Source organism: Mesorhizobium sp. (assembly GCF_024509055.1).
Taxonomy (GTDB): Bacteria; Pseudomonadota; Alphaproteobacteria; order Rhizobiales; family Rhizobiaceae; genus Mesorhizobium.
Genome location: NZ_JANINM010000385.1, coordinates 112,783 through 169,729 on the forward strand (window position 1 = coordinate 112,783; position 56,947 = coordinate 169,729).

The window sequence follows — 56,947 nt, forward strand, 5'->3', positions numbered from 1 at the left end:
CGGCGGTGAACCACGGGGCCGATGGCGGGCACAAGGCTTACCTGAACGTCGCAGGGGCGCAACGATGCTGCCTCACTGCGGATCGTGCGATAGATGCACGGCGACCGACGTCCCGAGGCTGGAGTAGCGGCTGCTGGCATTACCGGACGATCTCCCTTAGCCTGATGTAACTTGTGGAGACGCAGGTCGGGGCGTGGAAACCTCGTGAGTGAGGGTCTGCTGACCATGCAGGGCGGCGCGTGAGCGTCGACCTCGCCGTGCGTCTGCCTGCCAGGCACGCGATATTTCCCCGACCCTGTATTTGGGCCGAATTGGCGCGCTTCACGGACACGCCGATCTCGCGCTCAACGCTGGGACGCGGAGAGTGTGTTGGACGACACCAACGGTCACGAGGCCGGACAGGACGATACAGCGCTGCGGCGCGCCAGGGTGCAGCACCTGCTTCAAGAAGCACAGTCGCTTCTGCTCGAAGCCGGAGCGAGATCCGCAAGCGTCTATCTTGAGCGCGCGATGGCGTGCATCGATGTCGACGTAGCGGATGACCCCACGCAGATCGCCGTTGCCGCAGCGATCATGCCGGGTGAATCCGCGCTGCGCCGTGCGATGGGCGGTGCCTTGACGATTGTCGGCACCCTATTGGCACGCAACGATATCGTCGCACTCGACGAATTCGGCCGGTTGCTCGCGCTGTTCGGCGATGTGTCAGCGGTAGAGGACCCGGCAATGGGGTCCATCATCGATGGCTGGAGCGCGACGATCCGCCATGCCGCAGGCGAGGTCGAGCGCCCGATGAATGCGTAACGGTCAGCGCAGGGCGCGGCGCAAGCGACCTGGCTGATGGGAGTGCTCACCCTTGGCCGACGGCATAAGTGAGACACGATGCGTCCCCGATCGCCCCAGTTGCTCTCCTAGGGACAGGACAACCGCCTTGAGGCGAGCGCTCGCGGAGCGCGTCGGCGGCACGATTGAAGTCCTCAAGCCAATTGCCGATCGGGACACGCTCGTCGACGGGGAGGGCGGCCTGCGCTTCTTGAAAGGCGATGAGGTCCGTCGGTGCTTCGCCAATGATCCGGTCGATCTCGTCGGGCGGCAGCAAGCCGCGCTCACGAATGAACTCGGTGATGCTGCCGGGGCGCGGCGTTGCTCCACGACGACCGAGCACGGGACGCCGCCAGAGCCCGTCGACATTGCGCAGCCGGGGCTTCGCCCGCGCTTCCATGAGAACGATGATCCGCAGTTCCGGGATGGCGAGTTCCATCACCTCGTCGGCCTTGATGCTGCCGCAGAAGAAGCAGCTCGACTTCGGTGGCAATGGCAAACCGGCGGCAGCGATCCGTCGCTCGCATGCCGAACGATCCCATCCCCATTCGCGCAGTGGATAGCGATAGGCATAGCGCGGATCCTCGCACTCCACGGCGTGTGCGTAGCGCTGCGTGTCCCGCGGCGACGCGTCGTATCCGATCATCTTGATCACGCGTTCGCCAGCGTCCCAACATCGCCGTGCAGGCTCCCAGTCCGCAGTCCAAGCATCCTGGGCGCTTGCCTTCCACTTCTGTGAACAGGATCCCCGATTGAAGACCACCGACGGGAGCGTTGCGTTGGTCAGCATGTTCTCGGCGATCGTTGCATAGGGCGGCCAATGCTTGAAGTTGCGCGGCTGATAGCGAACGATCTCCGATGCGATGCCACGCTCGGCCATCCAGGCACGAAAGAGCGGAATGAAGGCATAGGTGCCGCGCTTCTCCGAGCCCGGATCGGCGAACAGGACCATGTCGATCGGCTCCTCTCGCCCGGCGAGTTCGATGATCATCGCGGTCGAGTCGACACCGGCACCCCATGCCACGACGACAGGTGGCCGGGTCATGGGAACTTTGCTCCAGCTGCCGTGAAGGTGACGTCGTTCGCCTCGAGCGCCGCGTCGACCTGATGATCGGCGGTCTGGAAGTCGTATTCGGCTTCGAGCCGGCGATAAAGCCAGCGCGCAAGGTCACGAAGCGCCTCCGTGACATCGTCCTCAGCAGTCGGGGTCCCATCTTGTCCGTTCGGGCCGTCACGTTCGACGCTGATCGTCATCGAATATTCGTGACAGTAGCGACCCGTCTGCCGGATGGTGCCTTGCAACTGATACAGGTTGCGGCGCTGGATGGCGGCGAGCGCGTCGACGATGCGGTGAAGTTCAGGGTCGACAGGCGCATAGGAGCGAATGGCGGCGCTCGACCCGCGCGCGTACCGATACTCGCCTTCGAAACTCGCGCCGTCGCCCTGACTGGCGAAGCCGGAAAAAAGGATGCGCGGCGCCGCCCGGGTTCCTCCTCCGTAGAGCCGGACCGGGCGGGTCGCGATCTCGACGCCGACGATGGCGCACACGTTCTCGAAGTCTTCGAAGACGCTCTCATGCCAATCGTCGGGAACCAGGTGATGGCGCGCCCAGGCACGCGCGGTGTCGCGGGCTGGCGGCTCAAGTTCCGCCGGTCGGAAGACCCGGGTGATGACCAGTTCAGGCATATCGTTCTCCTGACGCCGGATGCGACCGGCGATTGCATCGGCAAGAGGGTCAGGCGGCAGCCTCCAACGATGGCGGAAGCGCCCCGATCGACAGCGTGAGACGGCGCGCAAACGCGGGGGCGTCGAGCAATTCGGCGATGGGTGCGCGAAAAACCCTGCTCGACGGCTCGCCGCCACGGCAGCGATGGAAGGTGATCTCGCTGTCGGGCAGGAAGCTGCGCGGAACGACGCGGATGCCGATGTCGGGATGACGCAACTCGGTGACACCGTCGTCGTCATCGTCGCCGTCGATCGTCTGGACCCGGGCCTCGCCGGCGCCGAGCCCGATTTCGGCAGCAAGCTGTGCCACGGCGCGACGCGCTTGCGCATGGAAGGCGCGTTTGGCGGCGGGATCCCCGCCCACATGGTGTCCCGCGATCTCGAGAAGCGCTGGCGACGCCTCGATCGACGCCCGATCGATGACGCATCGCAGGCGTAGCGCTTCATCAGGACCCGCCATCGGCCGGATCACGCTGGCCAGGTTGCGGCTGAGAAGCAGGATTGCGGCGTCCTGCGCGATCGGCTTGCCGGCGCGGCGACAGTCGTCAGCGGCGGTGATGAGGGCGTGCAGCGCTGCGGGGAAGGTTTCCAGGCCCGAAGGATGAAGGGCTTGATGATGACGATAGGTCGTGTCGTAGAACATGGTTCAGCCTCCTGAGCGCGGATGCGCTCGCAAAGGCCGAAGGCGTCCTCTCCTCTTGTGCCGGCGGGTTCAACGCAGCCGGATGGGCGGCACGACGAAGTTCGCACCCTCGAAATACGCCAGCGCGGCCTCGAACGTGGCGAGGCGCTGAAGATGGTCTTCACCGATGACGACATAATCGTCCTCGTCGCATGGAAAGCGTGTTGGCTCGCCGCTCCCGGTGAAGACGAGGCGCTCAGCACCCCATTGTCCGGGGCAGGCGCCTGACCACCGGACGAAGGGCAGCGTCTCCCGAACGCAGAATGCCTCGAGCGCCTCGAACGCGCCGCGGGCGACTTCATGGGCCTTGAGGGTGAGGGACTTGCCGTCGACGAGCTCGGCGAGATGGAAGGGCGCGCCGTCCCAATCGGTCGAAAGGCCCTCGTGCCGAACGATGGACTCGAGTTCGGGCAGGGTGCTGCGATCGAGGACACCGCCGATCGTGATGGAGGCAGAAACGCGGTCAGTCATGGGACATCCTTTCTTGTGGGAGAGATGGGCGTCATGCCGTCCGGCCTGGGAAAGGGGGCGGTCGACCGGCGCAGAGTTCGATACGAGGCATTCATGCTATGGTGGGCCGGCCGGGTCGCCGAAGGCACCGGCGGGCAACCGCCAGGGATTCATCACGATCGGAAGGCGCCAGTGCTCGTCCTCGGCCTGGGAAAGCTCGTCGGGATGAACGAGCGCGGCAGAATAGGGGGAGCCACGATCCGCACGTGTTTCGACGTCAGCCGCGCGGTGGATGGTCTTGCCGCTGGCCGCCTCGCGCACCTTCACGCGCTGGAACGCGCGAGGGAAGACGTGACGCACGGTCGCCCATTGATCGGGCGAGCCGAAGATGCACGTTCGACACGACAGACGTCCCCAGCCAAGCGTGTACGCAGGGTGCGGACGGATCGACGAATCCGCAATTGCCTCCCAGACCCGTGCCTCGGTCCAGCCGTGGACGGGGCGCCAATGATCGACTGTGCGTCGCCTGCTCGACGTGCGATGCGGTTCAAAAGCCAGGTAATGCGCGCGGCAGGGGCTTTCGGCGGCGCGCTCGCCCGTCACGACCAGCGTGGCTCCATCGAGGAACCGGTCCTGGTTCCGGATGGCGGCCGCCAGGACATCGATCTTCAGCGATGGGCTGCACCAGCGAACACGAAGGTCAGCGCTGGTCTGCGGGAACAGACCGCGCGTGCCGATCGGGCCATTGCCCCCGGCGCGGCCGATACCGTCCGGGGTCTCGAACACGACCGGTGCGGTGGGTGCGCCCGACCGCTCGAGTTCGCGTGCAAAGCCACCCTCACGCCACGAGAAATAGACGCGAAGCCCAAGATGCTCGGCGATCGCGCGGACATATCCGGCGGTGCAGGGCCAATCCATAAAGCTCGCGCCGCCACCATCGACGTCATGATGATGGAGCTCGATCGCGTCCGCCGGCACGCCGAGGTGAAGGAGATGGAGAAGGGCGGCAAGGCTGTCCTTGCCACCGCTGAACGCCACGACGATGCGCCGGTAGGCGCGGAGGTCCGGACTGTCGGGCACGATCACGCCGCTTCACGATAAGGCTCGTCGGCATGGTCGAGGCGTCCGAGCCCGGTTGCACGTAGCAGAAATCCTGCTGCGGCTTCGGCCTTCGCCGCCGCGGTCATGATCGCCCGGGGCTCGCGTCGCAGCACGCGCAGCCATGCATCGACATAGCTGGCGTGATCGTCGAGGTGGGCGGTCGGAAGCTCGAGATCGGCGCCCAGCAGCGCCGATGTCATCTCGGCGCACAGTTCCTCAAAGGCGTAGGCGTCGTCGCCGAACTTCTTGCCGAAGGCACGGTCGAGGCGACTGGGATGACCGGTCCAGTGCCCGGCTTCATGGGCCAAGGTCGATGCCCAATAAGCCCGGGTGGAGAATTGCTCGGGCGGCGGCATGGTGATGCTGTCGGCCGTCGGATCGTAGAATGCGCGGTCGCCGCGGATGTGAACCGTGGCTGGCAGGCGTTCGACGAAGGTCTGGGCGCGGGATGGCAAGGCATCGGCCGGCGGCACGATAGAAAGCGGCGTGGGGTGAAACCGCTCGGGAAGGCCTTCGATCTGATCGGCGTTGAAGACAGCATAGCTGCGAAGGACACGTCGCAACTCGTCCGTCGTGACACCCGTCACGCTCGAGGCCACCGCTTTGCTGTAGGACTTGTAGAAGATCGCGATTTCGGATCGCTCGCCCTGCCGAACCTTACCGCCGAGAGCATCGGCCTGTTTGAAGGTCATCCACGTGCGCGAATGGTATCCGGCACCTTCCGCGACAAGCCACAGCCAGAAGCAATTGATCCCGCGGTAAGGCTCGCCGGTGACCCGGAGAGGACGACCGCCAAGGCCTGGGCGCCAGGGCTTCACCCAAGGTCTCACGCCAGCGTCCAGGCGATCGATGATGGCCGCCGTGATGATCTCGGCGGGGGAGGGGGCATCGGTGGTCTTGGCCACGGGTGGGCTCCTTGGCTTGGAAAAGGGGCGCTCGAGCGTCGGCGGGGGTTCGCATCCGGCACGACGCAGAGGCACGAAAAGGAGGGCGGTACTCCCGAGAGAGCACCGCCCTGAGGCTCCTCGAACATGCTGTCAGGCGTCAGGCGGCCTGGGGATAATCGTCGTCGACCGGTTCCTGTGTCGGCGCGTCACCAAGCGGGTTCGCACCGCTGTCCAGCTCGCTTCCATCCAGATCGTCACCGTCCAGCTCGTCACCGTCCGATCCGACGGCGTCACCGTCGTCAACGAAGGTCGAGCGCGCGGGTACGCGTTCCGGCCGTTCGACGTTGTCGAAGCGCATCGCCTCCGGAAGCCAGACCGTCGCCTTCTCGCGGATCTCCGCCTCGACGATCCCCTGTCCGTTGCAGAGTGCCGCGCAGGTGGCCGCCAATTCGCCCTTCTTGGCATCCTTGTAGCGCCCGCGCAGGATCGGGCCGCCGATCTCCTCCAGCGCGTCGAGCATGACGTCCTTCTTCACCCGGCCGAAGTAATTCTCGGCCGTGGGACGCCACAAGCACGCGACCTGGATATCGAGCAGACGGCCAAGATGATCGTGGAAACCGTTCGCGCGTGCGCCATCGGCAACGTTGAGCGTCGCCTCGAGGGTCTGCGCCACGGCAAACGCCACCCACGCGCCACGAGCATCGTCCGGCAGCGTTCGAAAAGCATCGAACCTCTCCGACATCGTGGTGTGCCCGACCCAGGTCGTGTCGAGATGCTGACGCTGATCCTCGATCGTCTGTGAGGCCATCGATGCTTCGTCACGAAAGGCGAAGATCGGAAATTGCGCGGGATCGGCACGCAGGGTCGAGTGATCGCGCACATAGCTGGTCGTGAAGACGAGGCTCTGGGCCATGAGGAAGATGGTCAGATCGAGCGCGATCATCGGATCGCTCGCGACGTGCGCAACGAGGATCTGGCGACGCTGGGTGGCTAGCTCCTCGATCAGCGTGGCGCTGAGCCGCGGGGACGGGTCCGCCACGGCGTCGTCACCGCTGCCGGTTTCGCCTGGTCCAGCGCCATTGCCGCTCGCAGCGCCACCCGCCCGGGGGTCAGCCAGCGGCTTTTCGCTGAACAGACGCGTGTGAACGCGGGCCTCGCCGTCACCGCCGATATAGACGAAGGTGCCCAAATTCGCTTTCACGCCCGGATCGATCGTCTTGCGGGCGGTGTCGATCTCCGCGATTTCGCGCTCGATCGTCTCAACGCGGTCGTTCGCCGCGTTCGCCTCGGGAGTGCCCTCGGCCAGATCGGTTTCCAGCGCCTCGATCAGCGCATCGTTCTCGAGGCCCAGCGCCTCGATCCGGGCTTGCTCTTCGTCGGTGAGGGGCCGAGCAACCGGGTGGAATTCGTGGAGCTGCCGCTCGACATCATAGGGGACGTGGGTGGCAGCGATCGGGGTCACGAACGCCAGACCCTGCGCGGCTGCGAGTTCCGCCGCGGCTGCCTCGAGCTTCTTGGTCGCCAAGTCCTCGAGGAGGTCGACGTCGGTCCAGTTCTCGTCGTCGGTGTCGAGCGCGAATAGATCGCCGTCGATACGGCCGCCCGCGGCGACATAGGCTTCCCGCCCAACGAAGCGCGCCTTGGCATCGTTTGGCCGCACGGTACCGTTGAGGATCGCGCGGCGAATGTTGTCGGGCTGCTTGCCGTAATAGGAATGCTTCATCTGCTCGAAGACCCGCGCCTGGCGATCGACGTCGGCGGTCACGGCGTACGCCTGCGCCACGCCGAGATCGATTTCGTCCGATCCAAGGGCCTCGAAGATGGCCGGCGCGAGGTCGGCGAGCCGCATGCGCTGCTCGACGAAACGAACGGTGACGGCCTGCTGGATCGCGACCTGTTCGACGGTCATGCCAAGCTGATCGATGAGATGCTTGAACGCGAGACAGTCGTCAGCCGGGTTCATCGGTACGCGCTGCCGGTTTTCCGCCAAGCTGGCGCCGACCGAAGCGGCATCATCAACCGACAGGACGAGCACGGGAACCTCGTGATCAGCCGCAAGTGCGCCGCGCCCGATGAGCAGCTGAATGGCGCGCAGCCGTCGACCGCCGGCCTTGACGGTGAAGGTGCCGGCCTTCTTGAGCGGCGTCACCACCAGATTTTGGAGGAGGCCGTTGGCAGCGATGCTGGCGGCGAGCTCCTCCAGGCCGACCTCCCGGCCACGCTTGCGCACATTGTCGTTCGAGAGCGAAAGGTTTTTGACCTTCACGGACTTGATCATCGGTCGTCTCCATCCGGAGTTGGCGCGCCGTCGACGACGTCGCGCGAGCCTGAACCTCAGGCCCACCAAGCCGAAGGCTCCCTCTCCTCCACTTCGATGGAACAGGACGACCGAGATGACGCACACAGTAGATGCGACGTGACGGCATCCCGCTCGTGCGTTCGAGACCTGCCCGGGAAGGTTCCTGTCAGAAATCAGTCAGCCAGCGGACGGCAACGTGCCCCGAGAACGATCGCGCGTCTTGGATGGGACCGCAGATCGTGGTCGTCGCCGATGCGCTGCCCTTAGCCATTCGCGCGATCCAAGGAGGGGGCGTCACATATAGTGGACCCGAATATACGCTAACGCCACGTCAGCGCGCCGTTTAGCGTCCCAATTGGGATGGTATTTCGGGATTATGGAAGTAGATCGGTTAGCCGGTTCCACCTGAGACATCAGGAGCCACTTTGGGGTCCGGGTCCTGCGCCTTGCCGGTCGCGGGTGCCACCTTCTGGCTCGGCATAGCGGTGAGATAAGCAACGATCGCATCGACGTCCTTCTCGGCCACTGGCGCCTTATACACCTCACGCATCTTGGTGACGGTCGCCTTCCACTGATCCGCCGATAGCGCAGGCTGGGTCAGCGCCATGCTGGCTGAGTGGCACGAGGTGCAATTGGCATTGATGACGTCGGCGTGCGGACCGTCGGGGTAGGTCGCGTCGTCGGCCGGCAGGTCGACGCTGGTCGAGGCAAGCGAGAAGCCGCGCGCTGACACGCTGGCGGCCGGCGCCGGCTCAGACATCTCGGAGATCGGAACGGGCGCCTTGCGGCTGCTCGGCGCGCCGATCGAGACGAGGATGATGCCGGTCAGGCCGATCAGGCCAGCAGCCATCATGCCGGGAGACGGAGTCTTCATGATTTGCTCGCTCCTCAGGCCGCGATGATGGTGGTGGTTTCAATGTTGCCGCGCATGAACCCGCCGGGATTCCAGATCGGCTTCATCGGCTGAGCGACACCGTTGGTGTTCCAGCAGCGCACCATGATGGGGTTAGGCCCGCGTCTCAGCGGCACCCGCCCGTCCCAGCGCCGGAAGCTGTACCTGCCCTCGTCCGCTCCGAGCGTCGTCCTGTACCAGGTGCGGCCACCGTCCGACGACACATCGACCTTGGCGACGCCGCAATCGCCGCCCATTGCGATGCCGCCGACCGGGATCGACGCTTCATAGGCGATCGCCTGACCATCGGGCAGGCTGGTCATCCAGCTACGCGGGATCATGCGATTGATCGGTACGGTCGGGAAGTCCTTGGCACCGGGCGCGACATTCGCGCCGGGTGTCGCGGGGATCTTGTAGGCCTTGGCCATCCAATACTGGTCGTCAGGGCCGGGCAGTACCTCGATCGCGTTCAGCATCTTGACCCAATAGGTCGAGTACCAGCCCGGCACGATCAGCCGGCAGGGAAAGCCGTTGAGGAGCGGCAGTTGCTCGCCGTTCATGCCGAAGGCGATCATGACCTCGCCGTCGCGGGCATGGTCGATGTCGAGTGCCTTCTCGAAGTCAGGAGCGCCCGCCACGACCGGCTGATCGAGAGCGCCGAAGCGCACCTGCACCGCGCCTGCCTTGACCCCGGCGAGGTCGAGCACGTCGCGCAGGCGAACGCCGAGCCACTTGGCGTTGCCCATCGCGCCATTGCCCCATTGCGCGCCGGCGACGCGCGGCTGGAACAGCCCGCGGCTGTTGCCCGAGCACTGGTTCACCGCCGCCATCTCGACCCGTGGAAGGCGCAGCAGCTGAGCGAGGCTGATCGACAGCGGCCGATTGACGTGGCCGAAGACGTTGAGGCGGAAACTTTCGACGTCGATCGAGGTCGGTATGTCGGCCCAGTGCCAGCGGACGAAGAACTGGTCGTTGGGCGTGAACACCGACTTGTCGAAGACCTCCATCGGCGTCTCCAGCAAGGGTGGATGGACGCGCTGGAGGATCATGCTGCCCTTGCCGGGAAAGGCGCTGGTCATCGGCCGCTCGGCATTGCCGCCGGGCAGCTTCAGGTCGACGAGCTGCTGCGCCAGTGCCGGCGCGGCGGCAAGGCCGGCGGTGCCGAGCGCGGCATGGCTGAGGAAGCGGCGACGGCTGGTCTCACTCGCCAGCCCGGCGTCGAAATTGTCCATGACAAGGCTCTCCTGTGGCCAGTCACGCTGGCGGATCGAAGGGGCATTCTGCAAGTGATCGGACCGACTGATCCGATCATCATGGCGGATCAGTTCGGGGTGGCGATGCAGGGCGAGACGAACAGGTTGCCCCGCCATGCACCGGCTAGCGTCTTGGCACCGACCAGCAGCCACATCGCCGCGAGCGCAACCGTCAGCACCGTGCCGACGATACCGAAAAACATAAGGTTCAGCGTCGTGCCGAGGCGGAAGGTGGCGACGGTGTAGACGCCGAGCGGGAAGGTGTAGCCCCACCAGCCGAGGTTGAACGGCACGCCCGCGCGCCAGTAGCGGATGGTGATAAGCGTCGCGAGCGCCAGCCACCACAGGCCGAAACCCCAAAGGCAGAGCCCGGCGACAACGCCGATCCCCTGCGCGACGGTGCCGACGCCGGCTAGCCCGTGCGCGGTGAGGATCGCCGGCGCATCCGCGCCGAGCACCAGCATGCCCAGAGCACCCGTGCCGATCGGCCCCAGCGCCAGCCAGGAAGATGCCGCCATGCTTTCATGCGGCAACTTGTGGAGTGCCATGCGCAGGATGAGGATGGCGAGGATGCCAAACGCGACCGGCACCGAATAGGCCCACAGCACATAGGAGGTCGCGAGCGTCACTATCTGCGCGTGGGGATCGGTTAGATGCGGCGCGAGCAGCCCGCCGCTGGCGCCCGCCACTTCGGCAGCGACGACCGGCAGCAGCCATACGGCGGTCATGCCGTCCAGGCTGTGCTCGTGGCGGGTAAACATCAGGTAGGGGATCAGCACGCCGCAGGCGAGCGACATGGCGACGTCGATCCACCACAGGATATGCGCGACCGGCACGATGCCATTTCCGAACCGCGCGATGCCGAAGGCGAGACAGCCGTTGATGATCGTCGCCAGCCCCATCGGAATGGTCCCGATGAACATCGACACGGTGTTGTGCCCGAAGATGCGCCGCGCCTCGTGCCCGAACATCACCCAGCGCGCGCCATAGAGGCCGGCGAACAGCGCGAAGAGCGCGATATTGAAGAACCACAACACCTCGCCGACAGGTTTAAGCGAAGGCCCGATGCCGGGCACCTGCGGCAGCGCGAGGGCAAGGATGCCCGTGCCCATCGTCGCGGCGAACCAGTTGGGCGTGAACTGGCGGATCATCTCGCGGGGGTGATCGAGCCGGCTGAGCGGCTTGAGGCCGCTGAGAACGGAGTGCGTGTCGGCAGTCATGCGACCTGCTCCTTGATGAGATCCGTCAGCGCGTCGGCCGCGCGGGTGCGATAGCGTTCCTTGTGGCGCAGCGCGTGAAAGGCGCGGTCGGGCAGCCCGAGCGGCAGCTCGACGAGATCGCCAGCCTTGAGCGCGCGCGCGACGACCAATCGCGACAAGACGGCAACGCCGGCACCGGCCTCAACGGCGGTGCGCACCGCCTCGTTGGACGGCAGCGTCATCGCTATCGTCAGCTGGGCCGGATCAAACCCGCGCGTTCGCAGCACGTCCTCGAAAGTCGAGCGCGTACCCGATCCCTGCTCACGGACGATCCAGCGTGTAGTGCGCAGCCAGGCCTCGTCGATGCGTTCGGCTTCCTCGCGGCCGACCAGCACCATTGGGTCATGCCCGACATTCCAGTGGGCAAGCGCCGGTTCGTCCACCTCGCCCTCGACAAAGCCGAGTTCCGCCGCGCCGCTCAACACCTGCGCTGCCGCGCCTTCGGTGTTGTCGATCGCCAGCTCGACCGCGATCTGTGGGTGGCGTTCGTGGAAGGCGGCGAGCTTTGCCGGCAACCAATAGCTCGCGATCGTCTGGCTGGCGACGATCCGCAACGAACCACGCGCGAGCCCGGCATAGTCCGCGAGCATCGTCTCGGCATGCGCTGCCCGCCCCAGCACCGCGCGCGCTTCCTCCAGAAAGCCGCGGCCTGCCTCGGTAAGCTGGATGCCACGCCCGACGCGGTGGAACAGCGGAACGCCGTAGCGCGCTTCGAGGGCCGCAACCGCCCCGGAGGCAGCAGACTGCGTGACGTTCAGCGCCTCCGCTGCCTTGGTGACGTGTTCGCGCTCCGCGACACCGACGAATATTCTGAGCTGCTCCAAAGTCATGCATCATATATCGCGTACTTAGATCGATACGACCAACCGTTTGATATGGTCATTCCAATCTGGATATCGGAATGGTCGGCAGCCTTTCGTCTGCGATGGTCTCGAAGACTTGAAGCGTTACGCGTGCCCGCGACGTTTGATCGTCCATGACCGATATGATCGAGCGCAGTTCTGATCCCTACAATGCCAAGCCGACGCCCGGTGCGTTGATCGAGCGGTTTCTGACGCCGCAGGCGCTGTTCTACGTGCGCAGCCACGGGCCGGTGCCGGATCTGCCCGCCAATCATCGGATCGAGGTGAGCGGGAGGGGCATGGCGAGCCGCTTCTTCTCGGTGCAGGAACTGAAGAGCACGTTTGCCACGCGCACGGTAACGGCGGTTCTCCAGTGCGCCGGCAACCGGCGTACCGATCTCCAGCAGGTCGCCAACACCTCCGGCGATCCGTGGGACGTAGGCGCGATCGGCAATGCGGAGTGGACCGGCGTACGCTTGGCCGATGTGCTCGATGCGGTCGGCGCGCCGGATGCGTCCGAGCTGTTCGTGGCGTTCACCGGCGCGGACGAGGTGGACGTGGAGGGTGAAGAAGCCTTGTTCGGGGTATCGATCGCCATGAGCAAGGCGCGGGAGCCCGACGTACTCCTCGCCTGGGCGATGAATGGCGAGCCGCTGACGCCCGAACATGGCGCCCCGCTCCGCATGGTGGTGCCTGGCTATGCCGGGGTCCGCAGCGCCAAATGGCTGACACGGATCGAGGTGCGTGAAACGCCCTCCGAGGCACCGATCCAGGCGCACGACTACAAGCTCTTCCCCGCCGCTGTGACGAGCGACACCGTCGACTGGAGCCAGGGTCTGACGATCAATGCCATGCCGCTCAACGCCGCGATCTGCTCGCCCGGTGCGGGCGAGAGTTTGGCCGCCGGAGAGGTGCGGATTGAGGGATATGCCATTGCCTATGACCGCCGTATTTCTCGGATCGAAGTGTCGGTGAACGGCGGTCGCGACTGGCAACAGGCGACCTTCGCCGATGATCCGGAGACGCGCTGGGGCTGGCGGCGCTGGATCCTTGACGCCACACTTGCCAAGGGACGCCAGCACCTTGTCGCCCGTGCCTTCGACGAGACCGGGCAGGGACAGCCCGAGCGGCCGGATACGATGTGGAATTTCGCCGGCTATCTGTGCACCGCCTGGCATCACGTTCACGTGCTGGTCGAATGATCGAAGCATCAGCGGCACCGGACGTCGCTTTCTGGATCGATGCGATTGGCCGGCTGGTGGTGGCGACCGCGGCCGGGATGGTGCTCGGCTGGGAACGCTCGCGTGAGAACCGGCAGATCATGGGCCTGCGGACGCTGGGTCTGGTCGGTCTGGCGAGTTGCATCGCCGTTCAGGCGATCGTGCATAGTGGCTTGCCGAACGTGAACGCCGATGCCGCAGGACGGGCGATGCAGGGCATTCTGTCCGGCGTCGGCTTCATCGGTGCCGGTGCGGTGCTGCGGGTCGGCCAGGGTCAGGAAGTGCATGGATTGGCGACCGCCGCGTGCATCTGGGTGACAGCCACGATCGGCGCGGCAGCAGGGTTGGCGGTGTGGCCGCTCATCATCGGCGGGGTGAGCCTTGCAATGCTCGTCCTGTTCGTCGGCGCGCCGCTGGAACGCCGCATCCGCGAGCGAGCCCGTCTGACGCCGGCCGAGACCGACAGGAAGGATGTCGAGCGCAAGCCGTGATCGCGCTGGACCGCCCGGTGCCCGTCGGCGCCGGGAGGCGGCAAGGCGCTATCAGGACACAAGCGCGGCATCTGCCTGACGCCGGACTTCATCGGCGATCGGATGCAGTTCGGCCGCGGGTCGCTCGCCCACCACACTATAGCCGATCCCGTCGACCGCCCATGTGACCCGGCCCATGGTCCCGCTGGACGTGCTGGTCATGCTCGCGGTCTTGTCGATCTGCATGGGCCTCGTCAGCACTGCAAGTTTCGACGCTTGCGGTCCGTCGTAGAGGAGCAGTGCCGCAGGGCCGTGGGGCGTCGCGACCAGTCGCCCCCCGCCATAGCGATAGCCGGCCGTGCTGAGGTCCGGGATCGTGACGCGCTCACCCAATCGAGCGGAGGTCCATCGGATCAGCATGGCGCGCTGGTCGGGGCCGATCTCCGCCGGTCGTATCCGGTCGGCGGCATAGACACGGAAATTATCACTCGCCTCGTTGGCCAGCGCCGCGATGCCCGCGCGGGGTTCGCCGCTCCACCGCGCGCTCGACCAGCCACCGCCAAACCCCAACGCCAGCAGAAGTGACGCGGCGATGGCGAGCTGCCAACGCGGTTGCCGTTGCCGTCCCCTGATCGCTGCCACGCGCATCGTCGCCGGGATCGGTTCATCCGCGACGGGGGCGAACAGGGATGCAAGGGCTCGCGCCTGCTCCGCCTGCTCTCGCACACGGGCATGCACGTCCGGCTGGCCTTCAAGATAGGCGTCGACCAGGCGCTGCCGCTCGGGCGACAGCCTGCCATCGATCCATGCGGCCAGATCGTCCTCGCCGATCGGGCTGGTCATTGCACGCTCCTCAATCGCGGCCGTTCACCCTCCCGGAGGAGGGTCGCCAGACGGTCGCGCCCCCGCGATATGCGCGACATTACCGTGCCCAGCGGCACGCCGACTACGGCAGCGACCTCCGCATAGGGCAGGCCCTCGACCGAGACCAGGAGCAGCACCGTTCGCTGTTCTTCAGGCAACGCATCAAGCGCGCGCAGCAGGTCGCGGTGGTGCAGGCCTGTGTCCTGATCGGCCGGGCGGCCGAGCGCGGCGTCGTCCACGAGGTGGAGCGGAACCGCCGTACCTCGCCGGCTATGCTGCCGCTGATGATCGACCAACAAATTGTGCAGGATCGCATAGACCCACGGGCGGACCTCCGCACCCCGTCGCTGTCGCCAGCGCCCGACCGCGCGCTCCAGGCAATCCTGCACCACGTCATCCGCCATCACCCGGTCGCGCAACCACGACCGGGCATAGCGGCGCAGCCCGGGGATCAGCGGTTCGATCGCGGCGGCAAGCGGGTCCATCTCAGTCGCGCTGCACCTGCACGATGCGCCCCGGCGCGCCGTTCACCACCTCCGCAACCGCCAGAAAGCGCCGGGGTGTCGCGGTCCTGCCCTGAACGATCTGGCGGATCGGACCCGATGCGTTGACGATCGCCGCACCTGCCGGGTTGCTCATGAAGTTCGCAAGCGGCTCTACAGCGCCGCTGCCGTCCGCATTGGCGGTCAGTACGAGCATGTAAGGCTTCTTGGGCTGCAAACCGGTAACGGCACTCTGCACGACCTGAATGATGCCCTGGTCGAAGAGGGTGATGCTGCTTGCCGTACCTTTGCCGCCAATCGGCCCCATGGTCAGATGCAGCGCCTTGCCCGCTGTGCCGAGCGGCTGGAGATTGTCGGTGCCGGGGCCTGTCGGAACTGCGTTCGACACATAGGCGATCGCCTGCGGTGCCTGTCCGACCGGCACGGTAGCGACGACCGTGTTGCCGGCAGTGTCGATCGCGGCCAGCTCATCGGAATTCTCTAGCCCGACATAAACGCGCCGGCCGTCGCCCGATGGCCAAACACCGTGCGGCATCTTGCCGACCGGAATTGTTGCCACCGGCGTGAAGTCGGACGTGCGGAACACCTTGACCACATTCTCTCCGCCGACCGTCACATACGCGAACTGCCCCTTGGCCGTGCGGGCGAAATTGACATGGTTCGTGATAGGCCCGGTATCCAGCACCTTCAGGATCGCGAAGGGTGGCCGAGCATCGAATGCGACCGTCTTGCCGATGTCCTTCAGCGTAAACCACACTTGCTTGCCGTCCGGCGTCGCGGCGATGTTGGGGCAGAAGGGGCTTGGCTGCGCCACCTGTCCGACCTGCGCGTGGGTCGCGACATCGAACACAGCCAATACCGGATTGAACGAAGAGCAGACATAGCCGTACCGGCCATCGGGAGAGAAGATCGTCATGCCCGGACCACCGGGCGTCTTGATGCGCCCCGTCTCCTTGTACGTCGTGGGGTCGAGCACGGCGATATAATCCTCGCCGCGGACCGTGACCCACACCTCCTTGCCGTCCGGCGTGAAGAACGCCTCGTGCGGACTGCGCCCGACATAGGTCGTGTGCTTGACGGTGTTGGTGGCGGTGTCGATCCACGACACGGCGTTCGATCCGATCGACACGACCGCCAAGGTCTTCCCGTCCGGCGAGAAGCCCAGGCCGTGAACCAGCACCTGTCCCTTGTAGAGCGGGGAGAAGTTCATCGGCTGGGGATCGCCGAGTTTGATGACGCCGAGCAGCCGGTTGTCGGCCGGGTCGGTCACCGACACCGTGTTGGAGAATTGTTCAGACGCATAGACGCGGTCGCGGTGGCTGACGGGCATGTCCTTAGCGTTCCACGGCGCCTGCTGGGCCATGGCGAGGCCCGGTGCGGCGCTCATCAGCAAGGCGGCCGAGCGCAGGATGGTCCGGATCATGTCAGTGCTCCATAGGGCTATGGTGGTCGCCGCCCTGCGTCGGGGCTGGCGTCGAAGGCGGTAGCGGCTGGCCGATCGCCAGCTTCATGGCGGCGATCTCCTGCTGCTGATCGATGATGATTTCCTGCGCGATGCGCTTGAGCTGCTCGTTATGGCCGTAGCGCAGCTCCGCCACCGCCATATCGATGGCACCCTGATGATGCGGAAGCATCATCGCCACGAAGTCGCGGTCGACGTCACCGGACGGCTTGACCATCATGCCCGCCATCATCCGGTCCATCGCGACAGACATCATGGTAGCGTAGCCATCGGCGGGGGCGGCCGCGACTGCGCCGGTAAGTAGGGCCGAAGCCGTCAGACCCAGCATCCAATCTCGTCTACGCATAAGCCTCCAGCGCATCGGTCTCGAAAGCGTAGACGATGCTCGTCGGGGTTTATTCCGTGGCCAAAGCCATTTTATCGGTCCTCACCAAAACGATAGTCTCATGCTTCTGCGGTTGGTTGACCGGGTCGCGGTCGGACAGCATATGCGCAGGCACGGCGATGGATTTCCGCCGGGCCATTCGGTCGAACCGCCCTCGCAAGGGCCGATGATTCCTACCAGGCGCCGCAAGGCAGCAAGGAGGAATCGTGCGCGCGACATTTCGCAATCTCTATGACCAGTTCAACATGGCAGCGTTCATTCGCGATCGCCGCACCCATGCCACGTCGGTACTGCGGTGGGCTTTGATCCTGGTCCCGATGGCCGCAGCGGTGGGAACGCTCTGCGCGGCCTTCCTGCGGAGCCTCGACGCCGTAACCCGACTTCGCTTCGCCTTTCCCTGGCTGCTCTACCTGCTGCCGATCGGCGGGTTCGTGGTCGGACTGCTCTACCATCTGACAGGGCGCTTGGTCGAAGGCGGCAACAACCTCATCGTCGAGCAAATCCACGAACCGGGGGGCGGCGTGCCGCTGCGCATGGCTCCGCTCATCTTCTTCGGCACGGTCGTGACACATCTGTTCCGGGGATCGGCGGGACGTGAAGGCACCGCCGTGCAGTTGGGCGGCAGTCTTGCCAGCGGGTTTGGACGCGCGCTCAGATTGGATGCGGAAGCGACACGCACCCTCCTTATGACCGGGATCGCGGCTGGGTTCGGCGCGGTCTTCGGGACGCCGATTGCGGGCGCGGTCTTTGCACTGGAGGTGCTGGCGATCGGTCGGGTCGAGTATCGCGCGCTGGTGCCATGCCTGGTCGCGGCGCTGGTCGGTGACTGGACCTGTCTTGCCTGGGGCATTCATCACGGCGTCTACCATGTCGATGCGCTGGTGCCGGTCGACGCGCTGCTCGTCGCCAAGGCCGGTGTCGCCGGCATTGCCTTCGGTCTGACCGGGCTGACCTTTGCCGAGGCCAATCACGCGCTGGGCGGATGGTTGAAGCGCGTGATCCCCTATGGCCCACTACGACCCGTTATCGGCGGGCTGGCCGTGATTGCGCTGGTCTGGCTGCTCGGAACCCGCGACTATCTTGGCCTGGGTACGCTCGCCGCGACACCGGACAGCCTGACCATCGCCAGCTTCTTTGGTCCCGATACGCACTCGTGGAGCTGGGCGCTGAAGCTGCTCTTTACCGTCGTGACCCTGAGCGCGGGCTTCAAGGGGGGCGAGGTCACGCCGCTGTTCTTTATCGGCGCGGCGCTCGGCAATGCGCTCGCGCCGATGTTCGGAGTACCGTCGGGGCTATTCGCAGCGATCGGCTTCGTCGCGCTGTTCGCGGGCGCGGCCAACACACCGCTGGCTTGCACGTTCATGGGGATCGAGTTGTTCGGCGCGGCCTATACGGTGCCGATCGCAGTCGCGTGCTTCGTCGCCTACCTCTGCTCAGGCCACAACGGCATCTACCTGTCGCAGCGCGTCGCTGTGCCAAAGGTACCTGCCGCACACCTCACACCCGACGCGACCCTGCGCGATGCCCGCACGCACCGCGCTTCTCGCCGGCGCACGCGCGCCTGATCCTGTTTCCTGTCGAAAGCCCGTCATGCCCAATCGTTTCACCGTCCATCACCGCGAAGTCGGGATGCTGCGCATCTATCTGAAACCGTCCGACAAGATCGGCCCGCGTCGCTTCTGGGGGGCAAAGCCGCTCTATCGCGAGCTGATTCGCACCGCGAAGGCGGACGGCATCATCAACGCCGTCGCGCAAAATACCCATTACGGCTTCAGCAATCACGAACCGATCCGGGAGAACGGCTCGGAAATTGCCGATCCGCATCTGACGATCTGTGTCGAACTGGTCGGCGATCGCGATCAGCTCGACCTCTTCTGTCGCCGGTATGGAGATCTGATCGGCGACAAGGTGATCGTCTACAAACGACTGGAGCATTGGACTATCACGCGCAAAACTGAGCTAACCAGAGCCTGATCGGCGTTCCCGTAAAGGAAGGTTGATCGAGAATGACGGTGTACCCCGTGCAGTTTGATCAGTGCTACTGCGGTAGGCTTTCCCAAATTCTGTTCCCGGTTGCCTTTTCCCGGAATGGCGCCGGACCAACGGGGAAACGGGACGCTTGAGCCTGTCGGAACGCACCTGATTCCCGGTGCCAAATAGCAGTTTTAAGACAACTGTTCGCGCCCCTCGCGATCTCGACACGACAATCCATGCCGGATGGCCAATATGCGCGACAGTCAACCCGGCCGGGTTTTCCGATAGGCGAAGCGCCGTTTCGTGCTCGTTCTATGTTATGCCCCCAATGAGTGACGCCGGGGCCGTGCGGGTGATCAAACGGCGATCCGCTCGATCACGGCACTGGCCGCCCGGACAGGAATGAACAGGCGGGTCTTGTGCTGAATGATCTCGGTGAAACACCCGGCCGCCTTCAACTCCCCGAGGCGCGAATATGGCCAGTCGAGCAGTTCGAGCCGATGCTCACCTGCCACCAGGCTGCGCTTCAGCCTGTAGCTGCCAAGCGTCGCCATCTCGCCGGTGCCCAGCACGTGTTTGGCGGTATCCTCCCCTGAGACAACGATCGCTGCCTCGATCCCGAAAGCGGCGGCAAGTTTCGGGACGACCGGCGCAGGCACCAGACGTCCGAGGAACGACTGGCCATCGTCGGTGGTGATACGCCAGACCTGGACATGGTCGTCCGGAAGGCGGTCCCAAACAGGCAGGAGCAGGCCGGCCACCAGATAGATGGTGCTGGTGCGGGTTTTGCCGCGCAGATCGTCGACCTCGGCTGACCAAAGCGTCGAGAACTCTTCCTCGCTTGCTTCCTCCCACATGGTCTCGAGCAGCAGGTCCTGGCGCATCCGCTCGGTTCGGGTCGGCCGGATGAGTTCGAAGCGGCGGACAATTTCGCCGTCATCATCGGTGAGGGAAAAGGTGGTGCAGCGGATGGCCGCCTTGCCGGACTTCCGATTGACCATCGGCCGCGCATCGTCGCCGAGGCGGCGCAATGCCTGTTCCAGGGAGATAGGCTTGTAGCGTTCCTCTGTTTCGAGGCGCAGGATCTCGGTTTCGGCTCCGCTGACCGGATCGCGCCTGATCACCGTTCGATCGAGAATGGTAATTCGCTCGGCGTTGATGGTCTCGACGCCGACGTCGAGCGTCCCAGCCTCCCGAGCCGCTTCAACCCGGGCTTCGATCAGGCCGAGATATTCGTCGAAGATGGCGTTCTGAAGAGCGACGCGCAGTGCCAAGATGCGATTGAGCCAGCGCTGGATGGGGGGTAGATCCTCCCTCAATCCGCCACCTTCACCTTCGAGTTCGAGCCCGGTCAACTGCTGGAACGTGGCGAAGGTGATCGAGCGAAGCTTGCCCTCGGCGAGCAAGCGAAACCATGTCTCGAGCGCCTCTCGTGCATAGTCGCTCTCGAGGTTATCGCGCGGATCGAAAAGTCCTTGCCCCCCCGTTTGGCGTTGGCCGCGGGTCAGTGCACCAAGGCTGTCGAGCCGTCGCGCGATCGTCGAAATGAACCGGCGTTCGCCTCGACAATCGGTGGACACCGGTCGGAAAAGCGGTGCCGCTGCCTGGTGGGTCCGGTGGGTTCGACCGAGGCCCTGGATCGCCGCATCGGCACGCCAGCCCGGCTCGAGGAGATAATGGATACGCCGGGACTGGTTCTCGGCTGAAAGGCTCGCGTGGTACGAGCGACCGGTGCCGCCTGCATCCGAGAATATCAGAATCTTCTTCGCACCACGCATGAAGGCGTCCGTTTCGGCGAGATTGGTGCGCGCTGAACGGTTCTCAATTCGCTGCCGACCACCGACGTCAACGATGATGCGCCGACTACGGCCGGTGACCTCGGCGACGGCGTCGGGGCCGAAATGACCGATGATATGGTCGAGGGCGGACTCGACGATCGGCAGCGCACCGACCTGCTCGACCAGGGTGTCGCGCATCTCGAGCGCCTCCTGGCTCAACACCGGATGACCCGCTTCGTCGCACATCGGCTCCGACCGGGTCTTGCCGGTGTCATCGACGAAGGTCTTCATCTGACGAACGGGGAAGGCCGCGATTAGATAGTCCATCAGAAACTCGCGGGGTGAGAGTTCGATGTCGAGATTGCCGCGTTCCTGTGAGCCGAGCCCGGCCAGTGCGCGATTGAGCATCGCTTCCGATGTCGAGACAAGTTGGACCACCACACTGTCACCGCGCGCCAGATCGGTGCGCATGGCGGGAATGAGGGCGGGGAGCTTCATGCCGATCAGAAGCTGGCCGAAGAAGCGCTGCTTCGTGGATTCGAAGATCGACAGCGCGGCCGCCTTTGCACCCCCGTTATACGTGTCCTTCGAAAAGCTGTCGGTGACCCGCGTTGCGTCCAGTGCGGCACGAAGATTGGCGTGGATGATCGCCCAGGCATCGGCATAGGCGTCGTATACGGCGATCTGATCGTCGGTGAGCTGATGCTCGAGGATGTCGTACTCCACGCCCGCGAAGCTCAGCGCGCGTGCCGTGTACAGCCCCTGCATCTTGAGGTCGCGCGCGATCAGCTCGAGGGCCGCCATACCGCCGCGCCGCAAGCTTTCAACGAAGGCGCGGCGATCCGCGAAGGCGGTACCTTGACCCCACAGGCCGAGGCGGGTCGCATAGGCAAGATTGTTCACATCGGAGGCACCGGTGGCCGAGACGTAGAGGACTCGCGCGCGTGGAAGGAGGTTCTGCAGCCGCACGCCTGCGATGCCTTGATCCGATCCGTCCTTCGTGCCGAACCGGCCTTCGCCTCCAGCTACACCGGCCATCTCGTGTGCTTCGTCGAAGACGAGCATACCTTCGAAGCTATCACCCGCCCAGTCGAGGATCTGCTGGAGGCGACTGCCCTTATCGCCGCGGCTCGATCGCAGCGTCGCATAGGTGAGAAAGAGGACGCCCTCTCCGGCGCCGATGGCCGTACCGAGCTTCCATTGGTTGAGATGCTGGATGTCGAGTGCGAGTCCTCCCACCGCGGTCCAGTCCCGTCGCGCGTCCTCAAGGAGCGTTTCGGTCTTCGAGATCCAGACGTGCCGGCGATGACCGCGGAGCCAATGATCGAGGATGATAGACGCGACTTGCCGACCCTTTCCCGCCCCGGTTCCATCGGCGAGGAAGAAGCCCGTCCGATACGGGCGACCTTCATCGTCCGGAATCAGGGTCAGGCCTTCCTCGCCGGGATGAAATCGGCCGGGAAGGTCGCGCTGAAAGGCGTCACCAGCGTAGATCAGCGTCTCGAGCTGCGCGTCCGACAGGACCTGGCTTTCGAGAATGGCGACGGGAAGGTTCGGCGCATAATGCGGTTGCGGTGCGGTGATCGACCCCATTGCGATCGATTCCACCAAGGCGGTTGGATGCTGCGCGGCGTCCTCAATCACAATGCGGCTTGGTCGATAGGGAAGGTAGACGCCAGCGGCTTCGCCTACCGGTGCCGGATCGTCGAGCACCGCATAGGAGATGTCCCGCATCACGGCAGAGGGCGTAGGGCGGGCAAGTGGCGTCGCCAGCCGGGGACGAGCCGCAAGAGCACCGAGCAACGACGACGGCCTGGGAACCGGCGATGAAGGCGCCGCGACCCGTGTAGGCGCTGGGAAGGCCACGATATGTCCGAGGGCATCGCTGAGGGTGGAGCAACGGATCAGCTCTGCTTCTCCTGAGCGCCCCTTCTCGAGGACCATGATCTTCACAGCCTGACCCGTACCGTGCTTCGCATAGGCATTGGGGGGCAGCGCAAGATGCAACGTCAGTGCGCAGCCCTCCGTCGCCCTTTTCCAGGCTCGACTTGACGTATCGACCCGTTCGGGGAGAACGGCCGCACACCGTCCGCCAACAGAAAGCCGGGACAATGTCGAGCGGAGATGTCGGAAGGCCGCGAGCGGATCGGCATGGCGCCCCAGGCTCCGCGAAAACGGCGGATTGATCAGGGCCGCAGTGGGCCGGATGACCGGGTCGAGAAAGTCGTGGATCAGCTCGGCGTCATGCGTGGTGACGGTCGTGTCGGGAAAAGCGGCGCACAACATCGCAGCGCGGGTCGCGTCGAGTTCGTTGAGGACAAGGCGTGCGCCAGCCCGGTGAGCGAAGGTTGCCAGAAGCCCGGTACCGGCGGAGGGCTCGAGGACGAGATCGTCGGACCCGATGCGCGCGGCAAGGGCCGCCAGAAAGGCCAGCGGCGCGGGCGTTGAGAATTGCTGGAGCTCGATCTGCTCTTCGCTGCGCACACTATGGGTCGGCAGGTTGGACACCAGCCCGTTGAGCTCCGCGAGGCAGGCCGCAGGCCCTGCGGGCAAGTCCGCGGTCGCGAGGTAAAGGACCTGGGCCAGTTCCAGCACGTCATAGGCGTCGCGCAGTGACCAGCGACCGTCGGCTGAGGACGTGCCGTGCGCCTGTTCCATAAGCCACAGCAACGACTCCCGCTTTACCGGGTCTTTCCTGGCGATGATCACGGCGAGCGCCCTGGCGGCCGTGATCGATGGCGCGGCAAACTCCAGCTCGGAAGCATCGAGGAGGCGGGCTGCGGGTAGGTGGCGCATCGAGGTTACTCCGTTCTTCCGTCCGGTGTTCATCACCGGATCGACACGCCGGAGGCGGCCTCCCCTCTTGTCGGCCTGGCGAGAATCGACCGGCGAGCTCGGGTTTGATCGCACACGACCCGTCCCATGCCGCCGCACGGAATCGTCTTGACGCGAATGCCAACTTTACGGAACATAAAGGGAACACACTGAGTCTAGCTGATATGTCCGCCGCCCTTCATCCTGCCGTCCCCGGCATTGACCATTTGCGCAGGATCGCTTCGCCGGCGACCGACTTCAGGGTCATGCCGTTTGGCATCGCGGCGCTCGACGCACGGCTGGGGGGAGGGGGCTTACGGGCGGGGGCGTTGCACGAAGCTACGCCGCGCAGCCCCTCGCTCGCCGATGATGCGGCCGCAACGCTCTTCCTCGCCGGCATCGCCGCGCGGGAAGCGATCGCCACAGGCGGTCTGGTGTTATGGGTGAGCTGCCGCACTGATCTCTACGCGCCGGCGCTGGAGCAAGCGGGGCTGCCGGCCGCAAGCGTGATCTATGCCCAGCCAAGGGACGATACCGCGCTCCTGGCGGTGGTCGAGGACGCGGTGCGTGACGGCACGCCGTGTGCGATCGTCGCCGAGGCGAGCAAGGTTTCAATGGTCGCGACGCGACGCTTGCAGCTCGTCGCGGGTGATGCCGACATACCCATTCTTCTCCTTCGCCGCGCGCGCCGTCTCGGCCAGGAAGTCTTCAACGAGCCGTCCGCAGCCTGGACGCGCTGGCGCATCGGGTCCGTTTCGTCCCAGCGCCTCGCGGTCGCGGGGGTGGGTCGTCCGCGTTGTTCGCTGGAGTGCAGCCGCCAACGTGGTGGCGAGAGCTTCACCATGATCGTGGAGGGCAGCGATGAGACGGGTCGTCTCGCTGTTCCTGCCGACCTTAGCCATCGATCGGCTGAGGCGGCTGGAACGGTCCGCTCTGCAGCAGCCTGAACGGTCTGTCCTCGAGGTGCCGATCGACGACGATCCGGGGGACTGTTCGGTGCCCCGGGGCGGCGGATGGCGTCCGGGCGCCCGGTGGGCGCGGCAAGGGCTGCCGACGCGGGCTGTTGTTGAGGCACAGATCGCAGCGCTTCCAACGCATGCGCGTCCCCCCGTACGCGAACTCGGTCGCCGGTCGGAGGCGGCCAGCCATCCGTTTAAGGCCATGGTGCAGGCTGCTCCGACATCGCCCCATCCCCTCCCATTGCTGGGGCACGCGCCGCTGGCGTTGGTAGGCAAGGTCGGGCGGCGAGAAGACATCGTCGCCGCGTGCGATGGGGCGCGCGCCCTGGGCGTGTATCCGGGCATGGCGGCGACCCACGCACGCGCGCTCGTATCGGACCTCGACGTCCGCCCGGCTGATCCGGAGGCGGATAGCGCGTTGCTCGATCGCCTGGCCTTGCTCGCCGTACGACGCTGGTCGCCGGTCGCAGCGGCGACGCCGAACGACGGGATCTGGATCGATCTTTCCGGTTGCGCGCATCTGCATGGCGGCGAGGAGCTGTTCTGCCGCCGTCTTCATGCCTTCTGCCGACGGGCGGGCTTCTCCGCACGGATCGCGGTCGCCGATACGGGTGGAGCGGCGCATGCCCTGGCAAGATACGGACGCGGCGAGATCATACGGGCACCCTCGGGCGCGACCGCGGATGCATTAGCGCCGCTGCCGGTTGCCGCCTTGCGGCTTGCGCCCTCCGCGCTCCGTGCGTGTCGACGCTTCGGCTTCGATACGATTGCAGATCTCCTGCCCGTGGCTCGGGGACCACTCGCCAGGCGCCTCGGGCTGCCAGCGATCGTTCGGCTCGATCAGGCGTTGGGTGCCGTAGCGGAGCCGATCACGCCCCGCGAGGATGCCGAGGTTCCTGGCGTTGAATGCCGGTTGCTCGAGCCGATCGGTACCGCTGAGGCGATTGAGCAGGTGATGGGCGATCTGCTGCGGGATCTTGCCCGTGTTCTGCAAGCGCGAGGGCTGGGCGCGCGGTCGCTGCGGTTCGCCGGCCTGCGGGTCGATGGATCCGAACAGATCGTCGGCGTGGGGACTTCGCGACCCGCGCGAGAAGTTTCCCACTTGCTTCGCCTGCTGAAGCTCAGGATCGAGCGGATCGATCCGGGCTTGGGTTTCGAGCAGTTTCGGCTCGTAGCGCCGCACACCGAACCGCTTGACGCGGTGGATCTGGGCGCCGTGCTGGTCGACGACCGACAGAAGCGCGATCCAGCGCGCCTCGTCGACGTGATCGCGGGCCGGATCGGTGCCCAGGCCGTCTACCGCGCAGCCCCACGCGAAAGCCACGTGCCCGAGCGCGCCGTGATCCGATCCGACCCCATCGCTCTGCCGGGCGCATGGCCGGCATGGAAGCGGCCCATCCGGCTCTTTGCTCGACCCGAACCCCTCGGCCGGGTCATCGCGCTGATGCCGGACCAACCTCCGCGCCGCTTCGAATGGCGAGGGCGCGTGCATCGGATCGTCGCCGGCGATGGTCCCGAACGGGTGCATGGCGAATGGTGGCGGCGTGACGCCGAGGTCTGGGCGATCCGTGACTATTACCGGGTCGAGGATGAGGAGGGCGGCCGGTTCTGGGTATTCCGGCGCGGCGACGGCTTCGAGGACAACACCGGCGATCTGTCGTGGTGGATGCATGGGGTCTTTGGATGACCCATTACGTCGAGTTGCAGGTCCTCACGCATTTCTCGCTATTGCGCGGTGCATCGTCTGCCGAGGAATTATTCTCTGCCGCAGCATTGCTCGGATATCCCGCGATCGGGGTAAGCGATATCGGGACCGTGGCCGGCGTGGTCCGGGCCTGGGAGGCGCAGAAAGCGACCGGCGTTCGCCTGATTGCGGGCACCCGGGTCGATCTGTCCTGCGGCCGACGCCTCCTGCTCTATCCGACGGATCGACCAGCTTGGTCGCGGATCACGCGGCTCCTGACGGTCGGCAAGAAGCGGGCAGGGAAGGGCGCATGTCTGCTGCACTGGCATGATCTTGCGCCATGGTCCGACGCCGTCATCGCGATCCTGTTACCGCACGAGGCGGACGAGGAGAACCTTGAGGCGCTGGCCGACCTCAAGGCGGTCTTCGGGCAGCGGGGTTATATGGCGCTGTTCCAGCGGCGTCGGCCAGGTGATGCGGTTCGCATCGACGCGCTCGCGCGACAGGCAGGTGGTGCGGGCATACGCGCGGTCGTCACCGGCGACGTCCTTTATCACGCTCCGGAAGCGCGGCTGCTGCAGGATGTCGTCACCGCCGTCCGAGAGAAGTGCTCCGTCGACGAACTGGGCTATCGACGCGAGGTCAACGCCGATCGCGCGCTCAAATCGCCCGACGAAATGGTACGCAGGTTCCAGGATTATCCGGACGCGTTGCAGGCGAGCGTCGACATCGCCCGGATGTGCACCTTCGACCTCGGCGAACTGGCATATCAATATCCGCACGAGCGGGTCATTGAGGGACTGACTGCACAACAGGCGCTCGAGCAACTCGCGACCGAAGCGGTCGAGGGCATGTTCGACGGAAACGTGCCCAAGTCCTATCGCGACCAGATCGCACACGAGCTGCGGCTGATCGGCGAACTCGGCTATGCGCCCTACTTCCTGACGGTCCATTCGATCGTGCGTGAGGCCCGCCGGCGTGGGATCCTGTGCCAAGGGCGCGGCTCGGCTGCCAATTCGTGCGTCTGCTTCGTGCTCGGGGTCACGTCGATCGATCCGATCAAGCATGAACTGCTCTTCGAACGCTTCGTATCGGGCGAACGGCGCGAGCCCCCCGATATCGACATCGATTTTGAGCATGAACGGCGCGAGGAGATCATCCAGTGGATCTACGAAACCTATGGGCGTGACAGGGCAGCGCTGACCGCGGTCGTCACTCGTTACCGGGCGCGCGGCGCGGTACGCGATGTCGGCAAGGCGATGGGCTTGCCCGAGGATCTCACCTCCTCCTTGGCAGGCCTGGTCTGGGGGTGGTCCGCCGAAGGGGTCGGCGAGAAGCAGGTCGACGAGCTCAACCTCGACATCGGTGATCGCCGGCTGCGTCTCACACTCGATCTTGCGCGCAAGCTGATCGGTGTACCGCGTCACATGAGCCAGCATCCAGGCGGTTTCGTCCTGACCCATGATCGTCTCGACGACCTCGTTCCCATCGAACCAGCGGCGATGGAGGACCGCCAGATCATCGAATGGGACAAGGACGATATCGACAGCCTCAAGTTCATGAAGGTCGACGTGCTTGGGCTCGGCATGCTCGGTTGCATGAACCGCGCCTTTGACATGCTCGAGGCGGACAAGGGCCTGCATGTGGAGCTGAAGGATCTGCAGGACGACGATCCGGGCGTCTACGCCATGATCCAGAAGGCCGATACGCTCGGGACATTCCAGATCGAGAGCCGCGCCCAGATGAGCATGCTGCCGCGCATGAAGCCGCGGCGCTTCTACGATCTGGTCATCCAGGTCGCGATCGTAAGGCCCGGGCCGATCCAGGGCGATATGGTCCATCCCTATCTCCGCCGACGGGAGGGTCTTGAGCGCCCCGAGTATCCACGCCCTGAGCTGCGCGCCGTTCTCGAAAAGACGCTTGGCGTTCCACTCTTTCAGGAACAAGCCATGAAGGTTGCGATCGTCGGCGCCGGGTTCACGCCGGCTGAGGCGGACGCGCTGCGCCGTGCGATGGCGACGTTCAAGTTCACCGGCGGTGTCAGCCATTTCAGCGAGAAACTGGTGGAAGGCATGGTTGCCCGAGGGTATCCACGGGACTTCGCGGAGCGTACCTTTCGTCAGCTCGAGGGCTTCGGTTCCTACGGCTTTCCTGAGAGCCATGCCGCGAGCTTTGCCAAGATCTCCTATGCGTCGTCGTGGATGAAGCATCATCATCCGGACGTTTTTTGCGCCAGCTTGATGAACGCGCAGCCGATGGGCTTTTACGCGCCGGCTCAGATCGTGCGCGACGCGCGCGAGCACGGCGTCGAGGTTCGGCCGCCTTGCGTCAATGCGAGCCGCTGGGACTGTACGCTGGAGCCGACCGGGAGCCGATATCTGGCCGTCCGGCTCGGACTGAGGGTGATCCGCGGTTTGTCCAACGCCGATGGGGCCAAGATCGTCGCAGCTCGGGCAACCGCCTCGTACGACAGCGTGGAGGACGTCTGGCGCCGATCGGGGGCGCAACGCGCCTCGATCGAGAAGCTGGCCGACGGCGACGCCTTCCACGCGTTCGGCGCCGATCGGCGGCAAGGGCTGTGGAAGGTGAGGGGGCTGGGGGAGGCGCCGCTGCCCCTCTTCGCGGCCGCCGATCGTGCGGCTGTTGCCGGCAGCGTCGAGGGTATCGAGCCTGCGGTAGCGCTGCGCCCACTCACCGACGGGCGCGAGGTCATCGAGGACTATCGCAATCTGCAACTGTCGCTTCGCGCACATCCCCTAAGCTTCGTGCGCGACGAGCTGTCCCGACAAGGCGTGCGCTCTTGTGCCGACCTGAGCACCATCCGTGATGGCCGCCACGTCGAGGTGGCGGGCATCATCCTTGTCCGGCAGAAGCCGGGCAGCGCCAAAGGCGTGCTGTTCATCACCATCGAGGATGAAACCGGCATCGCCAACGGGATCCTGTGGCCGGATCGTTTCGAGGCGCAGCATCGCACAGTGATGTCGGCGTCGATGGTCGGGTTGAAAGGGCGCGTGCAGCGCGAAGGCGAGGTGATCCACGTGATCTGCGATCGGATCGTCGAGTACGGGGACCTGCTGATGAAGGTCGGCGACATGTCGTTCCCGCCTCGGACCGGTCGCGGAGACGCCGCGCAGCATCCAGGATCTCCCGATCGCGGAGAACCCGGTCATGACGCCGACCGGTGGAAGCCAGAACCGCGCGACTGCTATTGGCCGCCGCATGCCGACGGCAGGGATCCGGAACAGGTCGTGCGCTTCAAGTCGCACGACTTTCATTGATCCGATGGCGAGCTTGCCACGTCACCAGCGAGTCGTGATCGCGCTCTCCGTCCATATCCTCCGCGCGGGCGTCGCGCGCTGTTCGGAAGGACGCGTCGATGGCATCGAGGTACGGCTCGCGTTGCGATGTCTGCTGCCGCATTGTCCGGAGCCCTGGCCGCTGTCGTTATACTGGGATGCTGCGGCACAGGAGAACGAGATCGGCCGGGCACAGGGCGTAACCGCTGCATTCAATGGCATCGTCCGACAGCTGCGCAAGGCGGGCCGATACGATGAGAACGGCTTTTTGTAAGAGCGGCGTCGGCAGCCGGTGCGGAAGGGGATTTTGGACTCGATAGCTCGATGCAGCATACCAGCATGCGATCCAGCGAACCGGGATCTGGTGATAGGATGATCAAAATCGTCCGATTTCGACCATCCTAACACCGGTCCTCGAACCGCGCACGCTGTCGCTCGCCCGAGCCAGGAGTATGATAGGTGCCGCGAAGGCAACGGTGTGGGCGCCTACACAATACAAGGAAGAAGCTTGTGACGCAGCCACCGCTGCGAATGATCGCGCATCGCTTTGGCATTCCGATGGAGGTGCTCGCGTGCGAACCGCTCGGCAGACCGCCGGTAGCGTACGGCGAGGTTCTCGTGCGCATGACGGCAACGCCGATCAATCCATCCGACCTGATCCCCGTTGCCGGTGCCTATGCTGCGCGAACGTCGCTTCCGTTCGTGCCAGGCTATGAGGGGACGGGAACGATCGAAGAGGTCGGCGACAATGTCGATCCCGGGCTAATCGGTCGGCGCGTGTTACCCTTGGGCAGTGCGGGATGCTGGCAGACGTTGAAGGTCCTGCCGGCCGACTGGTGCATCCTGGTGCCGGACGATGTCGACGATGACGAGGCCGCGACCGCCTATATCAATCCCCTGACCGCCCTACTGATGGTGCGTAGGATGGCCCCGCAGCCAGGAGACGCGGTCGGAATCACCGCCGCCGCGTCGGCAATCGGTCGCATCCTGATCCGCATGATCGCATCGACGAGGGCGCACGCGGTTGCCATCGTGCGCTCGCAGTCGGCGGCCGAAAGCCTCCGCTGCGAACCTGCTGAGGTGGTCTGGAGCGATACGCCAATGCCCAGGCTCAATGGAGCCATGGACGCGGTTGGCGGCCGCGCGGGATGCGATCTGGCGGCCGCGGTCGTGCCGGGCGGCCAGATGCTGCATTATGGTTTGATGTCAGGGAAGCCGCTGGCCGGGACGGGCGCCACCACAGCACAATACTTCAGACTGCGGGATATCGTTCATGCCATATCGAGAGCGCAGCTCGACGAATTGATGTCTGTTGTATTTGACGAGATACGGGTCGGCCGTGCCGCGATCTCGATCGCTGCCCGCTACCCCCTGGCGGAAATCGGTCTTGCGCTCACGCACGATGCCCGTGTCGGACGAAGCGGCAAAATCCTGCTCTGCCCGTGAGAGAGGGACGGGGATGGGGCGGCGAGCGAAGCCGCGCCATCTTCCGACGATGCATCACCCCGCCGTTAATTGCGAGCGACCGCGCAGTGCCGCTCTGCGGCAATCGGTCCCTCGTCCTGCGTCATCGTCGGGCGAATGAGTCTCTAACGCGCTTGGCGCGCCAGGCATCGTTCCAGTCGTTGTGAACATCGGGCACATGTGCCACAAGTTCACGGCGGTGACGGGACAGGTGCTCGCGTGCCTTCTCAAGGAGCCGCGCTGCCGCCGGCCCGCGATCGGCATAGACGATGATCCTGCGCACTTTTTCGGGGATAGCGACGAATGCGAGCCGTTCCACGCCGCCCAGCGCCCAGGTCGGCGTACCGAACCAGTGCATCGCAGACAGTGCGTCCTCAATGCCTTCGGCGAGACCAAGTTCGTCCGTCGCGGGTGCAAGCCTGATGGCGCCGGTACCTAGGAGTCCGAGCGCAACTTTGGGCTTCGGGATTGGCTTGTGAAGGATGTCGACCGGATCGAGGAAGGTCCGCTGCACCGCGATCACGCCCAGGTCACTTTCTACGGCTGCGATCAATGCGGGCATGACCCGCTTGTCGGAGCCAGAGCCAAGCACGGTCTTCGGATTGAACCGTAAGCTTCGCGGATAGGGTCCGGTCAGTCCGCGGGCGCGCAAATACGTCTCGGCCAGCGTTCCGACGACCGGCTTGCTCGCGTGCCACAATCGAACCGCAAGCGCACTCATGTCGCGCCGCGGTTCCTTGGCAGGCATGTCGAGCGGCGCGCGATCATGAAGGCGTTGCCGCTGCAGCGCCTTGAGCACCTCGGCGGTGGTGCACCCGGCGAAGCAGTGGAACAGGATGGCGCTATCGCCAAGCCTGACCGAGAGGCTGGGCGACACATCGTCATGTGCTGGGCATCGGCATTCGCCACGGGTGCCGCGCCATACCCCGCCAAGGCGCTCGACGATCGTCTTTGCGCGGACTTCAGCGTCGAGCGGCAGTCTAGGCATCGGCCGAGCTCCGGCATCGTGCTGGACTGCGATCATTTCCTGACACTCCGGTAACTTCGAACCGCAGGGTCATCGTCGCCCTCGCCTCTGGACGGCGAGCGAAGAGCCAAAGACTGAAAGGAACTGATCTCGTGCGCGCGCGGCGTCGCCGCATGAACGCCCTTGGGCGGCTAGCTAACCGTAACGTCCTGTGAAGAGGTCGCCGAGCGCGCGGCGTCGAAAGGCGTTCCACCACCGACGGCGACGATGTTCTGGCGCATCGTGGATCATGTGGCAGCGCGGACAGAGGGCGGCGAGGTTTCGCCAACGCGGACCGCTGAAACTCGGATCGTGATTGAGATGCGCTGTGGCCAGGTAGACCGGTCTGCGCGTGATGCAGATCGCGTCTAGAGCAACAAAAGCGGGAGGCCGTCGCAACACGCGGCCGCGTCCATCCCGCCAGGAACGCCCGTCTGCGTCCCACCAGACCCCTTTCGCATCCTTGAGCTGAGCAACGTGTCGGCCATGCGGCCGTCCGCAATGTTCGCAACGACCACTTGCACGTTCGAAGCGTACGATCCGGCTGATCTCGGGCCAGTCGATCGGATAAAGCCAGCGATGTTCCGGACGGATCGGCATGCGACGATTCTGAATCATGCGCACCGAGAACGAAAGGAGAAAATGCGGCGAATGATCTGCCGATCCCGGCATACCGAGTTTGAAAGGGCGTGACGACCGCCAGCCGATCGCTTGGCCAGAGCCTCACACCTGTTCGCCGGTACTTTTGGCCAGAACCGAAAAGGTGTCGGCGATGAGCTCTGTTCGGTAGCCTGTATCATTGGTGTCGCCATGCTGCCCCTCGCGCACGCGTCCTGTGATATGGACAAGATCACCGACGCCGGCAACCTCCAGTTGGTTGGTCAGGTTCGAGAAACACACGACGCTATTCCATAGGGTATCCTGCTTCCATTCGTCGCCATCACGTCGGTTGTAATTTGCTGCAACGTTCACGAACGTGACCTTTTCTCGCCTGTTGATCTTGCCGACACGCCCGATGATGCGGAATTCAGCGATATTCTGGGGCATGATGCTCTTCTCCAGTGACTCACTCAATTGAACAGGCGGGGTCGCGCGATCAGTCGCTCTTTGTCAGCGCGCGCGGCTGGAAATGGTATTTCGTGACGTTCTGAGGTGTTGCGTAGGTCTCGTACGCCGCCAGCCAGTCGCGACTGATGGCTCGTTGCGCGGTTGCTAGCGGAAGCCGGTGCTCGCACACGAGCCGCCACAGAACGAAGGCGAGTGCATTCTTGTCATCCGCATTCGCTTGTCCGCGGCGCGGTTGAAGCCAGAGATTGCCGGCATCGAATGGTGCGCCGCCTAGAGAAATCGGAATGAGGTGATCAAGCTCATAGTCGGCCAATCGTCCGTCTGGATATTGCGCCTGCATCATCCGCCGCTTCAGGGGACCGGTGACACCGTAGGAGGGGCGCATCGATCGGGAATATCCCGGTCGACAGATCGTCCTCCCAATGTTCCCTTGCGTGATGCGAGCGTCGATCGAGCCTCTCACATCGGGCGGCGGCAATCGTCCATCGATACCCAGCGGAAGCGGCGGACGCAGGATCGTCGACGCGAGACTCTGGACAGCCTCGCAAAACGGCTCATCGCATCGGGCGTTTCCCGAAAACGGCGCGCCAATCGCATGGCTCAAACCGCCGTGCCACCATGCAAGTACGGCAAGCACCCCTGCACCGACGATCAGCGCCAGCCACCTCATCGCCCGCCTTTGGGACCGCAGGTGCAGGTGAAAATCTGAATGGATCCGTGTCGAGACATAGTCCACGTTTACCACAGGACGTTATTGGACGCCAAGTCAGGTTTGTCAGTGTGCTGCCATTCGTTCGGTCCGGAATCCCCACAGGCTCTTTGCAAGATCGAGTTCGTCGCGCTTTGCCTTGCCGATCATTCCCGTGAAATATGCGCCTGGCGTCAGCCGAATTTCCGACCGCGAATGGCGTTCGGCGGTAATCATGATCGCCACCGCTGCGGCATCCGGCCCAAGCTTTTCCAAGGCGTCCACATAGACCCCGATGCGGATCCCGAGATCGTTGCGCAGCCGAGAGGCGGCCCGATGAATATCGGACCACGCGGGTCTGCTGTTGCCGACGTACATCGCGGTGGTCGGGAACATCTCCATCAACTCTGCTGGACGAGTGTTGAAGCGACTGTTCGACGGTGACGCCGAGAGGTCGGCTGGAGGTGGAGCGGAACCGATTGGATCAGAACTACAAGCTCGCTCAGCCCGTACATCTTTGATGGGGTGAGGGCTGGTTTGTATATGTATGAAGGGCTCATTTTTTGACCCTGACCCATCATTATCTTCAGGAAACATACATTCGTCGATGGTCGTGGCAACGAGTTGCTCGACGTGCGGCAAACGGCTGAGTGCAGCCCGATAGAGATCACTGTCACGCACGGAACGCGCCTGCGCTGCAGCTTCAGCCACGCTATCGATGGCTTCCTGGAGGGCAAACCACCGCGGGCCCGTCAACCGCATATCGGCTGCTTGCGCGAGTGCCTGACCAACAATCCGGCTAACGCGGGCAATCTCCTGCCGACCCTCCTTGAAGAGCCGAGATTGTGCCGAATAGGCATCGGCGCGCTCGCGAAGCTCCTCGAAGCGGATGCGAAGCGGCGAGAGGTCGACACCAAAGGCGGTTGAGATTGCACCCGTATGATCACGGCGGCCTGTGCGCCGTCCATGAGCGCTGTCGCGCGCGAGGATCAGTCCGAGCGCTCTGAGCTGCCGGAGACGGGCTTTGATCGCACTGACCGTCTTGCCGGCGTCCTCAGCGAGCGTGAGGTTGCTTGGCCAGGCGATCGGCGTGCGCCCTTCCTTCCAATCATCGGCATGGGTGTAGCTGATGAGGTGTTCGAGCGTCTGTAGCGCACCGATCCCAACGCCTAGCGCCGCTGCTGAGCGCTTGACGACGGCGAACACCGCTTTCCGGTCGACCGTCGTCGGCGCATCGACAATCCTAGTCTCGAGCGCGCGTGCGATCTGGCGGGAGAAGGCCGTGATCGGTCGGGCTCCCGTTCCCCCCGTAAAGGCATTCTGGGTATAGGTCATCGTTCGTCCCCTCGTTCGAGGGGCCGTCAGCAGGCAAAACAGAGGCGTGGCGCGAAGCGCGCTCCCTTGAACCGAGGCTCGGAAACCGGTACGTGGAAGATCTCTGAGTGACCGGTCAGCGTTTGGCGACGCTGCCACGTTGCGATTTCTGGGTGCCCGGCCTTCGTGCCGGGCATTCGTTTATGTGCTCACGGCCACCCTTTCTGTTCGGTCTCACGCTGGCCGCCGAGCGGCCGCGGAGAACATTAAGGGACGATGCCAGCCCAATCAGGGGTTCGGAAGCGGGCACGACTCGTGCTTTCGCGGACCGAAGCGAGAAAAAGTTCGTGCTTTGACGGACCGACGCGGAGTCCGTTCGTGCTTTGACGGACGTCCATTCGTGTTTTGGAGGACGCTACTTCGTGCTTTGACGGACGAAAGTTCGTGCTTTGAGGGACGCTCGTTCGTGTTCTCGCGGACCGGTCCGCGAATCAGTCGCGAATCGCGTCGCTGGTCGTCTGCTCGGCCGACAGAAGGGCCTTTTTCGGCGTCAACGTGACCAGGGAAGGGGCCGCGACCCTGCGTTTCGGGGCGTCCACTGCAGGAGCATCTGCTTCGTTGAGCAAAACCCGGTAGTCAGGAATCGAGTCCAGGTCCGCGATGCCACGCAGAACGTGGCGAAAATGCTTCAGCGTGTTCTGATAGCCAAGCTGAAGGCGCAAATCGTTCAATCCGATCTGCACGGGACCATCGATACAGGTGGAGCGCGCGACTTCGTAAAGTCGTCGTTCGACTGGACCAAGCTGGAAATAGTCCGGCGAATATTCGAGGACCCGGCGATCGCGCAGGATCGCACGGTATAGCCAGTCACAAAGGCGGACTTTCACGCCCTTGAGACGTGGTTCACCGGTCCGTGTCTTCGTATATTGGAGTTGCGCCTCGGACAGCCACGAGAAGAAGCCCGTCTGGCCTTCGCCACCGGCTTCGATGTTCGTCTTGATCTGCGTACCCTGAAGCCGTCCTAACGCATCAGAGAGGCGTGTATAGGAGCGTGCAGAACCGCTGACCCCCGTCACTCGGAAGAGGTCGTGGGCCGTAAAGTAGAACTCCTGGGCCACGCGCTCGCCTGCATCCATCTTCGAGACAAGCAAGCTCGCGATATACAGTAGGATCTCCTTGTCATAGATTGTGGCAACACCGCTGGGACCAGGGCCGATCTCTATGGAAACACTGTCAGTCTTATAGACTAAGGAGCGCTTCAGCGCAGTCTTCGACAGCGAAAAGAAGGGATAGGCCATGAGTGAGTGCTCACCGCGAACCTCGGTGAGGAGCGGACTGTCGAGGACGAAGAGGTCGCCCTGCGTGGGAGAGGTGCCCGTCATGCCGCCCAATCCCGGGTCCGCAAAAGCACGAAAGCCCGCTCGCGAAGGTCCGCGAAAACACGAAGGGCGGGAGTGCCACCGAGGGAAAACGCTCGGAACAGCGCACTATCGGAGTGAAGTTCGTGTTTTTGCGGACCGACCGCGCGCCCGATGCTGGGAGCCACGCGGAGGGTCGTTTCGACATGGAGTTCGCGCAGATTCATACGAGCCGCTGTAACAGGTTGGCGCCGCAGTTCACAGTCGTTGCTCGGGCAGGTCGCGCGTTCCTGCTACTGCTGCAAGCGCCATAGGGTCTCCTAAGTGGCTCACTAACGCGTCTCTCATCGCCGGCTATCCGGTCGCGCGGGACGATGCGATCTGGAGATCGAGCCACTCCTCTGCGGCATTCCTCAGCCGTGGAAGCATCGACACGTTCGCTCGGCGCCGATCTGCCGGGTCGGGGATGCGCTCTATATAGCCGACCGCTTCAAGCTGCTCGATATGCCTGAGCGCAGTGGTCATTGACGCCCCGCTGAGGGAGCAGAGTTGCGACACCGCGATGTCACGGTGCTCGCCCTGCGCTACATAGAGCTCAAGGATCATATCCCAGCTGGGATCGAGGAAGCGCGCCCCGGAAAAGCAGCGGGTGCGTCGACGGCGCCCGGCCAAAATCGCCTTAGCTTCGCCAAGGCGCAGGTCCGCGATCGTGCCCCCGGCAGCGGCGGCAGATAGCAGGCTTTCCTCGACGGCCTTACGCGGAAGACGGACGATGACGTCGATCAGTTCGTCGCCCGCTGATGCTGAAGCCATGATCGTCGCGATCCATTTTTCAGATAGGGCGCAGCATCACGCGGCAATCGCATCGTTCCCAGCGCAAGCGCGCCAAGCGCGAGATAGGCGTAGATACCGAGACCTGTGTGATAGGCGAAGAGTGGAATGCCGGGCAGTAACGCTCCGCACAGGCTCATAAACAGGCCGCCCAGCGCGAAGCCGGCTGCCCAGATCGGCCAGAAACGGATAGTCGTCACACCTAACCAAAAGAAGCCGCAGGCGACTCCCAGGTCCACAACCAACGTTGGAAAGTGCCCGGGATCCCAAGCGACCTTGGTAGAATAAACGCGCAGACCGGTCGTGAGAGCGAAGCCCGCCAAGTTTATTAAAACACCCAGTCGCTCAGGCCTCCCGCCGCGTACGAGAGCGAACAGAAGAACCACTGCCATTATCGCATTGAACAGTAAGGCGAGTAGAACTTCCACTTTCATACGCGGGTTCGCTTCAGGCAGTGGCCACTTCGACCGGTGATTCGATTTCGGCGTTCATCGGCGGCTTTGGGAGATTTTCTCCCCAGCTCGTCTCGTTCAGGCCGAGATGACGGCCGACCCGCTCCGTGAAGGGGTGAGCCCGCATCGCCATCTGATCCTGACCTTCGACCAGAGCAGCGAGCGCAGCTACCGTCGCTTTGACGGTTCGCTGCGCCATCGCCGGCGAGAGCCGATGAACCTCCGTCGCATCGAGCGTCGTCAAGAGGAACTGGGCGGTGTCGCGCGCCGCCAGGTTGATCGATCGCTCCGCCTTGCGAAGTTCATCCGCCACGATGCGACCAGTATTCTCGAGTGCCTGCATTACGTCTCCTTGGGCGCCGCAGCGCCGCTACCGTACCTTGAGGCCGAGCAGGAACGTCAGCGTCAGCATCACCATACCCGCGACGGTCAGGCCGATTGGAGTGAGGATCGCAATGATCGCACTCCAGATCGCCGCCTGCTTCCAGGTGAGCATGTTCGCTGCCGCCCCTGCGGTCGGCAACGGCGGTGGGAGAGGAAAGACGTGCTCATCGCTAGGTAGGACGATTGCAGGGGGCAAAGCCTCTACCCCTGCATCGTGCTCCGCGACGATCCGGGCGGCGTCGATCCGGCTCGTGGTGCCCAGCAAATTGTTAGCCTTCAACAATTGCTTATCGACAGCGCGGGGACTTGCCCCGGTTAACATCGCGATCTCCTTCGAACTTCGATGCTGGTAAACGAGACGGAGGTAGGAGAGCTGCCGTTCGCTCAATTGGTCGACAGGCGATGGTCGGTCAGAGCGCGCGGGGCTATCCGTGGCGGTTTCGCTGGCATCTGTCTTGTCGTATCCAGCGGGTGATATTTCCATGTGTCGACCCTGCAGGATGGAGCGATTCGCCGCCAGAAGTTCCGTAATCCATGTTGGGACGCGTCGTTCCAGCAGAACAGCCGGCCCGCGGGAAACGAACGGTAGCGAACCGATCCCGCGAAACTGTCATTCAGCAAACAGGCGGACGTAGCGGCGGGCAGATTGGCTCCCTTGAGATCGGGTGGTTGTCACGGTCGCAGTGCGGTACAGGCCGTCGGCTTTGCCTAGCGTCGCCGTACCCGCGGTCAGGCCGATCTGGCAGCAAGGGAGGAGAAGCGGCGCCGCCTTCCAAGTACAAGGCGTTAACGACTACCCGGTACAGGTTGTCGCCGGCTCCCGTACGGGACACGCGTGACCACTGGTACTTGTATCCGGCATGGCGAGCGCGTACATGGAGCGGGCAGGGAGACCTGCAAAGCGACTTATTCCGGCCCCGTGTTGGATGAGCGCTGTGGCTACCCAGGGTCTCAAACCCTGGTTGCCGGCCACCATTCTCCCTGACACGTTTCTGAGCCGCCCTTCGGGGCGGCTCTTTTCGTATCAGAGCAGATCGATCCCGTACTTTTCACGCAAGCCCTGCGCGTTCATCTCACCATCCACGATCCAGCGCCGCGCATAGGCCACGACATCGGCAAGCTGAAGCAGCCGGGAGGCCCCGGAATCAAGGCGGACGACCCGATTGACGCCTCTGAAGCGACCGTCGTCCTTGCGCGCCCGCTCCATCTCGGCATCAAAATCAGGGTGATCGTTATGCTGATTGACGTCGGTGATGACATCGACGTTGCCGACGCTGTCGCGCCCGAGCACTGAACGAAACCGCTTCATGCCGATCTTCACCGTCTCGACGACCGCTTGTGCATAGACGACCGGCGGGGCCCCCTGCCGCCCCTGAAAATGTTGGTTGATCATCACCACCCGATCGAGGTCGGCGCCAGCACGCAGGCGATCGAGCAGTCCTTGAAGATAGCCGTTCGCCATTTTCACGGCATGGACCTCGTTTGCATCCGCCGGCAGCAGGTCGCTGAACGCCTTGTCGAGACGCCCGGCTTCCCGAGCGAGGACGAAAAGCGCGCCGAGCTGAAAGGGGCCGCTGCCGGCGGTCCCGGACTCGTCGATGAAGCACAGCACCTTCTTGTTCAGGCCCTTCGTCACTCAGGCCTCCGCATCCGCCGGAGCCGCCGCTGGTCGGCGGCGCCGCATGCCAGGGCGGGCGACGGCCTGCCGCTTGGCACGCGCTTCTTCGGCTGCCTCACGGAAGTCCGGCTCGATCTCGGCCAGCTTGTCGACCAGTCCCTGAAGATCATATTCGTTCGAGATCTTGCCACGGTGCGACGCACGGCGTTCGATCCGGCGCACGAAGCCCGCCTCCTCCAGTTCCGCGATGTAGCGCTGCACCTGGCGCTCGCTGAGGTTGAGGCGCAGTGCAAGATCGGCCTTCTTCGGAAAGGGCTTACGGCCGGCATCCCACCAGAAATCGGCGAGCTGGATCAAAACGGCAAGCTGGGTCGGGTTGAGCCCGAGACGTCGCTGCGCGCGAAGCAGCAGCGAAGGCAACATGCAGAACCCGAGCGCGATCACCTTTGCGCCCCATTTATTGGCGGCCGCACCCGACTTTCGAGGCGCTTTCGCCGCGGATGCCGCTTCCAGCTGGCCATCTTCGCTTTCGATCTTGTCACTCATCCGATGTCTCCGTAGGCTCGCAGATGAGCGCTTGATAGGCCGAAGACAAGACTGACCGACCGGACACCTCTGCCTGGTCGGGAGGAGACAGATGCATCTCCTCGGACGAGGCAGAGGTGTCCGGTCTGAATAAGGACGCAAGTAACCCGATTAACCCGTAAACCGATTAAGCGAGATAAACAGGTACCAGACAAAGACGTCCGGTCGATTATCTTAAAGCGCAGCGGCGGCCGAGCGACCCGCCCTGACTGGACGGACGCAGAGCGTGCCCTCAAACCGGATCGGATCTCGGATCGCCACGTTGCGCGATCTTCAGAGGAACTTGTCGCCGGCGTGGTCGCGAAACGCTTCGTGATCGCGGACATAGCCGCTGACCGTCTCGATCGACCGGTGGCGGCTGTGGTCCTTCATCTTGAAAAGGTTCGCGCCTTGGCGTCCCGCCTCGGTGAGGAACCCAGCGCGCAGCGAATGGCCTGAGAACAGTTCGGGGTCGTAGCCCGCGGCGGCCGCGCGCGCTTTGACCACCAGTGCGACGCCGCGATCGCTCATCGGCTTTTCGGTCAGGCGCCCTTGTGGGGTCAATTTCCGGAACAGGAAGCCATCCGTGATCGGCGCCGCCGATATCCAGGCTTTATATAAGGCGACTGGTGCGATACGCCGGCGATCGGGAATGACCACGTCGGCGCCCCGTCCAAGCTGGTCGCCCTTGGCATGCGGCACATGGATGCGCAGACCCTCGGCCAGCTCGGTCACCTGCGAAAAACGGATCGCCACCAGCTCGGAGCGGCGGAACGCCCCGCCCATGCCAACTGCGAGCAGTGCCCTGTCGCGCAAGCTGCGGACGCTGTCGCCATCGATTGCGCGCAGCATGTCACGCAGGATATCGCCGTCAGCAGCGCGTTTCTTCGCGACCGGCTGGTCGCGCTTATCGGCACGCACGCCGCGCATCGCGCGCTCCAAGATGTTGGCGTTCACCTGATCGGTCGGCGGCGGGTGCCCCGCCGCGCGGTGGGCGAAGATGATCGCGGCGAGCCGTCGGCCGATGGTCGAGCGCGCGCGGCCCTGATCGGCGAGATCGGTCAGGAAGGCCGCAACGGTGACTGGCGTCGCTGGAAGGGTGACCAGCGCTCGCGCCGCGCACCATTGTTCGAAAATCGCCCAGTCTGACCGGTACGCACGTAGCGTCGCCGACGACGACGCACGCTCCATGTAGCGGGCGATCCGCTCCTGGTCATCGATGCCAAGCCCGGCGAGCGGCAGGTTCGCCTGTGCGACATTCACCAGGCTCTGGCGATCATCTAGCTGCGAGTGATCGTCGGCTATCGGCTCATCGTCGTCTATCGTCATCAGCCGAAGATCCCGCCAGCCCGCCATTCGCCGATGCGGGCAATCGCTTCGTCGGCGTAGGGGCGGGGGAGACCATCGTCCGGATCGCGCCAACCGGGATAAAGCTCGACGCTACCGCCACTTACACGCGCCAAGGCGATCGAGCCGCCGATATCGCTTCCTGCGTCCGCCGCGATCACCGCCTTGATCGCCCGCGCCGGCACATACTCGATGCTGCCGCCGAAACCCCCGTCGATGGCCGCACTGATCTCCGGTTTATGACTTCCCAGAAGATGGAAGCTCCCCGGCTGAGAAAGGTCAATCTCGCGCGGACCATAGAGGCGTCCGGCCTCATCACATCCGAATTTGAAGACCTGCACCGGCGGGTTGCCCGTGCGGTGCGGGGTTTGACCAACCACGAATGCCTCGAAGCGCCGCTCCGTTTCGCCGGCGTAGCGCGCGCCGATACGGCCGATCATGTCGGCAATGTCGCTGATCGTCGGAAATTTCTCGAACGCAGGGCCGTGCATCGCCTTCAGATACGAGGTCGCCAGCTGATACGTCGCGCTCGCTGGTTGAGTGTCACCAGCCCAGGCGAAGGCGATTTCGGAGTGGTAGGTTGGCGTCATGCCGGGACCGCCATCCTCGTGCTCCTGGAAGAACCGCAGCGTGATCGGGAGAATCTTCATCGCGGCGTCGGTCGTCGGGATGCGGCCATGCTCGGTCGGCATGCTGATCCGGCTATCGGCGGCCAGCCAGATGTCGCCCTCGTGGATCCACGGCTCGACCGGAAACTCCGGCGGCTCGCCCTCCCATGCTTCAATCAAGCTTCCTCGATCCATCAGCTCGCGCCGCCGCCAAACTACCACACTCGTCATGGCCGCGACCGTACCCGAAGCTGTAGGTTTTCCCGAATCAGTGGACGACGTCGCGCTCTGGAGCGTGCACCTTTAAGGGCAGACTTGAACCTGAAAGAGTGGATGTTCCGCGGCTAACGCGCAGCTGGATCTATGCAGGTTGCGCTAGCAGGTTACCTAGGTCGTATCTGCTGATGCTCGGCGCAATCGAGCACACGACGGCAGGCCAGCCCTCGACCTCCGCTCAATCACCGAAATCATCGTCATCAACCGACCCTGGCTTTGCAGATACTGAGCTCATAGGCATCAGTCTCTTTCGGCTCAGCCCAGCAGCGTGCAGTGTCGACCGGTTCCGCATCCAAGCGTCATTGACTAAGTCCTGCCACTGAATGACCTCTATCTGCCCACTATAAGCGCCGCGCAGAGGCCTAATGCGACCTTGGCCGTTCGCAGTCGTGTCCCAACTCGATAGCTGCTGGGTCAAGTCCCCCACAATGTCAGCAACAACATAACAATAGAAGATGCAATCCTTGGCTATCCTGACGCGTGAGCGTCCGAACGACTCAATTTCTCCGCCCTGCATTTGGGCTAAATACCTTGTGATCTGTTGCTCTATCTGGTCCTTGGCACCGCTATAGTTTCGCCGACCGGGTTTCTTGAATTCGACCACCATAACCCGGCGAAGCGGCTCCGATAGGTCAACCGCATCGGGCTGGTCAGGATCAGTGGAGCTCAGACCGTAAGCCAAGTCCCATAGGAATAGATCTGGCCGATCGGCCGTACCGCCTTCAACCAGTACTTCATCAAGGCGCTTGTCAGAGGAGAACGCGCGCGTGAAGGCGAGCCGCTCATCGACGATCCAGAGCTCGTGCGCCCGGCTCTTCAGCTCAGTCACGTCATCGCCACGAACGTTCATCGGGCAAATGAAGGAGTGAAGGGTCCGTTCCAGGTGATAGTCGTCGGCACTGCCATCGCGACTTCTGATCCTAGTGATGAGCTTTTCGAGTAGCTCCAGAGCAAGCTTGCGGCGCACGACGTGCTGCGCGAGGGCTAGCTGCTCCGAAGCCTGAATTTCGCGAGCTGCATCCGAGACGGTCTGGCCGAAACTGAAGGGGACGGTTCCGGCGTCAAGCGCATCAATGAGCCTTTGCAGCGCATCCTGTCGCTCCTCGTCCCGCCGGATCTGAAACTTAACGAGAAAAGAAGCGAACTCCTCTGGCGTCGCCGCATGAAGCGGCACTCGGCCGAGCTGTGTATCGTCATCGTCAAAACCGTAAGTGGGGTAGCGTTCGACGAAGGACTCGTACCGCTCCCTCCGCGTTTCGAAGTAGCGCCGCACCTGGTCTGGGATCATCTGCGATCGAACGGCATCCATACATTGCCGGCTGATCTGCTTGAGCGTTCGCTCCGTAAGGTTGAAGGCTGTTCGCCCCTCATTGACCCGTAGATCGAGGTACTCGCCCGAAACGCAGCCATGGAAGGCGAGGTCCTGTTCGCCATCACGCTCCAGACGCTCGACGCCAAGCAAGTTGTCAACCTTTCGGCTCTCGACGGTACGTCCATTGGCCAGAAGGTGCAGCTGATGAAGGCCCTCCAAACCCGTGCTCGCCTCAGGCTTGCAAAAGAAGCCGGTGATTTGGAGCTCGCCGAACTCGTCGCTCAAGATCGTTGCCTGCATCGGCTCGCCAACGACGAGGTCAGAAACCGCTTTCGGGTATTCTGTCACCTCACCGTCCACATCGACGAGGATCGTCGGACCACCACCTAGCAAAAAGTCCGCAATGAAGTGCGCGCTGAAGTAGCGCATGAAGGTGTCGGCTCGTTTGGGGAAGGGGTCAGCATACTCTCTCGTACGGAGACCGCGGAACTGCACCCTTGTGCCGTGGTGCCCGGCCGAGTCCGGCTTATCTTCGTACGTCGGCACAACTTGCTCGGCATTATTGAGGACGAACTCGAACGACCGCCGCTTGAACTCTGTGGCGTCGCGATACCCACTTTCGATAGTGATCCCGTCGAAGGCGTCTAACCAGAACAGGCGCCCCACGCCCTTGCCGCCTTTGCTCCGCTTAAAATCTGTATCGATGGTACAGAATGCTCCGTACCGCTCCTGATCGAGCCCGATCCCGTCATCAGCGACCTCAATGGTGATCTTCGCCGGGTCGCTTAGATGCGAAACGGATATGTCGATGCGTCCTTCGGACACGCGATCGTCAAACTCATCCTCGATCGCGAACATGGCATTGCTCACGGCCTCAAATAGCGGCTGCAGGCTCTGCGTAGCGTTCGACGGCTTGGGTAGCTTTCGGACGCGGTTCTCGATGTTAGGCGTGAGCGCCGGCAATGGTCCTGTCTCCCCAACGGATCGGCCGCTTATATCTCAGGCAGCGATCGCGGCGAGCCTGTCCTTGCGCCATAGCGAACGCGTCTGCTGACCCAGTAGGTTGAGCATACCGTACCCAAAAGCACGAACTTGCGACTACACCGTCCGCGGTCGCACGTTGGTGATGGTAATGCCAACGTCCGCGCTCGCCAGAGGTCCGTCTGTCGTAAACATCTCAGCTTGCAAGTCGATCGCCAAGGCAAGACATGCCCGCTCGCCGAGGGACAGGCCGAGCGCCATCGTCGCTGGCCGAAGGTCGCCTACTATGAGCGCCTGGGCAGGAGTAAGCGGCCGGACATCGAGGTGCAGCCCGCCAAGCGCCTCACGCACGTCGTCAAGTGGCAGTCCTCGGACCCGTAGCTTGGAAATGACCTCCGCGAGGTTGGTTGTTCCAATGATGCTGCGAGTCAGGACATCGACTACCCGATCCGCCCCGGGTTCATCATTCAGAAGGCAGAGCAGGGCGGAGGCGTCGAGTACGACTTTGCTACTCACGCTCCGCCTCACGCCGACGCTCCGCGATCAGCTCGCCAGCCAAACCGACGCCTTCGGGCACATACCTACGCAGGATCGCGCGAGCACGCTCAAGTGCCTTAGGCACGGAACGTACCCGCAGCTCGCCATCGTCCACATCGACGAGAACGGTGTCACCCGTGGTGATCCCGAGCTCACGGCGCATTGCCGCCGGGATCACGAGCTTACCACCGTCCACGATCTTGACCCTCTGTGCTTCCATCTGCACCAAACCCGCTGCTCTTACCCGCCCAACGGCCTTATACCGGAGAGCAAAGTCGGACACCAGCGTGGAGGCAGGGATCGATGCACGGCCGATCACCAATATAGCGTTCATCGATGATGGAGCAGCTACTTAGACCCGGCTCGCTTAGCTAGGCTACGTAGGACCGGTAGTTGCCGATCTGAGCCGACTGCTGCATGACTGGCTCACAAGGGTATACCCAAGAACGCCGGGCAGGAGTGATGAGTAGGTGGCAGGCAGCGGAGTGAAGGTAGCGCGCGTCTACCTGCGGGTTAGCACGGACGATCAGGACCTGACGCGGCAGGAGAACATCGTGGCCGGCGCCAAGGCGGCCGGCTTCTACGTCGCGGCGGTGTACCGGGAGAAGGCGTCGGGCGCGCGGCCGGACCGACCGGAGCTCCTGCGCATGGTGGCGGACCTGCAGCCGGGCGAGGTGGTGGTGGCCGAGAAGATCGATCGGATCAGCCGCCTGCCGCTGCCGGAGGCGGAGCTGCTGGTGGAGACGATCCGAGGCAGGGGGGCGCGCCTCGCAGTGCCGGGGATCGTGGACCTGTCCGACCTGGTGGCAGACAGCGCGGGCGTGGCGCGCATCGTGCTGGAGGCGGTGCAGGACATGCTGCTGCGGGTGGCGCTGCAGACGGCGCGCGACGACTACGACACGCGGCGCGAGCGGCAGCGCGAGGGCATCGAAGTTGCGAAGAGGGCGGGGCGTTACACCGGCCGCAAGCCGGATATCGCCCACCATCGACGCATCGTAAGTTTGAGGGAGGCGGGCATGAGCATCGCGAAAACTGCGGAGCTCGCCGGATGCAGCATCGCTCATGTCAAGCGCGTGACCGCACTCCACCGCTCGAGGGCGATTAAGCCCGAGCAGGGCGGCTGAGTTTTGTACGTGTTCCACCTGCCGATCATGCTGGTTTAGATTGCATCGCTCATCGGGCATCGCGCTAGGCTGCGGAGCGTGATGCCGGCCGTCACCGCGGGACATCTCCGCATAGCCAAGCCCATCCTCCGGTTCTGACACAGAATTTCGACACCTGTACGGCGTTGAGAACGCTGCCGGAGGTGGCCGGTGTCACAACCGGACGAGACCGTTGAAAAAATGCCTGCGCGAAATCGGCGTGGCGGATGTCTGGTGACGCCGGACACCGGAGGATGCGCCGCGTATCAGGCCGGCGCGGCCTGCCGGGCCAGCAGCTGGAGGTTGTATGCCGCGGCAGCCATGGTGAACTCCTCGGCTGCTCCGGCGAGGCCTCGCAGCTTAAGCGTTCGTAGCCCCAGGTTGCGTTTCAGGTGGCCGAACACGCGCTCGATCCGCTGTCTTCGACGCCGCGCGTGCACATAGGCGTCGGTGCCGGCAAGGGCGCGCACGGTATCGCGGGCATCCTCGCTGACGAGGCGGGTAATGCTGCGTTTCCGGCTGACGGTGCATCGGGGCTTCAGTTCGCAGCCAGCACAATCGGCAACATGGCTTCGGTATACGCGAACCTGGCTGGCGCGTTTGGTGCCGCAATAGCCGAGTGGCTTGTCCGCCGGGCAGCGATAGGCATCGGCCTCCCGATCGTAGTGGAAGGCATCACGGGTGAAGAAGGCGTCGCGCTGGCGGCTGCGGTCGATGACCGGGATGTATGGGGTGATTTTTCGGTCGATTAGCCAACTGAGCAACGGGCCGCTGCCATACGCTTTGTCAGCCGCGAGGCTCTCGGGTGTGATGCCCAGTGTGGTGCCGGCACGCGACAGCAGTGTCCGAGTTGCCGCGACCTCGGATGAAAAGCGCGCCGGCGTCGCCTCCACATCGAGGATGCAGTCGGTATCGAGGTCGAGCAAGGGGTTGATGGCGTATGCGTAGCGCGCCGGTCCGTGCTTGCAGGTGAGCGCCGCCTGCGGGTCGGTCGGCGAGATGCTGGTCGGATTGACGGTCGCAGGTTCGTCGGGATCTGGCGGCAACGCGGCGTCGAGCGCCGCCAGATATTCGACGACGGGTCGCGATATGCTTTCCCCGGCACGAAGCTCGTCTGCGACGTCGGCCCCCTTCAGCTTCTTCTCGCGGCTGGCGTCGGCCATGATGGTACTGCCGTCCACCGCCAAGTCGCGCCCCGCTACCAGCCCTGCCGCGTCGCACCGCGCGACCACCTGCTCGAACAGCAGACGATGCAGGTCGCAGGCGCGGAAACGGCCGTGCCGGTTCTTGGAGAAGGTCGAATGGTCGGGCACCCGGTCAGCCAGATCGAGCCGGCAGAACCAACGATAGGCGAGGTTGAGGTGCACCTCCTCGCACAGGCGGCGTTCCGAGCGAATGCCGAACAGGTAGCCGATCAACAGCATCCTGAGCATCAGTTCCGGATCGATCGAGGGCCGCCCGCTCGTGCTGTAGCTCGCCGCCAGCGCCTCGCGCACGAAGCCGAAGTCGAGCAGCCCGTCGGTGCGTCGGAGCAGGTGGCCGGCTGGCACATGGTCGTCGAGCCGGAAGCCGTAGAACAGCGCCCCCTGCGCCACCTGCCGACCCATCATGTCCGTGATCCCCCCACCGCTTTGCCGGAGTGAATCACGCCCTCGTCACCGTCGCAAGCAGCCGTTTTTCCAACAGCCTCGGACGGTTTTGACACCGACTTGCTGTTTACTGGCCTATAGGCTAGGGGGGTATCCTATGTCACATTTGTCTCAAACCAATGTCGATCTGGTCGCCCGCGTTCGTCGCATCGCCGGACAAGTCGGCGCGGTCGAGCGAGCACTTCAATCGGACTCGTCGTGTTCCGACGTGCTCCATCTGGTTGCCGCCGTGCGCGGGGCGGTGAATGGCCTCATGGACGAGATTATCGCCGAACACCTCGAAGCGCATGTGTCGCGGCCCGGCCTCGATGATGCCGAGCGGGCGGCAGGTGCCGAAGAACTGCTGGCGGTGATCCGCCGCTACGCCAAATAGGACGCTTTTCATGGCGGCTTTGCCCGAAATCGACGCCTTCACGCACGACCATGTATTCCTGGGCGCGGCGCACGACGACAATGCCCGCCGGACCCTGTGGGTCGTGGCGCTTACCGCCGGGATGATGGTGGTGGAGATCATCGCCGGTTATCTGACCGGCTCGATGGCGCTGCTCGCCGATGGCTTTCACATGGCGACACACGCGGGCGCGCTCGGGGTCGCCGCGGCCGCTTACGCCTATGCCAAGCGCCATGCCTCCAGCCGGGCCTATAGCTTCGGCACGGGCAAGGTCGGCGACCTGGCCGGGTTCGCGTCGGCGATGGTGCTGGGCCTGATCGCGCTCGGGATCGGTGTCGAGTCCATCCTTCGCCTGTTTCAGCCGATCACGGTCGCATTCGGGGAAGCGACGCTCATCGCGGTGGTCGGTCTGGGCGTGAACATCGCCTGCGCCTTCCTGCTCTCGGGCGGGCACCATCACGGGCACGACCATCATCACGGGCATGACCACCATCACGGGCACGGGCATGCGCACGGCGCGCATGGCGGTGACAACAACATGCGCTCCGCCTATGTCCATGTCCTGGCCGACGCGCTCACCTCGGTTCTCGCCATCGCCGCGCTGCTGGCGGGCCGCTATCTCGGCTGGGTCTGGATGGATCCGGTGATGGGCATCGTCGGTGCGATCGTCATCGCGCGCTGGTCATGGACGCTGATGCGCGACACGGCGTCCGTGTTGCTCGATGCGACCGATCATCATGTAGAGGAGGAAGTGCGCGAGTTGGTCGAGGCGCCAGGCGACGCGCGTATCACCGATCTTCATGTCTGGCGCGTCGGTCCGGAAGCCCACGCCGCGATCGTCAGCGTCGTAGGCGGGCAGGGCGTGACCGGCGACGATATCCGCGCCCGCCTCGCACCGGTTCATGAAATCGCGCACCTGACCGTCGAGTGCCGCTAGCCCTCGAAGGCGGTCAGGATCGGGCATGGTCCCTCCGCTCCTGACCCGCATTCATGTGCGAGCCGGCGAAGCGAGGCGCGCACCCGCTCAAGCTCCTCGATCTTCGCATCCAGTTCGGCAATGCGCTCGCCCGCGAGCTGGCGCGCGCGGGCGCGATCGTCGGTCGCATCCAGCGCCAGAAGCTCACCGATCTGCTCGAGCGTGAAACCGTCTGCCTGCGCCGAGCGGATGAAGCGAAGGCGGCGGGCGTCATCGGTGCCGTAGCGCCGGATGCCGCCTCCGGCGCCAGCCCCGGTCGGCCGGTCTGGCTCGTCCAGCAAACCGCGACGCTGATAGTAGCGCACCGTTTCGACGCCGACGCCGCCCTCGCGCGCGAGCGCCGCGATCGTCATGCCGGTCATGCCTTGACTCCGTACTATGGTACGGACCCTATATAGGCGGGGCGAGGATATTGGAGAAGCGGCATGGCGAGCGCCCCCGCCAAACAGGCGACGATCTACCGGATGGTGATGCCGGAACATACCTGCCCTTTCGGGCTGAAGGCGAAGGATCTTCTGCGCCGGGAAGGCTATGCGGTCGATGACCATTGGCTGATGACGCGGGAAGAAACCGACGCTTTCAAGGCGAAGCACGGCGTCAAGACGACCCCGCAGATCTTTATCGCCGGGGAGCGGGTCGGCGGCTATGACGATCTGCGCCGCTTCTTCGGCAAGATGGTCCGCGACCCCAAGGCCGTCACCTATCGCCCGGTGATTGCCGTGTTCGCGATGACGGCGCTGATGGCGCTCGCCGCCAGCTATGCGGTACTCGGCACGCCCTTCACGGTGCGGGCGGGTGAATGGTTCATCGCGTTCTCGATGTGCGCTCTGGCGATGCTCAAGCTCCAGAACGTCGAGAGCTTCTCGAGCATGTTCCTCAACTACGATCTGCTCGCGAAGCGCTGGGTGCCCTATTCCTATGTCTATCCCTACGCGGAAGGAGCGGCGGGCGTCCTGATGGCAGCCGGCGCGTTGACCTGGCTGTCGGTGCCCGTCGCGCTCGTTATCGGTACGATCGGCGCGGTGTCGGTGTTCAAGGCCGTCTACATCGACAAGCGTGAGCTGAAATGCGCGTGCGTGGGCGGGGACAGCAACGTGCCGCTCGGCTTCATCTCGCTCACCGAAAACCTGATGATGGTCGCGATGGCGCTGTGGATGATCGCTGCGCCGCCCGTGCTGGCGATGGCGCACTGACGCGAAGGTCGGCACGCGTCGTCAATGCGGGCTGATCGCCGTAACTTCTGCCGTCATACCCTTCGCCTTGGCGGTGAATGCGACCCGCTGCCCCGACCGCAGTCCCTTGAGCAGGGTCGGGGGGGATGCCCGGAAGGTCATCGTCATTGCGGGCCAGCCGATCGTCGGGATCGGGCCGTGCTTGATGGTTACGGTTCCACCTTTCGCGTCGACGGCAGTGATCGTCCCCGATCCGCTGCCGGATTTTACAGCCGATGCAGCCGGCCTGCTGCCTTGAGCAAGAGCGCTCGCTGCGATCGGCGTGACTAGTAGCATGAATGCGGCGCGCATGGAGAAAGTGGCTTTCATCAGATCTTCCTTTCGGGGCGGGTTGAAGCTCGCCGCCGCAAGAGCAAGTAGGCGGCTGGCAGGATGAACATGGAGAGGAAAGGGGCGGTCAGCATTCCACCGATCATCGGCGCGGCGATCCGGCTCATCACCTCCGATCCGGCGCCATGCCCGATCAGCACGGGGAACAGCCCGGCGACGATGACAGCGACGGTCATCGCCTTGGGACGTACCCGCAACAGCGCGCCCTCCCTGATCGCTTCCGATACTTGCTCGCCCGACGGTGACGGCCCGCGCTCGGCCAATGCGTGTTTCAGGTAGATCAGCATGACGACGCCGAACTCCGCCGACACGCCGGCGAGCGCGATGAACCCGACACCTGTGGCGACCGATTGCGCATAGCCGAGCAGCCATAATGTCCAGATGCCGCCGGTCAGCGCGAAGGGCAGTGTGCCCATGATAAGCGCCGCCTCGTCGAGGCGACCGAAGGTAAGGTAGAGGAGAAGGAAGATGATCGCGAGTGTCGCCGGCACGACGAGCATCAACCGAGCCTCGGCACGCTGCAGATACTCGAATTGTCCGGAATAGGCGATCGAGACGCCGGGGCTGAGCCGAACATCTTTGCCAACAGCACGGCGCAGATCGGCGACCGTGGAGGCCAGGTCGCGCCCGCGCACGTCGACATAGACCCATGTCGAGAGTCGACCATTTTCCGTCTTGAGCATCGGTGGACCTTCCGCGATCGACACGGATGCGACGGTGCCGAGTGTGATCTGCTGACCCGATGCGGTGACGATTGGGAGAGTTCGCAGTCCCTCCAGACTGTCACGCAGCTCGCGGGGGTAGCGGACGCTGATCGGGTAGCGGGCAAGGCCCTCCACCGTCTGGCCGATCGTCTCGCCGCCGATCGCGCCGGACACAATCTCCTGCACATCGGCGATGTTGAGACCGTAGCGCCCCGCGGTCACCCGATCGATATCGACATCGACATAGCGGCCTCCGGTCAACCGTTCTGCCAATGCCGAGCTGACGCCCGGCACGGTCCTGGCGACACGTTCGATGCTGCCGGCGATGCGGTCCAGCTCGGAGAGGTTGGACCCCGACACTTTCACCCCGATGGGACTCTTGATGCCGGTCGCGAGCATATCGATCCGATTGCGGATCGGAGGCACCCATACGTTCGTGAGGCCGGGCACGCGCACTGTGCGGTCCAGCTCCTCCACCAGCTTTGCCGGCGTCATCCCCGCGCGCCATTGATCGCGCGGCTTGAATTGGATGGTCGTCTCGAACATCTCGAGCGGTGCCGGGTCGGTCGCGGTCTCGGCGCGCCCGGCTTTGCCGAACACGGTTTTGACCTCGGGAACGGTTTTTATCAGCCGGTCTGTGCGCTGGAGCAGGGCCGAGGCGCTCGCGGCCGAAAGGCCGGGAAGCGCGGACGGCATGTAGAGCAGATCGCCCTCATCCATCGTCGGGATGAACTCGCCACCCAATCGGGTCAGCGGCCATGCCGTCGTCGCCAGTACCAGGGCGGCGATGCCGATCGCCGCCCAAGGCCGCGCCAACACGCGGTCGAGCGCCGGGCGATAGGCACGGGTGAGCACGCGGTTGATAATGTTGTCGTTCTCGGCCGGAATGCGTCCCCGGATCAGCCATCCCATCAGGACCGGCACGAGCGTTACCGACAGGATCGCCGCTGCCGCCATCGCATAGCTCTTGGTGAAGGCGAGCGGGGCGAACAGCCGTCCCTCCTGCGCTTCGAGCGTGAACACCGGCACGAACGACAGCGTGATGATGACGAGGCTGAAGAACAGCGCCGGCCCGACCTCGGCCGCGGCCTCGGTGATGACGCGCCAGCGTTCCTCGCCCGCCAGCGCCACGCCCGGATGGTCGTGTTCCCATCGCTCGATCCGCTTGTGCGCGTTCTCGATCATCACGATCGCGGCATCGACCATCGCGCCGATCGCGATGGCGATACCGCCCAAAGACATGATGTTGGCGTTCACCCCCTGCACACGCATGACGAGCAAGGCCGCGAGCACCCCCAGAGGCAAAGTGACGATCGCGACCAGCGCAGACCGGACATGCCACAGAAACAACCCGCAGATGATCGCGACGACGACGAACTCCTCGATCAGCTTGCCCGTCAAATTCTCCACCGCGCGGTCGATCAATTGCGAGCGGTCATAGGTGGTGACGATCTCGACGCCGGGGGGAAGGCTCGCTTTCAGTTCCGCGAGCTTGGCCTTGACGGCTTCGATCGTCTGCCGTGCATTCTTGCCCTGACGCAGGATGACGACTCCGCCCGCGACCTCGCCTTCGCCGTTCAGCTCGGCGATGCCGCGGCGCATCTCGGGGCCGATCTGGATCGACGCGACGTCGCCCAAGGTAACGGGGACGCCGGCACCGGCGACCTTGAGCGGGATCGCGCGGAAATCGTCGACGGTGCGCAAGTAACCTGACGCGCGCACCATATATTCGGCTTCGCCCAGCTCGAGGACGGACCCGCCGGCCTCCTGATTGGCGCGGCGAATGGCATCGACGGCCTGAGTGTGCGTGACACCGAATGCGGCGAGCCGCGTCGGGTCGAGCAGCACCTGATATTGCTTCACCATTCCGCCGATGCTCGCCACCTCCGCAACGCCGGGCAGCGTTTTCAGTTCATAACGTAGGAACCAGTCCTGCAAGGATCGGAGCTGCGACAGGTCACGGCGGCCGGTGCGGTCCAACAGCGTGTATTCATAGACCCAGCCGACCCCCGTCGCATCAGGACCCAGCGCGGCCTGCGCGCCTTGGGGAAGCCGTCCCTGCACCTGGCTCAGATACTCCAGCACGCGTGAGCGCGCCCAATAGAGGTCGGTCCCATCCTCGAAGAGGACATAGACGTAGCTGTCGCCGAAGAACGAATAGCCGCGCACGGTTTTCGCGCCAGGCACGGACAGCATCGTCGTGGTGAGCGGATACGTCACCTGGTTCTCGACGATCTGCGGGGCTTGGCCCGGCCAGCTCGTGCGGATGATGACCTGCGTGTCGGACAGGTCGGGGAGCGCATCGACGGGGGTGGCACGCATTGCGAACACCCCGGCCATGGCGAGCGCGATGGCCGCCAGGACGACGAGGAAGCGGTTCGCGACCGACCAGCGGATGATCGCGGCAATCATCGCCCAGCCTCGCGCGTCATGCGGCGCAGCGTTGGACCATCGGCGGGTTGATCAAAGCCGAACCGCACCCGCTCACCCTTGCGATACCCACGCACCAACGCGGGATCGGCGACGCGGAACGTCATTGTCATGGCCGGCCAGCCGATCGCCGGAACGGGCTGATGGGACAGGGTGACGGAACTGCGATCGATCGCCTCGATGCTGCCGACCGTCTCGTAGATCGACGCGGTGGGTTTCACGGCCGGCTTTGTTGCGGGTGACGCTTCGACACCAATCGGACGCGCATCGAGGCCAGCGAGGCTCGCTTCGGAGTCGATCAGGAACTGGCCCGACGCGACAACCTTCTCACCCTCGGTCAGGCCGGCGACTATCTCGGTTTTGCCGCCGCCTTCTGCGCCAGTGCGAACCTCGGCGGGTCGAAAGCGTCCACCCGGCCCTGCCAACATGACGAGTGTGCGCCGGCCGGTCCGGATCACGGCCTCACTCGGGACAAGGAGTGCATCGCGGCTCCCCTGGTCGAGCGCCACGCTGGCGAACATACCGGGGCGCAACCGGCCGGCACGGTTGGGGAGCTCGACGCGGATTGTGAGCGTGCGGCTCGCTGCCTCGGCCTGGGGCAGGATCGCAGCGATGCGGCCCCTGAAGCTTTCGCCCGGGAAAGCCGCCAGCGTGGCGATGACGGGCGTGCCGATCCGCAGGTTTCCTGCGAGGGCCTCAGGGACAGCCGCGTTCAGCCACACGGTGGCGAGGCCGTTCACCTCCGCCAGTGTCTGTCCTTGCGCGACCGTCATCCCCTGTCGGACGCCGAGCGTCTTGATGACGCCCCCCACGGGCGTGCTGATCGTCGTCACACCTTGCGGTCGGCCGCGCCACTCCGCCGATGCAATCGATCCGGCGGGCATCCCGAGAAGCAACAGGCGCTCTCGTGCCGCCCGCGTGAGCCCGGCATCCCCGGTGCGGCGCACGGCGAGATACTCCGCCTGCGCGCCCGCCCATTCGGGCACAAGGATATCGGCGAGCGGGGCGCCTGCCGGCACGACATCGCCTGGCGCGCGCGCATAGACGCGCTGAACGAAGCCGCCGCTGCGTGCCTGCACGACCGCAACGTTGCGGTCATTGAACTCGATGCTGCCGGTTGCCGAGGCCGAGTTTGACAACGATCCGCGTTCGACCGTGACGATCCGCGCGCCGAGCCGCTGGAGGCTGGCCGGATCGATCGCTACGCCCGGTGCGGCGCTACCGCCTGCGCCCTCGTCGGCATAGCGGGGGATCAGTTTCATCCCCATCGACGAGAGACCCGGGCCGTCGTGCCGCTCCCCCGGGATCATCGGATCATACCAGTAGAGGATCTTCTTCTGCGGGGCTGGGGATGCCGTTTGATCGGCAGCCGAGGACGTGCCAAGTTTCGCGAGCCCGAAGCCCACGCCCCCTGCGACCAGCACCAGCGCGCTTACCGCGGTGACAAGGCGGGCGCGGGTAATGGTAGTGTCGCTCATCGATCGGCGCTCCCGAAGGTAATGGTGAGGCGGACAGAGTCTGCGGCGACGAGCGCCTCACGGTCGAGCACGGTCAGCTCGGCGTCGGCGAGCGCGGTCTTGGCTTCGATGGCATCCGCAAGACTCGCGCGACCGGCAGAGTAGCTCGCTATCTCCAGATCGGCTCGCTTCCGAGCGAGCGGAAGGAGCACGTCGCGCGCGCGCTGCCATTGGCTGTGATGCATTTGGTGGTCCGCCAGCGCGGCCTCCAGATCGGCTGCCAATGTGCGCCGGGTTTCTTCGCGCGCGGCCTCGGCCTGCGCCTGTGCGGATTTGCGGGCTTCGATGCGCGGATTCTGACGCGATCGAGCGAACAGCGGCAGGCTCATCGAAACTCCCGCCGACACCATGTCGCCATACCGGGGGTCACGGCGTTGATAAGCTACCTCTACCCCCCAATCGGGTCGCTTCTCCGCTCGCGCCGCATCCACGTCGGCCTGGGCGCGCTGAATACCGGCCTCGGCGAGAACCATGTCGGAGTGAAGGCTGAGCGCGTCCCGCAGCCGCGCCGGAGCCAGATCGATCGCGGGCATATCGCCGGCAATCTCGGGCGCCGATACGCCGGTCCAGCGAGCCAGCATCGCGCGGGCGCGCGCAACGGCGGCCATCAACTCGTCGCGGCGGTCGTCGAGTGCCGCGATCTCCTGATCGGTCGTCAGTGTCTGACCAGGGCGGACCGAACCGGTCGTCACGGCGGCCCGCGCAGCGGAAGGGAGAGATCGAAGGAATAGCAGAACGGTGTCGAGGGCAGCTAGTCGACGCTCGGCATAAGCAAGGTCGATCCATGCCTGCCCCGCTCCCAATCGCACCTCCCGGAGCTTGGTCGCTTGCGATGCTTCTGCCGTTGCGATCACGGCGCGTGCCTGCGCTTGCGCGGCATGACGCTTGGCAAGGTTGGGTAGGTCCTGTTGGAAACCGACACGCCCCATCGTCATGTCGTCTCTGGATAGGGAGAAGGCGGGTGGCCCAGAGACAGGATAATTCTCGATTCCGATCGACACACGGGGGTCCGGAAGGCTTCCCGCCGCACGTGCATCGGCTTGGGCGGCGCTGACCCCCGCGCGACCGGCAACCGCTCCCGGGGCGTTGGCAACCGCATCGCGCAGCGCTTGGTCATAGGTAAGTGTCTGCGCGTGCGCGGCGCTCGTCG

General features: G+C 64.4%; 54 protein-coding genes and 1 riboswitch (2 of these 55 running past the window's edge). Of the genes, 15 read left to right on the forward strand and 39 right to left on the reverse strand.

Annotated features, from left to right (window positions below; all coding sequences use genetic code 11):
• Both Q0L57_RS19165 and Q0L57_RS19170 read left to right on the forward strand, forming a co-directional pair.
• Positions 1–9, forward strand: partial view of a hypothetical protein gene (locus Q0L57_RS19165; protein ID WP_157846251.1) — the 3' portion only. Its footprint begins 156 nt before the window's first position; the window shows 9 of its 165 coding nt (coding positions 157–165); its start codon lies beyond the left edge, outside the window; it ends in the stop codon at positions 7–9.
• Between the two features lie 360 nt (positions 10–369).
• Positions 370–801: a hypothetical protein gene (locus Q0L57_RS19170; RefSeq protein ID WP_043061325.1), complete on the forward strand. Its 432-nt coding sequence runs from the start codon at positions 370–372 to the stop codon at positions 799–801.
• A 46-nt stretch (positions 802–847) separates the two neighbouring features.
• On the opposite strand, the gene Q0L57_RS19175 is transcribed toward Q0L57_RS19170, so the two are convergent.
• The 11 genes from Q0L57_RS19175 to Q0L57_RS19225 all read right to left on the reverse strand — a co-directional run bounded on the left by Q0L57_RS19175 (position 848) and on the right by Q0L57_RS19225 (position 12,197).
• Complete coding sequence (locus Q0L57_RS19175) at positions 848–1,810, reverse strand: hypothetical protein (protein WP_243403075.1); 963 nt, start codon at positions 1,808–1,810, stop codon at positions 848–850.
• 50 nt (positions 1,811–1,860) lie between these two features.
• Positions 1,861–2,505 (reverse strand): hypothetical protein, encoded by a 645-nt coding sequence (locus Q0L57_RS19180; protein ID WP_043061326.1) that lies wholly within the window; start codon positions 2,503–2,505, stop codon positions 1,861–1,863.
• Between the two features lie 49 nt (positions 2,506–2,554).
• Positions 2,555–3,187 (reverse strand): hypothetical protein, encoded by a 633-nt coding sequence (locus Q0L57_RS19185; RefSeq protein ID WP_043061327.1) that lies wholly within the window; start codon positions 3,185–3,187, stop codon positions 2,555–2,557.
• Between the two features lie 69 nt (positions 3,188–3,256).
• Positions 3,257–3,697: a hypothetical protein gene (locus Q0L57_RS19190; RefSeq protein ID WP_043061328.1), complete on the reverse strand. Its 441-nt coding sequence runs from the start codon at positions 3,695–3,697 to the stop codon at positions 3,257–3,259.
• 96 nt (positions 3,698–3,793) lie between these two features.
• Positions 3,794–4,762, reverse strand: a complete 969-nt coding sequence (locus Q0L57_RS19195) for a phosphoadenosine phosphosulfate reductase family protein (protein ID WP_043061329.1) — start codon at positions 4,760–4,762, stop codon at positions 3,794–3,796.
• On the reverse strand, positions 4,759–5,682 hold the full coding sequence (locus Q0L57_RS19200; protein ID WP_296744642.1) for a zincin-like metallopeptidase domain-containing protein: 924 nt from the start codon (positions 5,680–5,682) through the stop codon (positions 4,759–4,761). Before Q0L57_RS19200 ends, Q0L57_RS19195 begins: the two co-directional genes overlap by 4 nt.
• 139 nt (positions 5,683–5,821) lie before the next feature.
• Entirely contained in the window at positions 5,822–8,008 is a 2,187-nt protein-coding gene (locus Q0L57_RS19205) for a ParB/RepB/Spo0J family partition protein (RefSeq protein ID WP_296744659.1), read from the reverse strand.
• A gap of 346 nt (positions 8,009–8,354) precedes the next feature.
• The gene (locus tag Q0L57_RS19210) at positions 8,355–8,837 is read right to left on the reverse strand and encodes a cytochrome c (RefSeq protein ID WP_007406258.1); all 483 of its coding nucleotides are present in this window, start codon (positions 8,835–8,837) and stop codon (positions 8,355–8,357) included.
• 14 nt (positions 8,838–8,851) lie between these two features.
• Positions 8,852–10,087, reverse strand: a complete 1,236-nt coding sequence (locus Q0L57_RS19215) for a molybdopterin-dependent oxidoreductase (protein WP_007406293.1) — start codon at positions 10,085–10,087, stop codon at positions 8,852–8,854.
• Between the two features lie 89 nt (positions 10,088–10,176).
• Entirely contained in the window at positions 10,177–11,328 is a 1,152-nt protein-coding gene (locus Q0L57_RS19220; protein ID WP_007406242.1) for a TDT family transporter, read from the reverse strand.
• Complete coding sequence (locus Q0L57_RS19225; protein WP_007406272.1) at positions 11,325–12,197, reverse strand: LysR family transcriptional regulator; 873 nt, start codon at positions 12,195–12,197, stop codon at positions 11,325–11,327. The genes Q0L57_RS19220 and Q0L57_RS19225 overlap by 4 nt, the downstream gene beginning before the upstream one ends.
• 155 nt (positions 12,198–12,352) lie before the next feature.
• On the opposite strand from Q0L57_RS19225, the gene Q0L57_RS19230 reads away from it, so the two are divergent.
• Both Q0L57_RS19230 and Q0L57_RS19235 read left to right on the forward strand, forming a co-directional pair.
• Positions 12,353–13,411 carry a molybdopterin-dependent oxidoreductase gene (locus tag Q0L57_RS19230; protein WP_296744643.1) on the forward strand — a complete coding sequence of 353 codons (1,059 nt, stop codon included), beginning with the start codon at positions 12,353–12,355 and terminating at the stop codon, positions 13,409–13,411.
• Positions 13,408–13,920, forward strand: a complete 513-nt coding sequence (locus Q0L57_RS19235; protein WP_007406274.1) for an MgtC/SapB family protein — start codon at positions 13,408–13,410, stop codon at positions 13,918–13,920. The genes Q0L57_RS19230 and Q0L57_RS19235 overlap by 4 nt, the downstream gene beginning before the upstream one ends.
• Positions 13,921–13,971: 51 nt before the next feature.
• On the opposite strand, the gene Q0L57_RS19240 is transcribed toward Q0L57_RS19235, so the two are convergent.
• Genes Q0L57_RS19240 through Q0L57_RS19255 form a run of 4 tightly spaced genes read right to left on the reverse strand, consistent with a single transcriptional unit; the run spans position 13,972 to position 17,074 of the window.
• Positions 13,972–14,742 (reverse strand): anti-sigma factor, encoded by a 771-nt coding sequence (locus Q0L57_RS19240; RefSeq protein WP_007406229.1) that lies wholly within the window; start codon positions 14,740–14,742, stop codon positions 13,972–13,974.
• Positions 14,739–15,248, reverse strand: coding sequence for an RNA polymerase sigma factor (locus Q0L57_RS19245; protein ID WP_007406239.1), 510 nt, complete (start codon positions 15,246–15,248; stop codon positions 14,739–14,741). The genes Q0L57_RS19240 and Q0L57_RS19245 overlap by 4 nt, the downstream gene beginning before the upstream one ends.
• A gap of 1 nt (position 15,249) precedes the next feature.
• Positions 15,250–16,689 carry a YncE family protein gene (locus Q0L57_RS19250; protein WP_043061556.1) on the reverse strand — a complete coding sequence of 480 codons (1,440 nt, stop codon included), beginning with the start codon at positions 16,687–16,689 and terminating at the stop codon, positions 15,250–15,252.
• A gap of 1 nt (position 16,690) precedes the next feature.
• Entirely contained in the window at positions 16,691–17,074 is a 384-nt protein-coding gene (locus tag Q0L57_RS19255; RefSeq protein ID WP_093667159.1) for a DUF305 domain-containing protein, read from the reverse strand.
• Positions 17,075–17,219: 145 nt separating this feature from the next.
• A riboswitch (Fluoride riboswitch) is annotated at positions 17,220–17,296 on the forward strand.
• 23 nt (positions 17,297–17,319) lie between these two features.
• On the opposite strand from Q0L57_RS19255, the gene Q0L57_RS19260 reads away from it, so the two are divergent.
• Positions 17,320–18,678: a voltage-gated chloride channel family protein gene (locus Q0L57_RS19260; protein WP_296744644.1), complete on the forward strand. Its 1,359-nt coding sequence runs from the start codon at positions 17,320–17,322 to the stop codon at positions 18,676–18,678.
• Between the two features lie 25 nt (positions 18,679–18,703).
• Positions 18,704–19,087, forward strand: a complete 384-nt coding sequence (locus tag Q0L57_RS19265) for a DUF190 domain-containing protein (RefSeq protein WP_116462975.1) — start codon at positions 18,704–18,706, stop codon at positions 19,085–19,087.
• 356 nt (positions 19,088–19,443) lie between these two features.
• On the opposite strand, the gene Q0L57_RS19270 is transcribed toward Q0L57_RS19265, so the two are convergent.
• Positions 19,444–23,694, reverse strand: a complete 4,251-nt coding sequence (locus Q0L57_RS19270; RefSeq protein WP_296744645.1) for a strawberry notch family protein — start codon at positions 23,692–23,694, stop codon at positions 19,444–19,446.
• Positions 23,695–23,765: 71 nt separating this feature from the next.
• Here Q0L57_RS19270 and Q0L57_RS19275 point away from each other — a divergent pair, with 71 nt between their 5' ends.
• The 5 genes from Q0L57_RS19275 to Q0L57_RS19295 all read left to right on the forward strand — a co-directional run bounded on the left by Q0L57_RS19275 (position 23,766) and on the right by Q0L57_RS19295 (position 31,064).
• Positions 23,766–24,626, forward strand: a complete 861-nt coding sequence (locus tag Q0L57_RS19275; RefSeq protein ID WP_296744646.1) for a damage-inducible protein — start codon at positions 23,766–23,768, stop codon at positions 24,624–24,626.
• Positions 24,541–26,325, forward strand: coding sequence for a DNA polymerase Y family protein (locus tag Q0L57_RS19280; RefSeq protein WP_296744647.1), 1,785 nt, complete (start codon positions 24,541–24,543; stop codon positions 26,323–26,325). The genes Q0L57_RS19275 and Q0L57_RS19280 overlap by 86 nt, the downstream gene beginning before the upstream one ends.
• Positions 26,322–29,600, forward strand: coding sequence for an error-prone DNA polymerase (locus Q0L57_RS19285; RefSeq protein WP_116462973.1), 3,279 nt, complete (start codon positions 26,322–26,324; stop codon positions 29,598–29,600). The genes Q0L57_RS19280 and Q0L57_RS19285 overlap by 4 nt, the downstream gene beginning before the upstream one ends.
• 34 nt (positions 29,601–29,634) lie before the next feature.
• Positions 29,635–29,892, forward strand: a complete 258-nt coding sequence (locus Q0L57_RS19290; RefSeq protein WP_241768967.1) for a hypothetical protein — start codon at positions 29,635–29,637, stop codon at positions 29,890–29,892.
• Positions 29,893–30,128: 236 nt separating this feature from the next.
• Entirely contained in the window at positions 30,129–31,064 is a 936-nt protein-coding gene (locus tag Q0L57_RS19295) for a zinc-dependent alcohol dehydrogenase family protein (RefSeq protein WP_133178099.1), read from the forward strand.
• A gap of 121 nt (positions 31,065–31,185) precedes the next feature.
• On the opposite strand, the gene Q0L57_RS19300 is transcribed toward Q0L57_RS19295, so the two are convergent.
• From Q0L57_RS19300 to Q0L57_RS19380, 17 genes are all read right to left on the reverse strand, one after another.
• Entirely contained in the window at positions 31,186–32,070 is an 885-nt protein-coding gene (locus Q0L57_RS19300) for a toprim domain-containing protein (protein WP_296744648.1), read from the reverse strand.
• A gap of 174 nt (positions 32,071–32,244) precedes the next feature.
• Entirely contained in the window at positions 32,245–32,688 is a 444-nt protein-coding gene (locus Q0L57_RS19305; protein ID WP_082049424.1) for a hypothetical protein, read from the reverse strand.
• Positions 32,689–32,811: 123 nt separating this feature from the next.
• Complete coding sequence (locus Q0L57_RS19310; RefSeq protein ID WP_043061535.1) at positions 32,812–33,135, reverse strand: single-stranded DNA-binding protein; 324 nt, start codon at positions 33,133–33,135, stop codon at positions 32,812–32,814.
• 49 nt (positions 33,136–33,184) lie between these two features.
• Positions 33,185–33,826 carry a hypothetical protein gene (locus tag Q0L57_RS19315; protein ID WP_240456353.1) on the reverse strand — a complete coding sequence of 214 codons (642 nt, stop codon included), beginning with the start codon at positions 33,824–33,826 and terminating at the stop codon, positions 33,185–33,187.
• Between the two features lie 105 nt (positions 33,827–33,931).
• Entirely contained in the window at positions 33,932–35,179 is a 1,248-nt protein-coding gene (gene repC / locus Q0L57_RS19320; protein ID WP_082049419.1) for a plasmid replication protein RepC, read from the reverse strand.
• A gap of 470 nt (positions 35,180–35,649) precedes the next feature.
• Positions 35,650–36,540, reverse strand: coding sequence for a replication initiator protein A (locus Q0L57_RS19325; protein WP_043061531.1), 891 nt, complete (start codon positions 36,538–36,540; stop codon positions 35,650–35,652).
• 330 nt (positions 36,541–36,870) lie between these two features.
• The gene (locus Q0L57_RS19330; RefSeq protein WP_061781136.1) at positions 36,871–37,329 is read right to left on the reverse strand and encodes a MarR family winged helix-turn-helix transcriptional regulator; all 459 of its coding nucleotides are present in this window, start codon (positions 37,327–37,329) and stop codon (positions 36,871–36,873) included.
• The gene (locus tag Q0L57_RS19335) at positions 37,299–37,781 is read right to left on the reverse strand and encodes a hypothetical protein (protein ID WP_082049413.1); all 483 of its coding nucleotides are present in this window, start codon (positions 37,779–37,781) and stop codon (positions 37,299–37,301) included. The genes Q0L57_RS19330 and Q0L57_RS19335 overlap by 31 nt, the downstream gene beginning before the upstream one ends.
• A gap of 13 nt (positions 37,782–37,794) precedes the next feature.
• A complete protein-coding gene (locus Q0L57_RS19340; RefSeq protein ID WP_043061526.1) occupies positions 37,795–38,142 on the reverse strand; it encodes a hypothetical protein in 348 nt (115 codons plus the stop codon).
• Between the two features lie 27 nt (positions 38,143–38,169).
• Positions 38,170–38,667, reverse strand: a complete 498-nt coding sequence (locus tag Q0L57_RS19345) for a LuxR C-terminal-related transcriptional regulator (protein WP_082049410.1) — start codon at positions 38,665–38,667, stop codon at positions 38,170–38,172.
• Between the two features lie 540 nt (positions 38,668–39,207).
• Positions 39,208–39,819 (reverse strand): DUF3800 domain-containing protein, encoded by a 612-nt coding sequence (locus Q0L57_RS19350; protein ID WP_043061525.1) that lies wholly within the window; start codon positions 39,817–39,819, stop codon positions 39,208–39,210.
• Positions 39,820–40,347 carry a helix-turn-helix domain-containing protein gene (locus tag Q0L57_RS19355; protein ID WP_043061524.1) on the reverse strand — a complete coding sequence of 176 codons (528 nt, stop codon included), beginning with the start codon at positions 40,345–40,347 and terminating at the stop codon, positions 39,820–39,822. It abuts the gene before it with no gap.
• Between the two features lie 312 nt (positions 40,348–40,659).
• Positions 40,660–41,694, reverse strand: a complete 1,035-nt coding sequence (locus Q0L57_RS19360) for a site-specific integrase (RefSeq protein WP_082049422.1) — start codon at positions 41,692–41,694, stop codon at positions 40,660–40,662.
• Positions 41,694–42,551 carry a hypothetical protein gene (locus tag Q0L57_RS19365; protein ID WP_147035409.1) on the reverse strand — a complete coding sequence of 286 codons (858 nt, stop codon included), beginning with the start codon at positions 42,549–42,551 and terminating at the stop codon, positions 41,694–41,696. Before Q0L57_RS19365 ends, Q0L57_RS19360 begins: the two co-directional genes overlap by 1 nt.
• 223 nt (positions 42,552–42,774) lie before the next feature.
• Complete coding sequence (locus tag Q0L57_RS19370) at positions 42,775–44,871, reverse strand: ATP-binding protein (protein WP_043061522.1); 2,097 nt, start codon at positions 44,869–44,871, stop codon at positions 42,775–42,777.
• Positions 44,872–45,006: 135 nt separating this feature from the next.
• Positions 45,007–45,417 carry a type II toxin-antitoxin system VapC family toxin gene (locus tag Q0L57_RS34295; RefSeq protein WP_353653269.1) on the reverse strand — a complete coding sequence of 137 codons (411 nt, stop codon included), beginning with the start codon at positions 45,415–45,417 and terminating at the stop codon, positions 45,007–45,009.
• On the reverse strand, positions 45,398–45,646 hold the full coding sequence (locus tag Q0L57_RS19380) for an AbrB/MazE/SpoVT family DNA-binding domain-containing protein (protein WP_043061538.1): 249 nt from the start codon (positions 45,644–45,646) through the stop codon (positions 45,398–45,400). Before Q0L57_RS19380 ends, Q0L57_RS34295 begins: the two co-directional genes overlap by 20 nt.
• A gap of 265 nt (positions 45,647–45,911) precedes the next feature.
• Here Q0L57_RS19380 and Q0L57_RS19385 point away from each other — a divergent pair, with 265 nt between their 5' ends.
• Positions 45,912–46,550 carry a recombinase family protein gene (locus Q0L57_RS19385; RefSeq protein ID WP_017980769.1) on the forward strand — a complete coding sequence of 213 codons (639 nt, stop codon included), beginning with the start codon at positions 45,912–45,914 and terminating at the stop codon, positions 46,548–46,550.
• A 284-nt stretch (positions 46,551–46,834) separates the two neighbouring features.
• Here the strand turns inward: Q0L57_RS19385 and Q0L57_RS19390 are convergent, their stop codons facing one another.
• The gene (locus tag Q0L57_RS19390) at positions 46,835–48,178 is read right to left on the reverse strand and encodes an IS1182 family transposase (RefSeq protein ID WP_296744650.1); all 1,344 of its coding nucleotides are present in this window, start codon (positions 48,176–48,178) and stop codon (positions 46,835–46,837) included.
• Between the two features lie 136 nt (positions 48,179–48,314).
• Between Q0L57_RS19390 and Q0L57_RS19395 the strand changes: the two genes are divergently transcribed.
• Complete coding sequence (locus Q0L57_RS19395) at positions 48,315–48,590, forward strand: metal/formaldehyde-sensitive transcriptional repressor (protein WP_081609170.1); 276 nt, start codon at positions 48,315–48,317, stop codon at positions 48,588–48,590.
• A gap of 10 nt (positions 48,591–48,600) precedes the next feature.
• Positions 48,601–49,545 (forward strand): CDF family Co(II)/Ni(II) efflux transporter DmeF, encoded by a 945-nt coding sequence (dmeF, locus tag Q0L57_RS19400; RefSeq protein WP_017980771.1) that lies wholly within the window; start codon positions 48,601–48,603, stop codon positions 49,543–49,545.
• Here the strand turns inward: dmeF and Q0L57_RS19405 are convergent.
• A complete protein-coding gene (locus Q0L57_RS19405) occupies positions 49,542–49,946 on the reverse strand; it encodes a MerR family DNA-binding protein (RefSeq protein WP_366940934.1) in 405 nt (134 codons plus the stop codon). The genes dmeF and Q0L57_RS19405 overlap by 4 nt on opposite strands.
• 63 nt (positions 49,947–50,009) lie before the next feature.
• Between Q0L57_RS19405 and Q0L57_RS19410 the strand changes: the two genes are divergently transcribed.
• Positions 50,010–50,777 carry a glutaredoxin family protein gene (locus Q0L57_RS19410; protein WP_017980773.1) on the forward strand — a complete coding sequence of 256 codons (768 nt, stop codon included), beginning with the start codon at positions 50,010–50,012 and terminating at the stop codon, positions 50,775–50,777.
• Between the two features lie 21 nt (positions 50,778–50,798).
• On the opposite strand, the gene Q0L57_RS19415 is transcribed toward Q0L57_RS19410, so the two are convergent.
• The 4 genes in view from Q0L57_RS19415 to Q0L57_RS19430 are tightly spaced (each overlapping or abutting the next) and all read right to left on the reverse strand, a layout consistent with a single transcriptional unit that may run on beyond the window.
• Positions 50,799–51,125 carry a copper-binding protein gene (locus Q0L57_RS19415; RefSeq protein ID WP_017980774.1) on the reverse strand — a complete coding sequence of 109 codons (327 nt, stop codon included), beginning with the start codon at positions 51,123–51,125 and terminating at the stop codon, positions 50,799–50,801.
• Positions 51,125–54,262 carry an efflux RND transporter permease subunit gene (locus tag Q0L57_RS19420; protein WP_018251208.1) on the reverse strand — a complete coding sequence of 1,046 codons (3,138 nt, stop codon included), beginning with the start codon at positions 54,260–54,262 and terminating at the stop codon, positions 51,125–51,127. Before Q0L57_RS19420 ends, Q0L57_RS19415 begins: the two co-directional genes overlap by 1 nt.
• Positions 54,259–55,758 carry an efflux RND transporter periplasmic adaptor subunit gene (locus Q0L57_RS19425; protein ID WP_061780583.1) on the reverse strand — a complete coding sequence of 500 codons (1,500 nt, stop codon included), beginning with the start codon at positions 55,756–55,758 and terminating at the stop codon, positions 54,259–54,261. The genes Q0L57_RS19420 and Q0L57_RS19425 overlap by 4 nt, the downstream gene beginning before the upstream one ends.
• Positions 55,755–56,947 carry the 3' portion of a TolC family protein gene (locus Q0L57_RS19430; protein WP_018251210.1) on the reverse strand. 25 nt of this gene lie beyond the right edge of the window, so 1,193 of the gene's 1,218 nt are visible here — the last part of the coding sequence; its start codon lies off the right edge, out of view; its stop codon occupies positions 55,755–55,757. The genes Q0L57_RS19425 and Q0L57_RS19430 overlap by 4 nt, the downstream gene beginning before the upstream one ends.

Bases quoted from the DNA above. Each gene is read 5' to 3' on its own strand.
- Q0L57_RS19380 (WP_043061538.1), bottom strand. From the start codon at position 45,646: ATGGAAGCACAGAGGGTCAAGATCGTGGACGGTGGTAAGCTCGTGATC.
- Q0L57_RS19305 (WP_082049424.1), bottom strand. From the start codon at position 32,688: ATGCCGATCCGTCCGGAACATCGCTGGCTTTATCCGATCGACTGGCCC.
- Q0L57_RS19215 (WP_007406293.1), bottom strand. From the start codon at position 10,087: ATGGACAATTTCGACGCCGGGCTGGCGAGTGAGACCAGCCGTCGCCGC.
- Q0L57_RS19365 (WP_147035409.1), bottom strand. From the start codon at position 42,551: ATGACGAGTGTGGTAGTTTGGCGGCGGCGCGAGCTGATGGATCGAGGA.
- Q0L57_RS19175 (WP_243403075.1), bottom strand. From the start codon at position 1,810: ATGATCATCGAACTCGCCGGGCGAGAGGAGCCGATCGACATGGTCCTG.
- Q0L57_RS19185 (WP_043061327.1), bottom strand. From the start codon at position 3,187: ATGTTCTACGACACGACCTATCGTCATCATCAAGCCCTTCATCCTTCG.
- Q0L57_RS19265 (WP_116462975.1), top strand. From the start codon at position 18,704: ATGCCCAATCGTTTCACCGTCCATCACCGCGAAGTCGGGATGCTGCGC.
- Q0L57_RS19330 (WP_061781136.1), bottom strand. From the start codon at position 37,329: ATGGCTTCAGCATCAGCGGGCGACGAACTGATCGACGTCATCGTCCGT.
- Q0L57_RS19245 (WP_007406239.1), bottom strand. From the start codon at position 15,248: ATGGACCCGCTTGCCGCCGCGATCGAACCGCTGATCCCCGGGCTGCGC.
- Q0L57_RS19235 (WP_007406274.1), top strand. From the start codon at position 13,408: ATGATCGAAGCATCAGCGGCACCGGACGTCGCTTTCTGGATCGATGCG.
- Q0L57_RS19240 (WP_007406229.1), bottom strand. From the start codon at position 14,742: ATGACCAGCCCGATCGGCGAGGACGATCTGGCCGCATGGATCGATGGC.
- Q0L57_RS19190 (WP_043061328.1), bottom strand. From the start codon at position 3,697: ATGACTGACCGCGTTTCTGCCTCCATCACGATCGGCGGTGTCCTCGAT.
- Q0L57_RS19300 (WP_296744648.1), bottom strand. From the start codon at position 32,070: ATGCCTAGACTGCCGCTCGACGCTGAAGTCCGCGCAAAGACGATCGTC.
- Q0L57_RS19415 (WP_017980774.1), bottom strand. From the start codon at position 51,125: ATGAAAGCCACTTTCTCCATGCGCGCCGCATTCATGCTACTAGTCACG.
- repC (WP_082049419.1), bottom strand. From the start codon at position 35,179: ATGACCTATACCCAGAATGCCTTTACGGGGGGAACGGGAGCCCGACCG.
- Q0L57_RS19360 (WP_082049422.1), bottom strand. From the start codon at position 41,694: ATGACGATAGACGACGATGAGCCGATAGCCGACGATCACTCGCAGCTA.
- Q0L57_RS19395 (WP_081609170.1), top strand. From the start codon at position 48,315: ATGTCACATTTGTCTCAAACCAATGTCGATCTGGTCGCCCGCGTTCGT.
- Q0L57_RS19250 (WP_043061556.1), bottom strand. From the start codon at position 16,689: ATGATCCGGACCATCCTGCGCTCGGCCGCCTTGCTGATGAGCGCCGCA.
- Q0L57_RS19425 (WP_061780583.1), bottom strand. From the start codon at position 55,758: ATGAGCGACACTACCATTACCCGCGCCCGCCTTGTCACCGCGGTAAGC.
- Q0L57_RS19325 (WP_043061531.1), bottom strand. From the start codon at position 36,540: ATGACGGGCACCTCTCCCACGCAGGGCGACCTCTTCGTCCTCGACAGT.
- Q0L57_RS19345 (WP_082049410.1), bottom strand. From the start codon at position 38,667: ATGGAAATATCACCCGCTGGATACGACAAGACAGATGCCAGCGAAACC.
- Q0L57_RS19315 (WP_240456353.1), bottom strand. From the start codon at position 33,826: ATGAGGTGGCTGGCGCTGATCGTCGGTGCAGGGGTGCTTGCCGTACTT.
- Q0L57_RS19210 (WP_007406258.1), bottom strand. From the start codon at position 8,837: ATGAAGACTCCGTCTCCCGGCATGATGGCTGCTGGCCTGATCGGCCTG.
- Q0L57_RS19225 (WP_007406272.1), bottom strand. From the start codon at position 12,197: ATGACTTTGGAGCAGCTCAGAATATTCGTCGGTGTCGCGGAGCGCGAA.
- Q0L57_RS19335 (WP_082049413.1), bottom strand. From the start codon at position 37,781: ATGAAAGTGGAAGTTCTACTCGCCTTACTGTTCAATGCGATAATGGCA.
- Q0L57_RS19405 (WP_366940934.1), bottom strand. From the start codon at position 49,946: ATGACCGGCATGACGATCGCGGCGCTCGCGCGCGAGGGCGGCGTCGGC.
- Q0L57_RS19270 (WP_296744645.1), bottom strand. From the start codon at position 23,694: ATGAACACCGGACGGAAGAACGGAGTAACCTCGATGCGCCACCTACCC.
- Q0L57_RS19280 (WP_296744647.1), top strand. From the start codon at position 24,541: ATGAGACGGGTCGTCTCGCTGTTCCTGCCGACCTTAGCCATCGATCGG.
- dmeF (WP_017980771.1), top strand. From the start codon at position 48,601: ATGGCGGCTTTGCCCGAAATCGACGCCTTCACGCACGACCATGTATTC.
- Q0L57_RS19355 (WP_043061524.1), bottom strand. From the start codon at position 40,347: ATGAGTGACAAGATCGAAAGCGAAGATGGCCAGCTGGAAGCGGCATCC.
- Q0L57_RS19310 (WP_043061535.1), bottom strand. From the start codon at position 33,135: ATGCCCCAGAATATCGCTGAATTCCGCATCATCGGGCGTGTCGGCAAG.
- Q0L57_RS19230 (WP_296744643.1), top strand. From the start codon at position 12,353: ATGATCGAGCGCAGTTCTGATCCCTACAATGCCAAGCCGACGCCCGGT.
- Q0L57_RS19220 (WP_007406242.1), bottom strand. From the start codon at position 11,328: ATGACTGCCGACACGCACTCCGTTCTCAGCGGCCTCAAGCCGCTCAGC.
- Q0L57_RS19180 (WP_043061326.1), bottom strand. From the start codon at position 2,505: ATGCCTGAACTGGTCATCACCCGGGTCTTCCGACCGGCGGAACTTGAG.
- Q0L57_RS19340 (WP_043061526.1), bottom strand. From the start codon at position 38,142: ATGCAGGCACTCGAGAATACTGGTCGCATCGTGGCGGATGAACTTCGC.
- Q0L57_RS19410 (WP_017980773.1), top strand. From the start codon at position 50,010: ATGGCGAGCGCCCCCGCCAAACAGGCGACGATCTACCGGATGGTGATG.
- Q0L57_RS19285 (WP_116462973.1), top strand. From the start codon at position 26,322: ATGACCCATTACGTCGAGTTGCAGGTCCTCACGCATTTCTCGCTATTG.
- Q0L57_RS19420 (WP_018251208.1), bottom strand. From the start codon at position 54,262: ATGATTGCCGCGATCATCCGCTGGTCGGTCGCGAACCGCTTCCTCGTC.
- Q0L57_RS19255 (WP_093667159.1), bottom strand. From the start codon at position 17,074: ATGCGTAGACGAGATTGGATGCTGGGTCTGACGGCTTCGGCCCTACTT.
- Q0L57_RS19390 (WP_296744650.1), bottom strand. From the start codon at position 48,178: ATGATGGGTCGGCAGGTGGCGCAGGGGGCGCTGTTCTACGGCTTCCGG.